At 65.6% G+C, this 57671-nt stretch carries 45 protein-coding genes (1 of these 45 running past the window's edge); 11 read left to right on the top strand and 34 right to left on the bottom strand.

Going from position 1 to position 57671, the window contains the following annotated elements; genetic code table 11:
* On the bottom strand, positions 1-198 hold the 5' portion of the coding sequence (cmk, locus tag VGN46_RS03905) for a (d)CMP kinase (protein ID WP_331640842.1). Its footprint begins 480 nt before the window's first position; only the first 198 of its 678 coding nucleotides appear in the window; the start codon lies at positions 196-198; its stop codon lies off the left edge, out of view.
* 122 nt (positions 199-320) lie between these two features.
* Here cmk and VGN46_RS03900 point away from each other — a divergent pair, with 122 nt between their 5' ends.
* Positions 321-581 (top strand): acyl-CoA-binding protein, encoded by a 261-nt coding sequence (locus tag VGN46_RS03900; protein WP_331640840.1) that lies wholly within the window; start codon positions 321-323, stop codon positions 579-581.
* A 73-nt stretch (positions 582-654) separates the two neighbouring features.
* On the opposite strand, the gene treY is transcribed toward VGN46_RS03900, so the two are convergent.
* The 15 genes from treY to VGN46_RS03825 all read right to left on the bottom strand — a co-directional run bounded on the left by treY (position 655) and on the right by VGN46_RS03825 (position 29920).
* The gene (gene treY, locus VGN46_RS03895; RefSeq protein WP_331640837.1) at positions 655-3258 is read right to left on the bottom strand and encodes a malto-oligosyltrehalose synthase; all 2604 of its coding nucleotides are present in this window, start codon (positions 3256-3258) and stop codon (positions 655-657) included.
* Complete coding sequence (malQ, locus tag VGN46_RS03890; protein WP_331640834.1) at positions 3255-5333, bottom strand: 4-alpha-glucanotransferase; 2079 nt, start codon at positions 5331-5333, stop codon at positions 3255-3257. The genes treY and malQ overlap by 4 nt, the downstream gene beginning before the upstream one ends.
* Before the next feature lie 2 nt (positions 5334-5335).
* A complete protein-coding gene (gene treZ, locus VGN46_RS03885; RefSeq protein ID WP_331640831.1) occupies positions 5336-7087 on the bottom strand; it encodes a malto-oligosyltrehalose trehalohydrolase in 1752 nt (583 codons plus the stop codon).
* Positions 7084-9192, bottom strand: coding sequence for a glycogen debranching protein GlgX (gene glgX, locus VGN46_RS03880; protein ID WP_331640829.1), 2109 nt, complete (start codon positions 9190-9192; stop codon positions 7084-7086). The genes treZ and glgX overlap by 4 nt, the downstream gene beginning before the upstream one ends.
* Before the next feature lie 11 nt (positions 9193-9203).
* Complete coding sequence (glgB, locus tag VGN46_RS03875) at positions 9204-11390, bottom strand: 1,4-alpha-glucan branching protein GlgB (protein ID WP_414675215.1); 2187 nt, start codon at positions 11388-11390, stop codon at positions 9204-9206.
* Complete coding sequence (treS, locus tag VGN46_RS03870) at positions 11387-14704, bottom strand: maltose alpha-D-glucosyltransferase (protein WP_331640827.1); 3318 nt, start codon at positions 14702-14704, stop codon at positions 11387-11389. The genes glgB and treS overlap by 4 nt, the downstream gene beginning before the upstream one ends.
* A gap of 3 nt (positions 14705-14707) precedes the next feature.
* Positions 14708-17980: a maltotransferase domain-containing protein gene (locus VGN46_RS03865; protein ID WP_331640825.1), complete on the bottom strand. Its 3273-nt coding sequence runs from the start codon at positions 17978-17980 to the stop codon at positions 14708-14710.
* A 293-nt stretch (positions 17981-18273) separates the two neighbouring features.
* Positions 18274-19314 (bottom strand): cell division protein ZipA, encoded by a 1041-nt coding sequence (gene zipA / locus VGN46_RS03860; protein WP_331640889.1) that lies wholly within the window; start codon positions 19312-19314, stop codon positions 18274-18276.
* Between the two features lie 73 nt (positions 19315-19387).
* Positions 19388-22888, bottom strand: coding sequence for a chromosome segregation protein SMC (gene smc / locus VGN46_RS03855; RefSeq protein WP_331640822.1), 3501 nt, complete (start codon positions 22886-22888; stop codon positions 19388-19390).
* A gap of 200 nt (positions 22889-23088) precedes the next feature.
* A complete protein-coding gene (locus VGN46_RS03850) occupies positions 23089-23352 on the bottom strand; it encodes a BolA family protein (protein ID WP_331640820.1) in 264 nt (87 codons plus the stop codon).
* Positions 23349-23648, bottom strand: coding sequence for a YciI family protein (locus VGN46_RS03845; protein WP_331640818.1), 300 nt, complete (start codon positions 23646-23648; stop codon positions 23349-23351). Before VGN46_RS03845 ends, VGN46_RS03850 begins: the two co-directional genes overlap by 4 nt.
* 4 nt (positions 23649-23652) lie before the next feature.
* The gene (gene lysS, locus VGN46_RS03840) at positions 23653-25182 is read right to left on the bottom strand and encodes a lysine--tRNA ligase (protein WP_331640816.1); all 1530 of its coding nucleotides are present in this window, start codon (positions 25180-25182) and stop codon (positions 23653-23655) included.
* Between the two features lie 60 nt (positions 25183-25242).
* Positions 25243-26368, bottom strand: a protein-coding gene (gene prfB, locus VGN46_RS03835; RefSeq protein ID WP_331640814.1) for a peptide chain release factor 2 whose coding sequence is annotated in 2 segments (ribosomal slippage) — positions 25243-26292 and positions 26294-26368 — 1125 coding nt in all. Because the reading frame shifts where the segments join, the coding sequence is not laid out codon by codon here.
* A gap of 176 nt (positions 26369-26544) precedes the next feature.
* Positions 26545-28215 (bottom strand): asparagine synthase B, encoded by a 1671-nt coding sequence (gene asnB / locus VGN46_RS03830; RefSeq protein ID WP_331640812.1) that lies wholly within the window; start codon positions 28213-28215, stop codon positions 26545-26547.
* Positions 28216-28567: 352 nt separating this feature from the next.
* Entirely contained in the window at positions 28568-29920 is a 1353-nt protein-coding gene (locus VGN46_RS03825) for a formimidoylglutamate deiminase (protein ID WP_331640810.1), read from the bottom strand.
* Between the two features lie 155 nt (positions 29921-30075).
* On the opposite strand from VGN46_RS03825, the gene VGN46_RS03820 reads away from it, so the two are divergent.
* From VGN46_RS03820 to VGN46_RS03795, 6 genes are all read left to right on the top strand, one after another.
* A complete protein-coding gene (locus VGN46_RS03820; protein WP_331640808.1) occupies positions 30076-31647 on the top strand; it encodes a bifunctional GNAT family N-acetyltransferase/carbon-nitrogen hydrolase family protein in 1572 nt (523 codons plus the stop codon).
* The gene (locus VGN46_RS03815; protein ID WP_331640806.1) at positions 31644-33023 is read left to right on the top strand and encodes a chloride channel protein; all 1380 of its coding nucleotides are present in this window, start codon (positions 31644-31646) and stop codon (positions 33021-33023) included. Before VGN46_RS03820 ends, VGN46_RS03815 begins: the two co-directional genes overlap by 4 nt.
* Positions 33020-34255, top strand: coding sequence for an imidazolonepropionase (gene hutI, locus VGN46_RS03810; protein WP_331640804.1), 1236 nt, complete (start codon positions 33020-33022; stop codon positions 34253-34255). The genes VGN46_RS03815 and hutI overlap by 4 nt, the downstream gene beginning before the upstream one ends.
* Positions 34256-34395: 140 nt before the next feature.
* The gene (locus VGN46_RS03805) at positions 34396-34992 is read left to right on the top strand and encodes a hypothetical protein (protein ID WP_331640802.1); all 597 of its coding nucleotides are present in this window, start codon (positions 34396-34398) and stop codon (positions 34990-34992) included.
* 32 nt (positions 34993-35024) lie between these two features.
* Positions 35025-35924 carry a hypothetical protein gene (locus VGN46_RS03800; RefSeq protein ID WP_331640800.1) on the top strand — a complete coding sequence of 300 codons (900 nt, stop codon included), beginning with the start codon at positions 35025-35027 and terminating at the stop codon, positions 35922-35924.
* Positions 35921-36631, top strand: a complete 711-nt coding sequence (locus VGN46_RS03795) for an FkbM family methyltransferase (RefSeq protein WP_331640798.1) — start codon at positions 35921-35923, stop codon at positions 36629-36631. The genes VGN46_RS03800 and VGN46_RS03795 overlap by 4 nt, the downstream gene beginning before the upstream one ends.
* A 51-nt stretch (positions 36632-36682) precedes the next feature.
* Here the strand turns inward: VGN46_RS03795 and VGN46_RS03790 are convergent, their stop codons facing one another.
* The 3 genes from VGN46_RS03790 to VGN46_RS03780 all read right to left on the bottom strand — a co-directional run bounded on the left by VGN46_RS03790 (position 36683) and on the right by VGN46_RS03780 (position 38403).
* A complete protein-coding gene (locus VGN46_RS03790) occupies positions 36683-36844 on the bottom strand; it encodes a 30S ribosomal protein THX (protein ID WP_331640796.1) in 162 nt (53 codons plus the stop codon).
* Positions 36845-36938: 94 nt separating this feature from the next.
* The gene (locus VGN46_RS03785; protein ID WP_331640794.1) at positions 36939-37907 is read right to left on the bottom strand and encodes a cation diffusion facilitator family transporter; all 969 of its coding nucleotides are present in this window, start codon (positions 37905-37907) and stop codon (positions 36939-36941) included.
* A gap of 37 nt (positions 37908-37944) precedes the next feature.
* A complete protein-coding gene (locus VGN46_RS03780; RefSeq protein ID WP_331640792.1) occupies positions 37945-38403 on the bottom strand; it encodes a MerC domain-containing protein in 459 nt (152 codons plus the stop codon).
* Positions 38404-38493: 90 nt separating this feature from the next.
* On the opposite strand from VGN46_RS03780, the gene VGN46_RS03775 reads away from it, so the two are divergent.
* The gene (locus tag VGN46_RS03775) at positions 38494-40512 is read left to right on the top strand and encodes a TonB-dependent receptor (RefSeq protein ID WP_331640790.1); all 2019 of its coding nucleotides are present in this window, start codon (positions 38494-38496) and stop codon (positions 40510-40512) included.
* 182 nt (positions 40513-40694) lie between these two features.
* Here the strand turns inward: VGN46_RS03775 and VGN46_RS03770 are convergent, their stop codons facing one another.
* The 3 genes from VGN46_RS03770 to gltX form a co-directional block, all read right to left on the bottom strand.
* Entirely contained in the window at positions 40695-41174 is a 480-nt protein-coding gene (locus VGN46_RS03770; protein ID WP_331640788.1) for a transcriptional repressor, read from the bottom strand.
* Between the two features lie 56 nt (positions 41175-41230).
* Positions 41231-41536: a hypothetical protein gene (locus tag VGN46_RS03765; RefSeq protein ID WP_331640786.1), complete on the bottom strand. Its 306-nt coding sequence runs from the start codon at positions 41534-41536 to the stop codon at positions 41231-41233.
* 84 nt (positions 41537-41620) lie between these two features.
* Positions 41621-43024 (bottom strand): glutamate--tRNA ligase, encoded by a 1404-nt coding sequence (gltX, locus tag VGN46_RS03760; protein ID WP_331640784.1) that lies wholly within the window; start codon positions 43022-43024, stop codon positions 41621-41623.
* A gap of 203 nt (positions 43025-43227) precedes the next feature.
* On the opposite strand from gltX, the gene VGN46_RS03755 reads away from it, so the two are divergent.
* The 3 genes from VGN46_RS03755 (at position 43228) to VGN46_RS03745 (ending at position 45254) form a co-directional block, all read left to right on the top strand.
* Positions 43228-44388 (top strand): glycosyltransferase family 1 protein, encoded by a 1161-nt coding sequence (locus VGN46_RS03755; protein ID WP_331640782.1) that lies wholly within the window; start codon positions 43228-43230, stop codon positions 44386-44388.
* Positions 44360-44902, top strand: coding sequence for a phosphatase PAP2 family protein (locus VGN46_RS03750; protein WP_331640780.1), 543 nt, complete (start codon positions 44360-44362; stop codon positions 44900-44902). The genes VGN46_RS03755 and VGN46_RS03750 overlap by 29 nt, the downstream gene beginning before the upstream one ends.
* 220 nt (positions 44903-45122) lie before the next feature.
* On the top strand, positions 45123-45254 hold the full coding sequence (locus tag VGN46_RS03745) for a hypothetical protein (protein ID WP_331640778.1): 132 nt from the start codon (positions 45123-45125) through the stop codon (positions 45252-45254).
* Here VGN46_RS03745 and VGN46_RS03740 read toward each other — a convergent pair.
* From VGN46_RS03740 to prmB, 12 genes are all read right to left on the bottom strand, one after another.
* Positions 45229-45633 (bottom strand): hypothetical protein, encoded by a 405-nt coding sequence (locus VGN46_RS03740; protein WP_331640776.1) that lies wholly within the window; start codon positions 45631-45633, stop codon positions 45229-45231. The two genes, VGN46_RS03745 and VGN46_RS03740, sit on opposite strands and share 26 nt — an antisense overlap.
* A gap of 265 nt (positions 45634-45898) precedes the next feature.
* On the bottom strand, positions 45899-46774 hold the full coding sequence (gene accD, locus VGN46_RS03735; RefSeq protein ID WP_331640774.1) for an acetyl-CoA carboxylase, carboxyltransferase subunit beta: 876 nt from the start codon (positions 46772-46774) through the stop codon (positions 45899-45901).
* A 73-nt stretch (positions 46775-46847) separates the two neighbouring features.
* Positions 46848-47648, bottom strand: coding sequence for a tryptophan synthase subunit alpha (trpA, locus tag VGN46_RS03730; protein ID WP_331640772.1), 801 nt, complete (start codon positions 47646-47648; stop codon positions 46848-46850).
* Positions 47648-48859, bottom strand: coding sequence for a tryptophan synthase subunit beta (gene trpB, locus VGN46_RS03725; protein WP_331640770.1), 1212 nt, complete (start codon positions 48857-48859; stop codon positions 47648-47650). The genes trpA and trpB overlap by 1 nt, the downstream gene beginning before the upstream one ends.
* 28 nt (positions 48860-48887) lie before the next feature.
* Positions 48888-49511: a phosphoribosylanthranilate isomerase gene (locus tag VGN46_RS03720; RefSeq protein ID WP_331640768.1), complete on the bottom strand. Its 624-nt coding sequence runs from the start codon at positions 49509-49511 to the stop codon at positions 48888-48890.
* The gene (gene truA, locus VGN46_RS03715) at positions 49508-50275 is read right to left on the bottom strand and encodes a tRNA pseudouridine(38-40) synthase TruA (RefSeq protein WP_331640766.1); all 768 of its coding nucleotides are present in this window, start codon (positions 50273-50275) and stop codon (positions 49508-49510) included. Before truA ends, VGN46_RS03720 begins: the two co-directional genes overlap by 4 nt.
* A 57-nt stretch (positions 50276-50332) precedes the next feature.
* Entirely contained in the window at positions 50333-52816 is a 2484-nt protein-coding gene (locus VGN46_RS03710) for a FimV/HubP family polar landmark protein (protein ID WP_331640764.1), read from the bottom strand.
* Positions 52817-53071: 255 nt separating this feature from the next.
* A complete protein-coding gene (locus tag VGN46_RS03705) occupies positions 53072-53359 on the bottom strand; it encodes a hypothetical protein (RefSeq protein WP_331640762.1) in 288 nt (95 codons plus the stop codon).
* Positions 53359-54387 carry an aspartate-semialdehyde dehydrogenase gene (locus VGN46_RS03700; RefSeq protein WP_331640760.1) on the bottom strand — a complete coding sequence of 343 codons (1029 nt, stop codon included), beginning with the start codon at positions 54385-54387 and terminating at the stop codon, positions 53359-53361. Before VGN46_RS03700 ends, VGN46_RS03705 begins: the two co-directional genes overlap by 1 nt.
* Positions 54388-54415: 28 nt before the next feature.
* Complete coding sequence (locus tag VGN46_RS03695) at positions 54416-55414, bottom strand: D-glycerate dehydrogenase (RefSeq protein WP_331640758.1); 999 nt, start codon at positions 55412-55414, stop codon at positions 54416-54418.
* Between the two features lie 3 nt (positions 55415-55417).
* Positions 55418-56521 carry a chorismate synthase gene (aroC, locus tag VGN46_RS03690; RefSeq protein ID WP_331640756.1) on the bottom strand — a complete coding sequence of 368 codons (1104 nt, stop codon included), beginning with the start codon at positions 56519-56521 and terminating at the stop codon, positions 55418-55420.
* A gap of 18 nt (positions 56522-56539) precedes the next feature.
* The gene (gene prmB, locus VGN46_RS03685; RefSeq protein ID WP_331640754.1) at positions 56540-57460 is read right to left on the bottom strand and encodes a 50S ribosomal protein L3 N(5)-glutamine methyltransferase; all 921 of its coding nucleotides are present in this window, start codon (positions 57458-57460) and stop codon (positions 56540-56542) included.
* Positions 57461-57671: the final 211 nt, after the last annotated feature.

The following is a 57671-nucleotide window of genomic DNA, read 5'->3' as shown; positions in this document are numbered from 1 at the left end:
CTGGGCACAGCGGGTGACCGCCTCCTCGTCGGAGAGGTCGACCCCCTCGGCGCCGGCGGCGTAGCCGACGGCGCGGTACAGGGCACCCGAATCGAGCATGCGCCAGCCCAGCTTCTCGGCGACGAGGCGGCTGATGGTGCCCTTGCCGGAGCCCGAGGGGCCGTCGATGGTGAGGACGGGAACGGGCGTGGGGGCCATGGGATACCTCGGTCGCGAAACCGGCATGATACAGCGAGCGGCCGGCCGGCGATCCCGATGGACACTACCCGGCACGCATGCTACAAGCCCCGAACCTTCCAGCACCACACAAGCGCGCCCGCATGCCAGACGATCTCCAGAGCCAGTTCGAGCAGGCGTCGCTGGATATCACCCGGCTCGCGCGCCGACCGGACAACGATACCCTTCTGCGCATCTACGCCCTCTACAAACAGGGTGCGGAAGGCGACGTGCATGGGGAACGCCCCGGCTTCTTCGATTTCGTCGGCACGGCCAAGTACGAAGCCTGGGCCAAGCTCAGCGGCACCCCGCGCGAGCACGCCATGCGCGATTACATCCAACTGGTCCGCGACCTGGGCGGCTAACCCAGGCGCCTGTAGGAGCGCGCTTGCGCGCGATGGGCCTTGCCTCGAGCACCCATCGCGCGCAAGCGCGCCCCTACAGGGAAAGCCAAGCGGCTATGGGGAGGGTGTCGAAGAGCTCGGCGAGCGGAATGTTGCCGCCTTCGCGCTTGCCGGTGGCCAGCAGGCTGGTCCATTGGCCCGGGGGCAGTTCCAGCGACGTGCCTTCCCAGCGTTCGGCAGGGATCGCCGGGGCCGAGAGCCCCGCGAGCCAGGGGGCCAGATGCCGGCCCACGGCCACGACCAGGCGCTGACCGCGGTGTTCGCGAAGGAAAGCCAGCACCTTGCCGGCCGCCGGCCCAGCGACGTCGAGCGGCCGATAGCCCCCACGGGCGAACAGCTCCGGGTGGGCTTTGCGAGCGCACAGCAGGCGGACGATCACCGCCTGCTTCAATGACCCATCCCGCCAGGCGCACAACGCCTCCCGCGGAGAGGGTTCACGCTCCAGCGAGGCCGAACGCGCCAGGAAGTCCACCGGCCGACGGTTATCCGGATCCACCAGGCTGAAATCCCAGTACTCGGTCCCTTGATAAAGATCCGGCACACCGGGCGTCGTCAGGCGCAGTACGGTCTGGGCCAGGCCATTAGCCGCCCCGGGTGTGGCGAGGTATTCAGCGAAAGCGTGCAACTCCCCGGCCGCTTCGCCCGACAGCAGCGCTCTCAAAAAGTCCTCGCAAGCATCTTCGTAGGGCTCGTTCGGCGAGGTCCAGCGCGTCCAGCGCTTGGCCTCACGCAGCGCCTTACGCTGCCACGCGGCGATCCGGGTGGCGAAGCGTTCGAGTCCTTCTTCGTCATCCGGCGCCAGGCCGAGCGGCCACGCCCCGACCAGCATCTGGTAAAGCATTACCTCGTCGGAGGCCGAGGGCGCGATGCGTCCCTCGGCGCGCTGGCGGAGTTCGGTATGGCGGGTACGCCAGCGCTCCACGGTGATCACCCAGCGCTCGGCGACTTCTGAAAGGACAGCCAGGCGCGCACGCAGATCCTCACCACGCTTGTGGTCGTGCGTCGCCGTCGCCAGCAAGGTGTGCGGCAGGTTGGCATGCCGTTCCGCGCAGCGTGCGTGGAAATCCTCGGGTGTGATCGCCATACGCGCCGCATCCACGCCCACTTCGTTGCGCGAAAGCAGACGGCCATAGCGGTAGCCCGCCGTGTCTTCCACCGCCTTGGCCGCGACTGGCGACGTCGCTTGCTGGAACACGGCTATGGCCCGCTCACGTGCGCGGCGCACCGGTCCGGGTGGCAGCGCGCGGGGTGCTTCGCCGCCGAGCCAGCGCGCGATGAGATGCAGCAATGCTGCATCCTGGAGCCGTAGCGTACGCAGCGCACCTTCAACCGCCCGTGCGAACACTGCTTCATCGAACGCATCACGCCCTGCCCCGCCCGCGTAAGTGCGGTACACGGGGAAGTGCACGAGCAACTCGACCAGCACGCGGCGGATGGCTGCCTGCGAGACATCACGCGTGGCCACGTCGGCGCGCGCGGCGGCGAACAGGGCACGCGCCGTGCGCTCCAGTTCGGCCTCGAAACTATCCACGAGAATCTGCCGGCGGGCACGCACGGCTTGCGTGGCGAAGTCCGCGGCGTCGCCTGTGAGCCCTCGCCACAAGTCGGTCAGCGCGGCCTCGCCACGCTCGTCATGCAGCACCGCCGAAACCTGGTCCATGAACTCGTAACCCGTGGTGCCGTCGGTACGCCAGTCGAGCCGTAGCGACTCGTCTTCGGCAAGAATCTTTTCCACGACAAGATACGCGGCATCGCGCGGCGCACCCGCCAGGCGCTGGGTACGCAGGCGCTCCAGGCGGTGGCGCAACTGCCGGCAGTAGCGACGTGGATCCGCCAGGCCATCCACGTGGTCACAGCGCACGCCGTCGATGAGGCCTTCCGCGTACAGGCGGAAGATCGTGCGGTGGGTATCTTCGAACACGGCCGTGCGCTCGATGCGCAGGCCGGCCAGTTCGTTGATATCGAAGAAGCGGCGGTAGTTAACCATGTCGCTGGCAAGCTTCCAGAACGCCAGGCGGTAGTGCTGTTTCTCGATCACCGCGTGCAGGCGCGCCCTGCCCTCGGCACTGTCCGGGGCGTGCGTGCGTGCGGCGTCATCGGGAAGCGACGCGACGCTCTCAGGGGAAAGCGGTAGTACGTCGTCGTAGAGCCGTAACACCCATTCGTCATTGCGCTTGCCCAGACGCAGGTGGCCCTCACGCAGCACGACATCGTAGCCTTCGCCCAGGATCGGCAATAGCACGCGCCCCCGCACGAGTGGATCAGGGGCTAGCCAGTCGATATCGAAGTAACCCGCATAACGGCTTCCCCGGCCGCGACGCAGCACATCCATCCACCAGGCGTTCTCACTGCCCACACCCATGTGGTTGGGCACGATATCAACGATGAGCCCCATGCCGTGTCCGCGCAGCACGGCGACCAATCGGCGCAGGGCGGCCTCACCCCCCAGTTCAGGATTGACCTCGTGGCAGTCCACCACGTCATAGCCGTGGGTAGAGCCGTGTCGCGCGCGCAGGATCGGTGATGCGTAAAGGTGACTCACACCCAGCCGGGCGTAATAGCCGACCACATTGACCGCGTCGTCAAGGGTGAAGCCCGCATGGAACTGCAGGCGGCCCAGGGCACGCGGTGGGCTCACGTCCGGTTCCGGGTCTGGTCGATCGCCGCGCTTACCGCATGGGCGATGGGCCCGTCGAACAAGCGCGATGACGAATCCGGCATGCGCCGCCGCCAGTTCGGGTGCACCGCATCCGTCGGCCCGGGCAGGTTCGGTTGCTCGTGCAGGCCGAGGATGTCTTCCACCGGGAAGATCGCGATCGGCGATGGTGCCTGCGCGATGTGCTTCGCGGCGGCGACCACGACCGGGGAAATGTCATCCGGCGCGGGCGGTGATTCCGCGTTATACGCCGAGTTCGACGCGTACATCGCACGCCAGAGGCGGTGGCGGTCGACGTCGCGCTGCGCGACTTCGTCGATCGCTGGATCATTGAGGCCGGTACGTGCGCGCCAGTCGATATCGCGGCCGCTCCACCAGCCCGCGACGGTCGGGATATCGTGGGTGCTGGTGGTCGCCATGGCTTTGTCCGACCACTCCCTGGGCGCGATGAAGCCACCATCCGTGGCACGCTCGAACCAGAGCACACGGATCCCGAGCACGCCTTTCTCCCCGATCGCCTGGCGGAAATCGGCGGGTACGGTGCCCAGGTCTTCGCCGATGATCACGGCGCGGTGCAGGTGACTTTCCAGCGCGATCAGGCGCAACAGGTCCTGCATCGGATAGCGTACGTAGGCGCCTTCGGTCGCGCCTGCGCCATGCGGCACCATCCACAAGCGTTTCAACCCCAGGATGTGGTCGATGCGCACGCCACCGGCATAAGCCAGCGCGGCGCGCAGCATGCCGATAAAGCCGCGGAAGCCGGTCTCACGCAGACCGCGTGGCGAGAACGTCGTAAGACCCCAGTCCTGGCCGAGCCGGTTCAATGCATCGGGTGGCGCACCGACGGAGAGACCCTTCAACATTTCGGCCTGGTGGGCCCAGGCGTGGCTTCCGCCTGAGTCCGCGCCCACGGCCAGATCAGCGATCAGGCCGATCTTCATGCCGGCCGTGCGTGCGGCCTTCTGCGCATCGGCCAGACCCTGGGCGGCAAGCCATTGCAGCCACGCATGGAAACCCACCTCGCGCGAATGCTCGCGGGCGAACAAGGCCACCTCGGGGCTTGCCGGGTCGTGAAATGCCACGGGCCAGCCCTGCCAGCCACCGGGGCGACCGTGCGCGGTGAAATCGGCATGCAAGGCTTCAAAGCGTGCGTGACGCTCCAGCGCTTCGCCCTGCTCGCGACGAAACGCGGTGAAGCGCTCCCCGTGCGCGAAATCCACCGACGCCCATTCGTAAACCGAACGCAGGATGGTCATACGCGCGCGCGCGGCACGCGGCCAGTCGATCAGCTCAAGCCATTCCAGCTCAGCCAGTTCCTGGCGCAGGTTGTGCGTATCGATCACCGCGCGCACGGTCTGCTCGCCGCTGGTCTGCGCGGGATCGACGTAGAGGCCATTGAGGAACAGGCGGCTCGAGGGTGCGTAGGGGCTGTAGCGTTCCGGCGCGGCGGCGAACAGCGCGTGCACCGGACTGATCGCCAGGGCATCCGCGCCCTTCTCCGCCGCCGCGCGGGCGCAGATCGAAAGCGCGGTGAAATCACCGATGCCGCCATCGTTCGGGCGACGCAGGCCGGAGACCTGCACGGCCATGCCCCACGGGCGCCGTACGTCCTTGATATCGCCCACGCCGAAGGCCCGCGGCGGCGCCACTGCGATGATCACTTCCGCGTCGTCGAGGTACAACGTGTAATAGCCCGGCTCGGCCGGCGCCGGAATCCGTATCTCGCTCGACGGTAGCTCGCCCTCGCTGAGCAGCACATTGCCTTCGCCCAGTAACTTCCACACGCGGCCACGCGGCGCTGCTGGCACCTCGATCGGTGTACCGGCATCGGCGGTGATCATCCGCGGCAAGCTCGCACCGGAGCGCTCCTGTTCCACGCGTTGCAAGCTCGCTTCCACGTCGTCGGTGGTGTCGGCGGGCAGGCCCAGTGCGCGCAAGACGGCCCGCAGGGTATCGGCGGGCACCGACTGGGGACGATCCAGCGCATCGCGCCAGTGCACATCGATGCCCGCTTGTTCGGCCAGCTGTGCGAGACGATCGTCGAGGGGGGCGTTCACGGTCAGGACTCCAGGCAAGCGAGGGCGCGGCGCGCCGAAAGCAATCCACGCGAGAGGGAAGCGATGTCGGCGGCATCACCATGCAGCCACGCCGCCGCGGGGGAAGGCGGTCTCTCTATCGACGCATCGACATCGGCAAAGTTCACAAACAGCGAGAGCGTGCCGCCGCCGAGCGACCAGCTCGCCACGAAGGCCTTGTCACCGACGGCCTGGACGTTCTTGCTGGAAGCCGTTTCGATGTGCGGCGCCACATGCTTCGCACGCAGGCTGATCAAGCGCTGCACAAGCGACTTACGGGCCTGGCCCCGTACACTGTCCGCGGCCGGAACGGAGCGCACGAAGGTCTCAGCGTCATTGGGATCCGGTATGTCGGCACCGCCAAAATGGGTGAACGCCGCGAACTCCTTGCGGCGCCCTTCACGCACCGCCGTGCGCAGGGTTTCGTCAGGGAAGTCGGTGAAAAAGAGGAAGGGCGTCTGGCTGCCCCACTCCTCCCCCATGAACAGCATGGGCACGAACGGGGTGAGGAGCAGCACGACGAGCGCGGCCTCGACGATCTCAGGCGCCACCAGCGACGTGAGCCGCTCGCCGAAGGCCCGGTTACCGACCTGGTCGTGATTCTGCAGGAAGTTGACGAAACGCGATGGCGGAAGGTGCGCACTCGCCTCGCCACGGCGGCGACCGGCGAACTTCTCGCCCTGGAAGGCGAAGCCTTCCCGAAGACTACGCAGGAGCTTCTCCATGGGAGCGTCGTAGTGCGCGTAATAACCTTCGCTTTCGCCGGTCAGCAGCACGTGAAGCGCGTTGTGGAAATCGTCGTTCCACTGCGCAGCGAAGCGGCCATGACCCAGCAGGTTGGCCTGGTTGGCTTCGTTCTCCAGGACAAGGTGGACATGCCGACGGTTACCGATGGCCGCGTGCACCCGCGCTGCCAGGGCCAAAAGCCAGCCCGGGTTATCGATGGCGTGCACGGCATCGAAGCGCAGGCCATCGACCTGGTATTCCTCGATCCAGTAGAGCGCGTTGTGCACGAAGAAGTCGCCGACCTGCGGCGTGGCCACGCCGATGGCCGAACCCCAGGGCGTGTCCGCGCCTTCATCGAAGAATCCCGAGGCGTAGGCATGCAAGTAGTTACCTTCCGGGCCGAAGTGGTTGTAGACCACGTCGAGGAACACCATCAAGCCCAGGCCGTGCGCCGTATCGACCAGCGATTTCAACGCATCGGGCGTGCCGTAGGCGGCAGCCGGAGCGTACGGCAATACGCCGTCATAGCCCCAGTTGCGTGAGCCGGCGAACTCCGCGACCGGCATCAGCTCCACGGCGGTGACGCCTAGTGCCGCAAGCTGTGGCAACATGTTCTCCACGCCCGCGAAGCCGCCCAACGCACCCACGTGCAGTTCGTACAGCACGGTCTCGTGCCAGGGTCGGCCCGGCCAATCCGCATGTTTCCACGCATACGCGGTGGGATCCACGACCAGGCTATAGCCATGGACATCGCCCTCCACCTGCTGGCGCGAGGCCGGATCAGGGACGGCGAGGCCATCACCCAGCCGGAACCGATAGGCGCAATCGGCACCGCGCGGGCAGATACATTCGAACCAGCCGTCATCCAGCGCACGCATCGTGGCGACGTGGCCGTCCTGGCACTCCAGGGACACCGACTCCAGGTCCGGCGCCCACAGCCGGAAGCGCGTACTCCCGTCGCCCAGCGGCCGCGCGCCGTAGGGCATCGCGTGGGCGAACCGTCCGCTCATGCCGGCTCCACCCTCACCGTAGCGGCGAGCAGGACAACGCTACGTCCTTCCACCTCGATCATCGGTTCGGTCCAGGCGACCTCGGGTGCCGTGGGCGCGGCGCTATCACAGCACCGGCGCCACGCGACATTCGGCTGGGGGATGTGGAATACGTGCATCTCCGGCGTGGCATTGATCAATACCAGGGTCACGTCCGCACGCTTTTCCCCGTAAGCCTGGGCACGACGCAACGCGAGCAGGCGACCTTCGGTGTAGCCCCAGGTTTCCTGGGTCATCTCCGAGCCACTCTCGTCGAACCAGGCCACCTCGCGGATGCCCGGCAGCACATCGGTATCACCGCGCAGGAAATGCGCCGCGCGCAGCGTCGGGTGCTGTTCGCGCAGGCGGGTCAGCCGGCCGACGAAATCGGTGAGTTCCCGGCCCCGGTCCGATGTCGCCAGCTTCCAGTCATACCAGGAAATCTCGTTATCCTGGCAGTACGCGTTGTTGTTGCCATCCTGGGTGCGGCCGAATTCATCGCCGCCCAGCAGCATGGGCGTGCCGTGCGAAAAAAACAGCGTGGAAAGCATGGCGCGCTTGACCCGATCGCGCGCCTGGCGAATCGCCGGGTCTTCAGTAGGGCCCTCGACCCCGTAGTTGTAGCTCTCGTTATCGTTGCCGCCATCGTGGTTGTCTTCACCGTTGGCCAGGTTGTGCTTGTCGTTGTAGCTGACCAGGTCATCCAGCGTGAAACCATCGTGCGCGGTAAGGAAGTTGACCGATGCCCAGGGCTTGCGGCGCTGGTGATCGAACAGCTCGCCGGAGGCCTGCAGGCGCCCAGCCAGCGTGCCGCGCATGTTCGCATCACCTTTCCAGAACTTGCGCAGGTCGTCGCGGAACTTCCCGTTCCACTCGGCGAATCCTGGCGGGTGGTTGCCGAGCTGGTAGCCACCGGGCCCGATGTCCCAGGGCTCGGAGATGAGCTTCACATTCGCGAGTACCGGATCCTGGCGCATCGCATCGAACAGACCACAGTTGGGATCGAATCCGTTTTCCTCGCGCCCCAGGCTCACCCCCAGGTCGAAGCGGAACCCATCCACGTGGAACGTGTTCACCCAGTAACGCAGCGAATCCATCACCATCTGCAATACCCGTGGATGCGCGGTATTCACGGTGTTACCCGTACCGGTGTCGTTAATGCAATAGCGCGGGTTATCCGGCATGAGCCGGTAGTAGCTCTTGTTGTCAAGGCCGCGGAACGACATGGTCGTGCCCAGCTCGCTGCCCTCGCACGTGTGGTTGTAGACCACGTCGAGGATCACCTCGATACCCGCCGCATGCAGGGCCTGCACCGCCGCGCGGATCTCGTTGAGCGCGCCTTCGGCCAGATACGCGGGCTCGGGTGCGAAGAACGCGAGGGTGTTGTAGCCCCAGTAGTTCCTCAGCTTCATCTCGGTCAGGCGACGATCCTGCAGGAACGCGTGTACCGGCAGCAGCTCCACCGCGGTGACGCCGAGCTTGACCAGATAATCGATGACATACGGGTCGGCCAACGCGATGAAGGTGCCGCGCTCGTGCTGCCGGATACGCTTGAGGTTGCGGGTGAAACCTTTCAGGTGTGTCTCGTACACCACGGTCTCGTTCCACGGGGTGTGCGGCCGGTTGCCCTGGGTCCAGTGCATCGGCTCATCGACGACGACGGCCTTGGGCATCGCGACCGCGCTATCGCGGCGGTCGAAGGAAAGATCGGCACGCGGCGAGGACACGCGGTAACCGTGCAAGGCATCCGACCAGCGCACCTGGCCATGTAGAAGCCGGGCATACGGATCCAGCAACAGCTTGTTTGGGTTGAAGCGGTGGCCCTCCTCCGGAACATAGGGGCCGTGTGCCCTGAGCCCGTAAAGCGTGCCGCCTCGCACGCGTGGCAGGTACCCATGCCACACCTCGTCGGTACACTCGGGTAGATCGTAGCGGGCGATCTCGCGTTTGCCGGAGGGATCGAACAGACATAGCTCCATACGCTCCGCGTGCGCGGAGAACACGGCAAAGTTCGTTCCCATGCCATCGCAGTTCGCGCCTAGCGGATACGGCGATCCGGATTGCATACGTTCGGGTAGTGCGGGCATCGCATTCCTCGTTAGTCGGCAATGAACATCAGCGTGGCTAAGGGTGGCAGGCTCACGACCAGCGACTGGTCGAACCCGTGCGACGGCACGGCCTGGGTGTGGCTTTCACCTTCGTTGCCGACGCCGGAACCGCCGTACTCGGTCGCATCTGTATTGATGGCCTCGCGCCAACGGCCGCCCTCGGGTACGCCAATCCGAAAACCATGGCGTACCGTTGGCACCATGTTGCTAATCACCAGCACCGGCCGCCCATGCTCGGCGAAGCGCAGCCAGGCGAAGACGCTCTGCCCGGCGTCATCGCCGATGACCCAGCGGAAACCGCGCTCATCGGTATCCCATGCGTGCATCGCGGCGGTCGTGCCAAAGAAACGGTTGAGGTCACGCACGAGCTTCTGCATGCCCAGGTGCAAGGGGGCATCCAGCAGTTCCCACGCGATCTGTGCATCGTGGTTCCACTCGTGGGGCTGGGCGATCTCGCCGCCGGTGAACAGCAGCTTCTTGCCAGGGTGACCCCACATGAAACCGTAGTACGCACGCAGGTTGGCAAAGCGTTGCCATTCATCGCCAGGCATGCGCCCGAGCAGCGAGCGCTTGCCGTGGACGACCTCGTCATGCGATAGCGGCAGGACGTACTTCTCGGAGTACGCGTAAATCATGCTGAAGGTCATCTCGCCGTGGTGCCAGCGCCGGTGGATCGGGTCGCGTGACATGTACTCCAGCGAGTCATGCATCCAGCCCATGTTCCACTTGAAGGTGAAACCCAGGCCACCTTCGCCGACCGGCCGGGTGACACCTGGCCACGCCGTGGACTCCTCGGCGATGGTCATGCAATCCGGGTGGCGCTCGGCGACGAGTTGGTTGACCCTGCGCAGGAAAGCGATCGCTTCCAGGTTCTCACGCCCCCCATGGATGTTGGGCACCCATTCGCCGTGTTTGCGCGAGTAGTCGCGATAAAGCATCGAGGCGACGGCATCCACGCGCAGCCCATCGATGTGGAAGCGTTCAAGCCAGGCCAGCGCGCTGGCGATAAGGAACGCGGACACCTCGTTACGGCCGAGGTTGTAGATCAGCGTGTTCCAGTCCTGGTGGAAGCCCTCGCGCGGATCAGCGTGCTCATAGAGCGGCGTACCATCGAAGTGGGCCAGGCCATGGATATCGGTCGGGAAATGCGCGGGCACCCAGTCCACGATGACGCCCACGCCGGCCTCATGGCAACGATCGACGAAGCGCGCAAAGGCCTCGGGTGTGCCGAATCGTGAGGTCGGCGCAAACTGGCCCAGTGGCTGATAGCCCCACGAACCGCCGAAGGGGTGCTCGGAGACCGGCAGCAGTTCGATGTGCGAGAAGCCCATCCCTGCCACGTAGGGGATCAGGCGCTCGCCAATCTCATCCCAGTGCAGCTCCGCGCCATCCTTGCCGCGTAGCCACGAGCCTGGATGTAGTTCATAGATGGAGACTGGCGATCCCGCATGGTGCAGGCTGCCACGCTTGCGCAGCCACGCCTCGTCGGTCCAGCGGAAGGCTTCCGGGTCGGCAACGATCGACGCCGTGGCCGGCGGCAGTTCTGCGGCGAGCGCCACAGGGTCGGCTCGCTGGGTGAGCGAGCCATCAGCACCCCACACCTCGTACTTGTAACGCGCGCCGGGCAACAGGCCCGGGATGAAGAGCTCCCAGACACCTGCTGGTACGCGCTTACGCATCGGGTTACGGCGTCCATCCCAGCTATTGAAGTCGCCGGCCACGCTCACGCGCTGCGCATTGGGGGCCCACACCGCAAAGCGCACGCCGTGCACCCCATCCAGCGTGACCGGATGCGCGCCCAGGCAACGGAACAGCTCGATATGGGTACCATCGGACAAACGGCCGAGGTCCTCGTCGCCGAGCAAGGTGCCGAAGGCGTAAGGATCATGCGTTTCATGGCTGGCACCCGGCCAGCGCACGCGCAGGCGGTAGGCCACGCCGCCATCGACAAAGCCCGCGAACAGACCGCCATCGTGCACTTTGTGCAATACCGCCAGCACCTGCCCCGCCGCATCGATCGCCTCGACGCTTACGGCGCCCGGCTGCAGCGTACGCACGTTGCGCCGGCCATCGACATCGTGCGGCCCGAGCAGCGCGAAGGGATCGCCATGCCGGCCTTCGACAAGCGCGTCGGTGGCGGCACGATCGACCAACCCATGGGTGCGTGGATCAATCACGTATCCTCCTCCAGTTCCTGCACGGTATCGCCCTGGGCGGCATGCAGCAGGCCGCGCAACGGCACGTCGAGCCACGCCGGGCGGTTCGCGGCCTCGTAGCTCACCTCGTAGGCGGCCTTCTCGATCACGAACAGTTCGATCAGCGGCGCGAGTGCATCCGCGCTCACCCAGCGGACGGGTGCGGCATCGAGCACGGCGCGGTAGGCCTGCAGGAAGACCAGCGATGCGCGCTGGCGAAAGCGCGACAGGTAGTCACCGAAGCCGGGATCCTCGACCGGCGCGAAGCCGTCCTCGCCACGGCGCGCCATGGCCGCGGCATAGTCGAGCGAGCGCAGGAAGCCAGCTACGTCGCGCAGCGGCGTGCCCTTGCCGCGGCGCTCGGCGAGCGTTCGCGCGGGCTCGCCTTCGAAGTCGATGATGTACGCATCATCCTGCACGACAAGCACCTGACCCAGGTGGAAATCACCGTGCATGCGGGTGAGCAAGGCACCCGGACCGACCTTCGCCAGCCGGCCGACCCGATCCTCCAGCGCACCCGCCAGGCCACGCAGGGCCTCTACGTCCGAACGCAGCTCTTCCGTCATTTCCGAAACGTTATCGACCGCCAGCAAGGCGCGGCCGACCTCGGCGCGCACGCTGGCACGCCAGCCGTCGATCGTCTCTGCCATCGCCCGCTCGGGTTCAAACGCGGGAAGACCCGAGGGCTTCGCAAGCAAGGCATGCAATTCACCGAGGCGAGTGCCCACGGCGGCCGCGAATGCGTCGTAGCTGCTCTCGATCTCCGCCTGCCGATCTTCACCGGTCGCGTGGCTGTATTCGTCGTAACTACGCCGCAGGAAATCGAGCGTCCAGCGCCAGGCATCGCCCTGATTACGCAGAAAGCCCTGCAGCACGGCGATAGTCGTACGTTCACCCTGCGCACCGAGGCGTACCACTTCGCCTAACAGCGGCGACGTATTGGCGTAACCGTGTTCGGTAAGGAAGCGCCCCATTTCAACTTCGGGATTAATCCCCGCCGAGGTCCGCCGGAACAGCTTCAGCACGCCGGCGTCATGCAGGATCATCGAGCTGTTCGACTGTTCGCCCGCCAGCCAGCGGCTTTCAATCGCCACATCGAACGTCGTGGTATCGAACAAAGGCGTCTTCTCGAAGCGTACCGTGCCGTCATGCACCTTGATTTCGGCGCCATGGCGCAGGCCGATCAGCAGGCCCGACGCGAACTCGGGCAACGCGAAGCCATCGGTAAGTAAACCGATGCGACGACCGCGGCGTACGCGAGCCAGCGCCAGTTGCTGCGCACGCGCGTGCGGGCCGTCATCTTCCCAGGCGATGCCGACAGGCAGGCTGTAACGCTCCTTGCCGCCATCGGCCAGCGTGGCCTCGACCTCGGTCAGGATCAGGTCGTCGCCGCGATCCGGCCACGGTGCCGCATACAACACATGCACTGACTCGATACCGCGATCCTTCGCCGCGAACCAGCGGCGCACCGCGAGGTAACCCGGCAGCACCTGCTTTTCGATGACACCACGGTGGTGTTCCATGACCGGGCCTTCCACCAGCGCACCACGGACGACCAGGGTCTCGTAATCGGGCAGCGGTTCGGCCGGCACTTCGTGCCATTCCGGCATCTGCGCATTCGGGCACAACTGGAACGCGTAGAACCCGTACGGTGGCACGGTCAAAAGATAAGGCAACTGGCCGACCGGCGGGAACGACGTGCCGCCCACGATATCGACCGGCACCTGGCCGTCGAACGAGGCGAGGTCAAGCTCCACCGCTTGCAGCGTGCGCGACATATTGGCCACGCACAGCACGTGCTCGCCACCGAACTCGCGCAGGTAGGCCAACACCTTGCGGTTGCCCGGGTACAGGAACTTCAGCGCACCGCGGCCGAAGGCCTTGTAGCGGTTGCGCACGGCGAGCATGCGACGCGTCCAGTTCAGCAGCGAATGCGGATCGCGCTGCTGCGCTTCCACGTTGATGGCCTGGAACCCGTAAAGGGGATCCATGATCGGCGGCAATACCAGACTGGCCGGATCGGCGCGGGAAAAACCACCGTTACGATCGACCGACCACTGCATAGGCGTCCGCACGCCATCGCGATCACCCAGGTGAATGTTGTCACCCATACCGATCTCATCGCCGTAATACAGCACCGGCGTACCCGGCATCGTCAACAGCAACGAATTCATCAGCTCGATACGGCGACGGTCGCGTTCCAGCAAGGGAGCGAGACGCCGGCGGATACCGAGGTTGATGCGGGCACGACGATCCGCGGCATAGGTCTGCCACAGGTAATCGCGCTCATTGTCGGTGACCATCTCGAGGGTGAGCTCGTCATGGTTGCGCAGGAAGATCGCCCACTGGCAGTTCTCCGGGATCGCCGGGGTCTGCCGCATGATGTCGGTGATCGGGAAACGATCCTCGCGCGCGATGGCCATGTACATGCGTGGCATCAGCGGGAAATGGAACGCCATGTGGCATTCATCGCCGTTGCCGAAGTAGTCCTGGGTGTCTTCCGGCCATTGGTTGGCCTCGGCCAGGAGCATGCGGTCCGGGTAATGCTGATCGATCTCCGCACGCATCAGCTTCAGGATGTTGTGCGTCTCGGGCAGGTTCTCGTTATTGGTGCCCTCGCGCTCGATCAGGTAAGGCACCGCATCGAGGCGCAGGCCATCCACGCCCATGTCCAGCCAGAAATGCATCACATCCATGACCGCCTTGAGCACGGCGGGGTTATCGAAATTCAGGTCGGGCTGGTGCGAGAAAAAGCGATGCCAGAAGTACTGGCCAGCCACCGCGTCCCAGGTCCAGTTCGATTTCTCGGTATCCAGGAAGATGATGCGAGTGCCGTCGTAAGCCTGGTCGGTGTCGGACCAGACGTAGAAGTTGCGGGCCGCGGAGCCCTTCTTCGCATGCCGCGCACGCTGGAACCATGCGTGCTGGTCGCTGGTGTGGTTGATGACCAGTTCGGTGATGACACGCAGGTTGCGCTTGTGCGCTTCGGTGATGAAACGCTTGACATCGCCGAGCTTGCCGTAATCCTCGTGCACCGCCTTGTACTCGGCGATGTCGTAACCATCGTCGCGCCGCGGGCTGGGATAGAACGGCAGCAGCCACAGCGTGTTCACGCCGAGGTCGGCGATGTAGTCGAGCTTATCGATCAGGCCTTGGAAGTCACCGACGCCGTCGTCGTTGGCATCGAAGTAGGACTTCAGGTGCACCTGGTAGATGATCGCGTCCTTGTACCAGAGCGGATCTTTCGAGAACTCCGGTGCCTTCGCGTGTTTCGTGGCTTTGCCGCGTGTTGCCATGGATCAGACTCCGGGTAGCCGCACATGCCAGATCGCATACGGCTGGCCAAGGCCAAGCCAGACATGCTGTTCCGGACCGCGCCAGGCGATGGGTTGGGTATGCAGGAGGTCGTGGATATCGAGCGCGTCACTGGGGCCATAGCCCCAGTCGCCGAGCGGAAGGGTCAGGTCCGCGGCCTGCGCGTTATGCGGGTCCATGCTGATCGCGACCAGCACGACGTCATCGCCCGTGCGCTTTTCAAAGAACAGCACCTGGTCGTTGTTCGCAGGCAGGAAGCGCACGCCGAGGTGCGATTGCAAGGCGGGGTGCGCGCGACGGATCAGGTTGAGCTGGGTAATCTCGGCAACGATGTTACCCGGTGCATTGAAGTCGCGGATGCGGATCTCGTACTTCTCGGAATCGAGGTACTCCTCTTTGCCCGGCATCGGCGCCGACTCGCAGATCTCGAAGCCGGAGTACATACCCCACAGCCCGGACAGGGTGGTGGCCAGCGCGGCACGGATCAGGAAGCCAGGCCGCCCCGAGGTTTGCAGGAAGTACGGATCGATATCCGGCGTGTTGACGAAGAAGTTGGGTCGGAAGAAGTCCTTCGGCGCGGTCGTCGTCAGTTCGGTCAGATAATCGATGAACTCCTGCCTGGAGTTACGCCAGGTGAAGTAGGTGTATGACTGGCTGAAGCCCACCTTGGCCAGCCGGTACATCGGTTTGGGCCGGGTGAACGCTTCGGAGAGGAACAGCGCGTCCGGATACTTCGCGCGCACCCGGGCGATCATCCATTCCCAGAAGGGAAAGGGCTTGGTATGCGGGTTATCCACGCGGAACGTGCGCACGCCCTCGCCCGCCCAGAACAGCACCGCATCACACAGCGCCTGCCACAACGAAGGGATCGCCCCCTCCGCGTAGAAATCGACATTGACGATGTCCTGGTATTTCTTGGGTGGGTTCTCGGCGTACTTGATGCTGCCATCCGGACGCCAGTCGAACCACTCCGGGTGTTCTTTCAGCCATGGATGGTCCTGCGAGCACTGGATCGCGAAATCCAGGGCCAGTTCCAGGCCGTGCTCGCGCGCCGCGTCGCGCAGGGCGCGGAAATCGTCGAACGTGCCGAGCTGCGGGTGGATCGCGGTATGCCCGCCCTCCTCCGAGCCGATCGCATACGGACTACCCGGGTCGTCGGGTCCGGGGGTCAGCGTGTTGTTCGGCCCTTTGCGAAACGCGTTGCCGATCGGATGGATCGGCGGGAAGTACAGCACATCGAAACCCATGTCGCGGATAGCCGGCAGGCGCGCGATCGTGTTGCGGAAGGTGCCGTGCTTCGCCTTGTCGGCGGTCATGCTGCGCGGAAACAGTTCATACCAGCTCGCGAACATCGCTTCGCGGCGGTCGACTTCAAGGAGGTACGCCTGGCTGACCGTGGCGCGGATGCGCGGATCGGTCACCGCCATCAGCTCCACCGAGGTGTCGGCGAGCAAGAGTTCGACGCGTTCGTCGCCTTCGGCTTTTGCTACCGCCGCAGCGAGGTTGCGCAGCGCCTTGGCCTTCGGGCCCGCCGCGTCCTTCGCGCGAGCCTCCACCATCAGGCGACCTTCCTCCAGCTCGAGCTTCACGTCGACGCCCGCGGCGTGCTTCACTTCGAGCTCGTGATGATAGCTGCCGTAGGGATCGTGCCAGGCTTCGATCTGGAATTCGTGGCGGCCAATGCGCACAGGGGTGAAGGTGGCCGTGTAGATGTCGTTGTTGACCGGTTCAAGCGTGATTTCGCGCCAGGCCTTCTCATCGACGGCGCGGTAGCGCAAGCGCGCCGCCAGCACCTCGTGTCCATCGACAAAGATGTCGGCCGTCACCGTGATCGGCTGGCCGACCACGCGTTTCACCGGAAACTGACCGCCGTCGACGCTGGGCTGTACGTTTTCAATCGCGACCCGTGGCCCCTTCGTGGCCGTGCCGAGCGCTTCTTTCTGCGCCGAGGCACCGAGCTTGCGTTTGGCCGGCGTGCCGGGTGTGCCCGTGAGGGTGAGTACCGCGCCTGGATCGAGAGTCACGCTATCTCCCTGGTCAAATAACTTGCGCCCGTCCGGAGTGGTCCAGGGCATGAAGTGGCTGGCGGCACCCGCGAGTGCCTCACCCGCGGTCACCCGTACGTCGCGATCCAGCGAAGCATTGATGAGGGTCAGCGTGGCGCGCGCCGCGGTGCGCGAGTCAGCGCCGTCAATGCTGAGGAAGGTAGCGACGCCGCCGTGCGCGTGGATGAGCGGTACGCCAGGGACATCTTCGCCAACCGCGCGGTTGGCAGTCTTAACCGCCTCGGTGAGGTTCGCCGCGGCGTGCATGGCAAGATCTTTCGGCGCGATGGGCGTCCCGCGACGCGGGTCGAGCGCGTCGTGCACCGCGTACTCGAAGCCCATGGGCATCAACCAGCCCGCCGGTGCCGTCGCCGCGAACGCGATAGCACGCCGATACGCGTGATCGAGCTGGTTCTCTTCGCCCAGTTCATCGCCAAGGCGCGTGGCGAACGGTTCCTCGGTACAACCGAGTGCCGGCGCCACGGCGTGCAAACGGCTGGCTTCTTCGGCAAACCACGGGGCGCGGAAGTCCCACCATGCCGACGAGTTCACGACGGCATCGAAACCGGCCCCCGCCAGCGCGGCAAGCTCATCCGCCGTGCAGCCCGGCGTCCACGCCACGAAACCGACACCGGGCGATTCCGCGTGCACGGCATCGATCAGGCCGCGCCACAACGAAGCGCGAAGGCGCTGTGGATGCATGAGGCGAAAGCCAAGCACGCCCGCTTTCGCCCAACGGCGCAGCCGCTCGATCCACCATTGTGTCGCCGCCTGGGCCACGTCGGGGTCGTTGAGCCGCCAGCGCACGCTATCGCTTTCGCTCGGTGTCCAGCGTGGATCGGGGGTGCCGTGCTCGGTCGCAACGGGGCGAAACCAGCTGGGATTCGCCTGGCGCACGGGCGCATCGGAAGCCAGCTCGTCCAGTGGCAAGTCGAGCCACAGTTCGAGATTCCTTGCGCGGGACGCTTTGGCGAGTTGCTCCAGCCGCGTCGTCGCATCGCCGTCCGCGCGAAGCGCGGGGTTCATCCGGTCGAAATCCCGCGTGACAAACACATCGCCGGCAGGCGAGGTTTCGAACGGAGGGGCAATGAGCAGTTGCCGGAAGCCGAGCTCCGCGGCGTGATCTATCCACGCATTCCACCCGGTCATCGGGCCGGCTAGCAGCGGATGCAGGTAATAAATGCAGAAAGGCGCACGCATGCTGGCCGACATTGCCTCGTGTTCCGCTGGGGATTAGACACAAGCATGCCGGGCCAGATGTGTGCATCGTGCCAATGAACCCGGACACGCGAAGCAGTGACATTGGCGCAGATGGGTGTTGCTATTTCGTGAATGCCGCTCGCAAATAACCTTTCAAGCAGCAACGACACCTGTAGGAGCGCGCTTGCGCGCGATGGGTGCTCGAGGCAAGGCCCATCGCGCGCAAGCGCGCTCCTACAGTGAGCGGGGTCGTGGGGGGTGAGGCAGGAGCTATCGCGCGCAAGCGCGCTCCTACACAGTTCGGCTTATTGGCCGAACTTGATTTCTTCGCCTTCGTGGCCGCGATCCCAGCCACGTAGCTCATCGCGGATATGGGCGATGCGCTGGCGGCCGAGGGCGTTGCGCTCCTCGTCCAGGACCAGGCCATCGAGCAGCTCGGCCAGGCGCTGGGCGGTGGGCAGCATCGCGTCCCATGCATCCAGTGCGGCCACCGGGCCGGGTAGCGCCATGAAGAACGACAGACCCGGGGTCTGCATGGTGGCGACGCGGGTCATGTCGAAATTGCCCGGTTTCACCAGGTTGGCCACGCTGAAGATCGGGCCCTTTTCCGGGTGGCCATCCACCAGGCGGTGGTAAATACCCATGTCACCGAATTCCAGGCCAGCCTTCTCGGCGGCCACGACCAGGTCCGAGCCCTGGAAGCGCTGGCCTTCGCGCGAGACCACGTAGAGGCTGACGATACGTTCCACCGGCGCGTTGCCGGGGCGGCGGCCCAGGTCGGAGCGCGGCGGAGCCTTGGGCGGCGCCACCGGCGCGGGAGGCGCCGCTGGGGTCACGGGTGCCGGCGGCGGAGGCGCGGCGGCGGCAGGACGCGGGGGCGCAGGCTCGTCCAGCTCGAACGGCAGGTCCAGATCGATACGGGGCTCGGTGCGCTGGCCAGGCCGCGGTGCGAGTTCATCGGGTTCGATGGCGGGAGCGGCTTGCTTGCGATCGCCGGACATCGACGCACCCAGCCGTTCCAGCTCCGCGCGGAGGTCGACATCCAGCTCGCCCTGCTTCGGCGAAGGCCGGAACAGCGGATCGTTGGCATCTTCGTCGCGGCTATCAGCCCGCTCGTCACGCGCATCGAAACGGTCGTTGAAACCATCGTTCTCGAAGCGCTCGTTGTCGCGGGCACTGAACGAGAGGCTGTCGTCCGATACCGGTTCCTCGCCACCGAACACCGGCTCGCGGCGCTCCCGGCGCGGCTCAGGCTGCTCGGGCACCGGCTTGCGGCGGCCCTGCTCCTTGCGCGGCTGGCCGAACAGCCAGATCAGAACGAGCACGACAACACCGACGAAGAGCATCGGGATGCCGACAGCAGGGTTCCAGGCGAGGCCGATGGCGGGATTCATGGCGCGGTAGTTCCTTTGCTAATGCTTAAGCGACGCCGACGAGCTTCGATGCCTCGGCCAGGTCGACCTGGACGAGGCGCGATACGCCGGGCTCGCGCATGGTAACGCCGCACAACTGGTGTGCGGCCTCCATCGTGGCCTTGTTATGGCTGACGAAGATAAATTGCACCTTTTCGCTCATTTCACGGACCATCGCCGAGAAGCGCCCCACGTTGGCCTCATCCAGCGGCGCATCCACCTCGTCCAGCAGGCAGAAGGGCGCGGGGTTGAGTCCAAAGATAGCGAAGACGAGTGATACCGCGGTGAGCGCCTTCTCGCCGCCCGAAAGCAGCGTGATGTTGGAGACGCGCTTACCCGGGGGGCGCGCCATGATGGCCACGCCGGTATCGAGCAGGTCTTCACCGGTGAGTTCGAGGTACGCGTGGCCACCGCCGAACAGGCGCGGGAACAGCTCCTGCACGCCGGCATTGACGCGGTCGAAGGTTTCCTTGAAACGCTGGCGGGTTTCGCGGTCGATCTTTTTGATCGCGCCTTCCAGGGTTTCCATCGCGCTGGTGAGGTCGGTGAGCTGCGCGTCGAGGTATTCCTTGCGCTGCGACTGCTCGGCGTGTTCCTGGATCGCGGCAAGGTTTACCGGCTCCAGGCGGGCGATCTTCACGGCCAGGTCGGCCAGCTGGGTTTGCCAGGACGACGGCTCGGCGTCCTCGGCCAGTTCGGCCAGCAACGGTTCGAGCTCCAGGCCCGACGCGGTGATCGCCTGTGCGAGCTGTTCGGCACGCAGTTGCAGGGCCTGCGCGGCGAGACGCTTTTCTGCCACGTTTTCGCGCACCTGGCTGAGCACGTGCTCGACCCGCTGGCGTTCCTGCTCGAGGCGGCGGAACTCCGCATCGCAGTCTTCCAACGCGCGGCGCGCTTCCACCAGTTGCTTGTCGACCAGCAGGCGCTGGTCGAGGTAGGTCTGCCGCTCTTCTTCGAGTTCGGCGATCGGGTCGCTGCCGGCCGCCAGTTGCTCGTCGATTTCATCACGGCGCATCGTCACCTGGCGCAGCTGGTTATCCAGGCGGGCGAGCGCCTGCTCCAGCGAGGTGAGCGCGGCGCGCTTCGATTCCATGCTGAGCGCCAGCTGGTGCGACTGGTCGGCCGCTTCACGCGCATTCATGCGCGCTTCTTCGCGCGATTCGAGCAGTTCGCGGCGCTCGTTTTCGAGACCACGGCGCTCGTCTTCGCGATCGCCCATGTGGCCGACGGCCTCATCAAGGCGGCCGCGCGCTTCACGGGTCTGGCCTTCGAGCTCATCGAGCTGCTCGACAAGCGTGCTGATTTCGCCGCCGACCTTCTCGGCACGCGCGCGTGCGGTTTCCATCTTGCCGCGGTGGCTCTGCAACTGGCCGGCGAGTTCGGAGAGGCGGCGGTGCGCGGCGTACAGGTCGCGCTGCGCGTCATCGCGCTGGCGTTCGGTTTCAAACTTGCTCGTGCGCAGCTCTTCAAGCTGTTCGGTGCGCTCTTCGATGGTCGCTTCGAGGCTTTCGATCTGTTCGGCGAGCTGGCGGATATCGCGCTCGCGGGCGAGCACGCCGACCTGGTTGCCCTGCGCGCGGAGTACGCGGGTCCAGCCTGGGCCCATCCATGCGCCGTCGCGGGTGATCACCGACTGGCCGGCGGCGAGCGAGCCCGCGCGGGCCGCTGCCGCTTCCACCGAATCGGCGACAAAGACGTTCGACAGCAAGGCGACGGCGGCCGCGGGACCGCGCACGTAGGCGGCCAGCGTACCGGCCGTACCTGGGCCACCCTTCTCGCTGGCGAACAGCGCGACGTCGGCCTCGCCCAGCGCATCGAATTCAGGTGCGAGCGCCGCCGGTGAGTCAACCAGCACGCCATCGAGGACCCCGGCCAGCACGGTTTCCACGGCGGATTCGTAGCCGGCATCCACCTGCAGCGATTCGCCAAGGCGGCGCGCATCGGCGAGGCCGAGGCGCTTCAGCCAACCGGTGGCAGCGGATTCTTCCTGGCCCAGGGCCGCGGTCTGCAGGGCCTCGAGCGAGGCCTGGCGACCGCGTGCTGTCTGCAACTGCTGGCGGGCATCGTTGAGCGCCGATTGCACCTGGCGCTCATCGTCGAGCACGCGCTCGTAGGCGACCTTGTGCTGGTCAAGCACGCCACCGAGCTGTTCGACGCGCTCGCGCTGGGTATCGTGTTCGGTATCGAGCTGCTCCGAAGCGGCATCGAGCGCGGCAACGTCGGTGGCCTTCTGCTCGGTCTCCAGCGCTTCACGACGCCGGGCGAGGTCGACCGCCTGGCGATCAAGGTAGGCCAGCTTGGTCCGCTCGACGTCCGCCGCGCGGGTGGATTCGGAGGCGCCACGGGTGTGCGTATCCCAACGCTGCTGCCAGTCGGCCAGGCGCGATTCGGTGGCGCGCTGCGCCTCGCCCGTCTCGTCCTGGATCTGCTGCAGGGATTCCAGCTTCGGCTCACCCTCGGCCAGGGCCATGCGCAGGGTTTCCACCTGCTCGCGGTCGGCCTCGATGTGCCCGTTCAGTTCGCCCAGCTCGCGATCCGTCTCGGCCTTTGACCGGGTCAGGCGCTCGGAGAGGTCACGGTTGTGCCGTACCTGCTGTTCGACACGGGCGATCTCAGCGCCGACCTTGTACACCTCGGCCTGCACCTGGTTCAGGTGTTCGGTGGCGCCCTGGTGGCGCTCGCGCACCGTTTCCATCTGCGCCTCGACCTGGCGCTGGGTCGCGGTGTGCTTCTCAATCTCGATTTCGTATTCGCGCAGGCCCGAACCTTCGCCCTGGCGCTGGCGATCGAGCGTGCGGTACTCGAGAGCGCGCAGTTCGGCTTCGCGGCGGGTCTGCTCGTCCTTGAAGCCCTTCCAGCGCTCGGCGGCGCGCGCCTGGCGGTTCAGGTGGTCGAGCTGCTTTTCGACTTCGTCGCGCACGTCACGTACGCGGTCGAGGTTCTCGCGGGTCGCCTTGATGCGGCTCTCGGTTTCCTTGCGGCGCTCCTTGTACTTGGAGATGCCGGCGGCCTCTTCCAGGTGGGTGCGCAGCTCTTCAGGAGCGGCTTCGATGATCTGGCTGATCATGCCCTGCTCGATGATCGAGTAGGAACGCGGGCCCAGGCCGGTGCCGAGGAACAGGTCGGTGATGTCGCGGCGGCGGCAGCGCGCGCCATTCAGGTGGTACGACGACTGGCCATCGCGGCTGACGATGCGCTTCACCGAGATCTCGGCGAAGCTGGCGTACTCGCCCTGGATGGTGCCGTCGGCGTTATCGAAGATGAGTTCAACCGCGGCCTGGCCTACCGGCTTGCGTGAACTCGATCCGGAGAAGATGACGTCGGTCAGCGAATCGCCGCGCAGGCGGCTGGCCGCGGATTCGCCCATCACCCAGCGGATGGCGTCGATGATGTTCGACTTGCCACAGCCGTTCGGACCGACGACGCCGGTCATATTGGTGGGCAGGTGCAGCGTGGTGGGGTCCACGAAGGACTTGAATCCCGCCAGCTTGATCGTGGTCAGACGCATGTTTGGTTCCGTTGGACGCGGCCGTGGGCTCCGGTCGGGAGCCACCCCCTGGCTAATCAGTCACTTTGCCAAAGGGGTCACCCGGGCGCAATACGCGAAATGACACGAAGATCATAGCGTAACCTGCTGATTGTAGGAGCGCGCTTGCGCGCGATGGGGCTTGAGGCGGCCTTCATCGCGCGCAAGCGCGCTCCTACAGGTCATTCGCCGGGGGCTTTGGCGTCGATCGAGAGGGCGTGGATGCCGTCGGGCATCATGTCGCCGAGGGCCTCGTAGACCATCCGGTGGCGCTGGATTGGGTTCTTCCCGGCAAAGGCCGGGCTGACGATCCGGGCGAAGAAGTGCCCTTTGCCCTCGCCCGAGTGGCCGGCATGCTTGTGCCCCTCATCGATCACATCCAGCGCGACCGGCGCCAGCGCCTCGGTCAGGCGTTGGCGGATGCGTTCGACCTTCTCGACAGTCACGGCAGCACGATGCGGAGGGGACGCACGGTCACCTCCTTGTAGACGCCGGCCGTGATGTACGGGTCCGCATCGGCCCAGGCCTGGGCGGCTTCAAGGCTTTCGAACTCGGCCACGATCAGGCTACCGGTAAAACCAGCCTCGCCCGGATCCTCGGCGTCGATGGCCGGGAACGGGCCGGCCAGCTTCAGCCGGCCCTCTTCCTTGAGCGCCACGAGGCGGGCGACATGAGCCGGACGCACCGACATGCGGTTCTCCAGCGAATTCGGGTGATCGATACCGGTGATGGCGTAGAACATGAGATCAGGCCTCGGGGCGCATGGTCGGGAACAGCAGGACGTCGCGGATGGACGACGAGCCAGTGAGCAGCATTACCAGGCGATCGATGCCGACGCCCAGGCCGCCGGTGGGCGGCAGGCCGACTTCGAGTGCGCGGATGTAATCGGCGTCGAAGTGCATGGCTTCGTCATCGCCGGCGTCCTTGGCATCCACCTGGGCCTGGAAGCGCGCGGCCTGGTCTTCCGAGTCGTTGAGCTCGGAGAAGCCGTTCGCGATTTCCTTGCCGTTGATGAACAGCTCGAAGCGATCGGTGATGCCCTTGTCGGTATCGCTTTCGCGGGCGAGCGGCGAGACTTCGACCGGGTGGTCGGTAATGAAGGTGGGCTGGACCAGGGTGTGTTCTACCGTGGCCTCGAAGATCTCGAGCAGCAGCTTGCCCCAGCCGTACGACGGCTTGGCGTTGATGCCGAGGCGCTTCGCGTGGGCAGCCATCGCCTCGCGGTTGCGCAGGTCGGCCGGCTTGATCTCCGGGTTGAGTTCGAGCACGGCATCTTCCATGCGCCAGCGGCGGAACGCCGGGCCCACGTCGATCGTCGCGCCATCCCATTCGATCGCGGTGTTGCCAATGACCTCGGCGGCGGCCGAACGGATAAGGCCCTCGGTGAGGTCCATGATCTCGTGGTACGTGGCGTAGGCCTGGTACAGCTCGAGCATGGTGAACTCGGGATTGTGCCGGGTGGACACGCCCTCGTTGCGGAAGTTGCGATTGATCTCGTAGACGCGGTCGAAGCCGCCCACGGTCAGGCGCTTCAGGTAGAGCTCCGGCGCCACGCGCAGGAACAACGGGATATCGAGCGCGTTGTGGTGCGTGGTGAACGGACGCGCGGTGGCGCCACCCGGGATCACGTGCATCATGGGGGTCTCGACCTCCATGAAGCGGCGCGGCTTGTCTTCGAGCCAGCGACGAATGTGGCTGACGATCTTCGAGCGCAGCTGGAAGGTGCGGCGCGCTTCCTCGGTCACGATGAGATCGACGTAGCGCTGGCGGTAGCGCTGTTCCACGTCGGCCATGCCGTGATGCTTGTCCGGCAGGCCGCGCAGCGACTTGGTCAGCAGGCGCAGGCCTTCGACCTTGACAGACAGCTCGCCGGTCTTGGTCCGCATCAGGAGGCCAGTGGCGCCGACGATATCGCCGAGGTCCCAGCGCTTGAACGCGTTGTAGACCTCTTCGCCCACCGTGCCCTGGTGGATGAACAGCTGGATACGGCCGGTGCCATCCTGCAGCGTGACGAAGCTGACCTTGCCCTGGCCGCGGCTGAGCAGGATGCGCCCGCCGATGGCCACCTGGCGCGGCGCGCCCTCGATAGCTTCGGCCGTCCAGGTGTCCTTGTCCTCGAACTCCGCCTGCAGGTCGCCCGCGAAGCTATCGACCTTGAAGTCGTTCGGGTAGGCGATGCCCTGCTCGCGCAGCGCTTTGAGTTTCTCGCGGCGTTCGGCAATCAGTCGGTTTTCGTCAGAGGTGCCGGTGGTGTCGTCGCGGATTTCGTCAGTCATGGCTTCGCTTGGGTTTCGTTCGGGGAACGGGGGCGCCCATGCGCCCCCGGTGTCACGGCATTACGCGTCGAGGCGTTTCGAACCGGCTTCCAGGCCCGCCTTCAGGCTGCCTTCGACGAATTCATCGAGGTCGCCATCCAGCACCTTCTGCGTATCCGAACGCTCGATGCCGGTGCGCAGATCCTTGATGCGCGACTGGTCGAGCACGTAGTTGCGGATCTGGCTGCCCCAGCCGATGTCGGACTTGGTGGCTTCCAGCGCATCCCTTTCGACGTTGCGCTTCTGCACTTCCAGCTCGTACAGCTTCGCTTTCAGCATTTTCATCGCGCGATCGCGGTTGGCATGCTGGCTACGCTCGGTCTGGCAGGCCACGACCGTGTTGGTCGGGATGTGCGTGATACGCACGGCCGATTCGGTCTTGTTCACGTGCTGGCCGCCCGCGCCCGACGAACGGTAGACATCCGTGCGCAGGTCAGCCGGGTTGATGTCGATCTCGATGTTGTCATCGACTTCCGGCGACACGAACACCGAGGTGAAGCTGGTGTGGCGGCGGTTGTCGGAGTCGAACGGGCTCTTGCGCACCAGGCGATGCACGCCGATCTCGGTTTTCAGCCAGCCGTAGGCGTAATCGCCTTCCACGCGGAACGTGGCGGACTTGATGCCCGCGACATCGCCGCCGGAGACTTCCATCAGCTCGGCCTTCCAGCCCCGCGATTCAGCCCAGCGCAGGTACATGCGCAGGAGGATTTCCGCCCAGTCCTGGGCCTCGGTACCGCCGGCACCGGCCTGGATATCGACGAAGGCAGCGGAGTTGTCGAGTTCGCCGGAGAACATGCGCTGGAATTCCAGCTTGCTGATCCGGGTGTCGACCTTGTTCACATCATCGACCACCGACAGCACCGTGGCCTCATCGCCATCGGCGGCGGCCATCTCGAGCAGTTCCTTCGCGTCTTCCAGCGAGGCGGACATCTCTTCGATGCCGGTGACGATGGTATCGAGCTGGGCGCGTTCGCGGCCCAGGTCCTGTGCGCGCTTCGGGTCATCCCAGACGTTAGGGCTCTCGAGCTCGCGGTTGACTTCCTCTAGCCGTTCTTTCTTGACGGCGTAGTCAAAGATACCCCCTAAGCGACTCGACGCGGCCCTTGAGGTCCGCGATCTGCGCGAGGATCGGATTGGTCTCGATCATGGTTGGTGCCTGCTATGCGGCGCGGGACGCGCCGGCTAAAGAGGCTGATCTTACCAAAATCCGCCATGGCCTTGGGCACAAACCGTCCACCCCTGTAGGAGCGCGCTTGCGCGCGATGGGTGCTCGCGACACCCCCAATCGCGCGCAAGCGCGCTCCTACACGAGCCGGGGCGCCTTCAGGCTGGCAGGGATTCGCGGTGAATGCCGCGGACGGCCCGGCCGGAGGGGTCGGCCGCGGCGGCGAAGGCCGGATCCCAGGCCAGGGCCGCCGGGGAGGAGCAGGCGATGGACTTGCCGCCCGGCACGGTGGCCGCGGCGGCCTCGCCCGGGAAGTGCTTCTCGAAGATCGTCCGATAGAAGAAGGCCTCCTTGGTCGAGGGGGTGTTCATCGGGAAACGGGCCGCCGCCGCGGCGAACTCGCGGTCACTGACCATCGCTTCGGCATGGGCCTTCAGCCCATCGATCCAACCGTACCCTACCCCGTCGCTGAACTGCTCCTTCTGCCGCCACAGGATCGCTTCGGGCAGAGCACCCTCGAACGCCTCGCGCAGGATGCCCTTCTCGATGCCTTTGCGGGCCACCATTTTCGCTTCAGCGTCGAAAGCCATGGCCAGCTCAAGAAACTCGGTATCGAGGAACGGCACGCGGGCCTCGATACCCCAGGCGGCCATGGATTTGTTGGCGCGCAGGCAATCGTAATAGTGCAGCGCATCGAGCTTGCGCACGGTTTCCGCGTGGAATTCGCGCGCGTTCGGGGCCTTGTGGAAGTACAGGTAGCCACCGAACACTTCGTCGGAGCCTTCGCCGGAGAGCACCATCTTCACGCCCATGGCCTTGATCCGGCGAGCGAGCAAGAACATGGGCGTGGAGGCGCGGATCGTCGTGACGTCGTAGGTTTCGATGTGCCTGATCACTTCCGGCAACGCGTCCAGGCCCTCCTCGAAGGTGTAAACGAAGCCGTGGTGGACCGTACCCAGCGCCTCCGCCGCCACCTGGGCAGCCTTCAGGTCGGGCGAACCGTCCAGGCCGATCGCGAAGGAATGCAGGCGCGGCCACCAGGCCTCGTCGCGGTCGTCATCTTCGATGCGGCGGCGGGCGAACCCGGCGGCCACCGCGGCCACGAGCGAGGAATCCAGTCCTCCTGAAAGGAGCACACCATAGGGCACGTCCGTCATCATCTGGCGATGCACGGCGGCTTCAAAAGCAGCGCGCAGGTCACGGGGCTCGATCGTCTTGCCTGCGGTCACGTCATAGTCACGCCAGGTCGGGGTCCAGTAGCGCGTGGTTTCACCGGTGGCGCTATCGTAAACGTGGCCGGGCGGGAACGGCGCGACGTCGGCACAGGTGCCCACCAGCGACTTCATTTCCGAGGCCACGCACAAACGGCCCTGGCGATCATGGCCCCAATACAGCGGGCAGACGCCCACCGGATCGCGCGCGATCAGGACGCGCCGCTTCGCGGCATCCCATAGCGCGAAGGCGAAAATGCCGTTGAGCTTGCCGAGGAAATCGCTGCCGTGCTCGCGATACAAGGCGTTGATGACCTCGCAGTCCGAGCCGGTGGTGAATGCGTAGGCGCTGGCGGCGCGCAGCTCACGGTGGTTGTAGATCTCACCGTTCACGGCCAGGGCGAGCTCGCCATCGGTCGAGCGCAGCGGTTGGGCGCCGCTGGCCGGATCAACGATGGCGAGGCGCTCGTGGACGAGGATGGCACCGTCGTCCAGGTACACGCCACTCCAGTCGGGTCCGCGATGACGCTGCCGTTGCGAGAGCTCCATGGCCTGCGTGCGCAGAGCCTGGAGGTCATCGCCGGCCGTGAGGCCGAACATTCCGAAGATCGAACACATGGGCCTTACTCCTGTGGTACCGATGGCTGGAAGGGGAACGATGAAATCAGGACAAAGAAAAAGGCCCGCCTTTGTGGGGCGGGCCTTTCGTGATTCCGGTGGTTTCAGTTGCAACCGCCTACACGCCGACCCTCCCGAATGAACGGGCATTATTGGTATTGGCGTTATTGGCGGCGATGCGAATCATGGCCCGACTAAATCACGTTTCCTGATGCGGTGCAATAGGCGATTTTCGGTCCCTGACCTCGTCCTTGTAGGAGCGCGCTTGCGCGCGATGGGGGTTTGCGGCAAGACCCATCGCGCGCAAGCGCGCTCCTACAAGGTGGCCGTCGCGCGTTTCGCAAGGCGGCGGTTACATCGCGGCGAGTTTTTCCACGGTGCGGCGGTAGTCGGTGGCGGCGCGGGCCTCGGCGAGGTGGGCGTGATCGCGAACGCGCCAGCTGCCGCCGACCATGACGTCGCGCACGAGCGGTGTGTTTCCCGCGAAGAGGAAGGTATCGATCACGTCTGCTTCGTCGCGCGCGGCGAGTAGCGGCGATCGATCGTCGAGCACGAGCAGGTCCGCGCGGGCGCCCTGCCCCAGCCGCGCGATATCTGCGCCCGCAGCGCGCCTTCCCCCCTCGAGCGTGCGCTGCCACAAGGCGACGCCGGTACTCTCTTCCGGCTTGCGCGAGGCGACGTTGCGATGGCGCGTCACCAGGCGCTGGCCATATTCAAGCCAGCGCAGTTCTTCGACCGGCGACACGGAAATATGCGAATCCGAACCAATGCCGAACGTACCGCCGGCGTCAATGAAATCCGCCAACGGGAACAAACCATCGCCCAGGTTGGCCTCCGTCGTCGGACACAAGCCGGCAACCGCGCCGCTCTGCGCAATGCGCTTTGTTTCATGCCCGGTGAGGTGGGTGGCATGGACCAGGGTCCAGCGTTCATTGACGTCGGCGTGATCGAGCAACCATTCGACCGGACGCGCACCGCGGACGGCGAGGCAATCCTGCACTTCGCCGATCTGCTCGGCGATATGAATGTGGATCGGCATGCCCTGGGCGATGCCCGTGGCCAGCACCGAGCGCATGGCGTCTTCCGGGACCGCACGCAACGAGTGCAGCGCGATGCCTATTTTCAGCATGTCATCCTGCATCGGAACGAGCCGCTCAAGCAACGCTACGTACTGGCCGACATCGTGGCGGAAGCGCTGCTGGCGTTCATTGAGCGGGCGACCATCGAAGCCGCCGGTCATGTAAAGGACGGGCAACAAGGTCAGGCCGATGCCCGCCTCCTTCGCCGCCTCGATCAACGCCAGCGACATCGCGGCCGGATCGGCGTACGGCACGCCCCGGGGGCCGTGGTGCAGGTAGTGGAATTCGCAGACCTGGGTGTAACCCGCCTTCACCATTTCGACATAAAGCTGGGTAGCGATGGCCTTCAGGTCATCGGGATTGATCGCCTCGGCGAAGGTGTACATCGTTTCGCGCCAGGTCCAGAAGCTGTCCTCGCCCGGGCCGCGGCGCTCGGCCAGGCCAGCCATGGCGCGCTGGAAGGCATGCGAATGCAGGTTGGGCATGCCTGGCAGCACAAACCGGCCAATACGCTCGCCGGCCTCGCCATTGCGCGCGGCGAACCGGCCCTCCTTGATGGCCAGGCCAGCCTCGGCCCAGGCGCCCTCGGTCCAGATGAAGTCGGCGGTAAAGTGGGACTGGGACATGGAGACAAGCCTTTGTAGGAGCGCGCTTGCGCGCGATGGGTGCTTGCGGCTGCCCCCGTCGCGCGCAAGCGCGCTCCTACAGGGGTAGTCGCACAATGGGCACAGGATAGCGTGCCCGTGTGAATGGCTTCACGCTGCGGGGGCATAATGGTCGGATGAACGAGATCATCCCTGCCCAGACCCCGAAACTGACGTTGCGCCAGGCACGTCCCGCGGATATCGCCGAGCTGGTCGCGCTGACCGCGCGCGTCTATACCGCCGAATGGGGACACTCGGCGGAAATGCTGCAGGGCCAGCAGAACAACTTCCCCGAAGGCCAGTTCGTGGTGGAATACGAAGGCCATATCGTCGGGTTCTGCGCCACGTTCCGGATCAACGAGGCAGTCGCCCTTTCGCCGCATACCTGGATGCAGGTGACCGGCGGCGGTTTCGCCTCGCGCCATGACCCAAAGGGTGACTGGCTGTACGGCATGGAAGTCGTCGTGCACCCGGATTACCGCGGCATGCGCATCGGCCAACGCCTCTACCACGCCCGCAAGCGGCTGTGCACCGACCTGAAGCTGCGCGGCATCGTGTTTGGCGGGCGCATGCCCGGGCTCTCGCGCGCCATCGGCCGCTACGGCAGCGCCGAGGCCTACGTGCAGGCCGTGGTCGACGGGAGCCGGCGCGACCCGACCCTGAGTTTCCAGTTACGCAATGGTTTCGAAGTGATCGGCCTGCTACGCGAGTACGTGCCCTCCGACCATGAATCGCTGGGCTACGCCGCGCACCTGGTCTGGCGCAACCCGCACCTGCTGAATCACCCCGATACGCCGCGCGTCTCGCACAGCCACCGCCTGCCGGATTCGGTGCGTGTCGCCTCGGTGCAGTACCAGCAGCGCCGGATCAGTTCATTCGCCGAGTTCGCGACCCACGTAGAGTACTTCGTCGATATCGCGGCGGACTACGACGCCGACTTCGTGGTCTTCCCCGAACTGATCACGTTGCAGTTGCTCTCGATCGAGAACGCCGAGCTCTCGCCGGTGGATTCGATCCGCCGCCTTTCGGAGTATTCCGATGAAGTGAAGGCGATGTTCCATCGCCTGGCAGTTCACTACAACATCAACATCATCGGTGGCTCACACCCCACCCGCCAACCGAACGGCGATATTCATAACGTCTGTTACGTGGCCCTGCGCGATGGCTCGCTGCACGAGCGCGAGAAGCTGCACCCCACACCCAGCGAAAAGAACGTTTGGAACATCACCGGCGGCGACGCCGCCGCGACCATCCAGACCGACTGCGGCCCGATCGGCGTGATGATCTGCTATGACTCGGAGTTCCCCGAGGTCGCCCGCCACCTCACCGACCAGGGCGCGCTCATCCTGTTCGTGCCGTTCTGCACCGACGTGCGCGAAGGTTACCTGCGCGTCCGTTACTGTTCGCAGGCCCGCGCCATCGAGAACCAGTGCTACGTCGTACTTTCGGGCAACGTCGGTAACCTGCCCGGTGTGAATAACTTCGATATCCAGTACGGCCAGAGCTGCATCCTCACGCCTAGCGACTTTCCGTTCGCCCGTGACGGCATCGCCGCCGAGGCCACGCCGAACATCGAAACGGTGCTGTTCGCCGATCTTCGCCTCGAGAATCTGGCGCGGGCGCGGAACTCAGGCGCCGTGCAGAACCTGAAGGACCGCCGTTACGATCTCTACCAGGTGCGTTGGGCGCGCACTCCGGACGCCCGATGAGTACGCCGCCCGGTGACGAGGCTGCCGCTTCACGCCTGGATCTCCTGCGTCGCCACGAATGGCTCTCGGCCGAGGAATGGCGTCGACGCATCCTGTTCTGGACCGGCGCCATCATCGTTGGCCTGGCCGCGGTGTTCTTCGCCAAAGCCGCGGACTTTGCATTCGACGTGTTCCGTGGCGCCGCCAGCCACGGTTGGTGGGTGCCGCTACTGATCACCCCTGCCACCTTCGCGCTGCTCTGCTGGCTCACCCAAGGGGCCCTGAAAGCGACGCGCGGATCGGGCATCCCGCAGGCCATCGCAGCACTCAAAATCGAAGACGAAAGTTTTCGCATGCGCCTGCTCTCGCTGAAAGTGGCCGTTGGCAAGATGGCGTTGACGCTTGCCGCGCTTCTCGGTGGAGCATCGGTTGGCCGCGAAGGCCCCACCGTCCACGTGGGTGCGGGCTTGCTGTATTCCATGGGCCGCCGGTTCGGCTTTGCCGACCCTACAGCGGCCGGTCGCTTCATCCTCGCTGGATCCGCGGCGGGTCTGGCCGCCGCGTTCAATACACCGCTGGCGGGCGTGGTCTTCGCTATCGAGGAAATGTCCGGCACCTTCGAGCATCGCATGAGCGGCACCTTACTGACCGCCGTGATCGTAGCTGGCGTCGTCTCGCTCGGCATCGTTGGCAACTATGCGTACTTTGGCGATATCACCGCGGCACTCCCGCTCGGCAAGGCCTGGCTCGCCGTGCTGCTCACCGGCATCGTCGGCGGCCTGGCCGGGGGCCTGTTCGCGCGGCTGATCGTGCCATCGGCCACTGGCTTTCGCGGTGCGCTGGCCAGGCTACGCGGCCGCCAGCCCATCGTGTTCGCCGCATTTTGCGGCCTCGCACTGGTGCTGCTGAGCATGCTCAGCGCGAACGGGTTGTACGGCACGGGTTACGGGCAGGCGCGCGCGATCCTCGAAGGCCATTCCGATAACGGTCCGCTTTTCGGCGTCCTTAAGTTTCTCGGCAACATCGCTTCGTCGTGGGCGGGCATCCCCGGCGGGATCTTCTCGCCTGCGCTCGCCGTCGGCGCGGGGCTGGGTAGTAACATCGCCCACCTGCTTCCGGGTGCCGATGTCTCGGCGGTCGTGCTGCTCGGCATGGCAGCGTACCTTGCCGGGGTCACCCAGGCGCCACTGACCGCCGCGGTCATCTCGCTGGAACTCACGGCGAACCGTCAGATGGCACTGCCAATCATGGCTGCGTGCCTGCTCGCCCGTGCGGTATCGGCACTGGTCTGCCGCGTACCGGTATACAAGGCGTTGGCCGAGACGCTGATGGCCAACTACGAAGAAGAACGCGCGCGCCGCGAGGCCGCGCCCGCCCAGGACGCCGTGACACCATGACCACCGACACCCGCTGGGACTACCTGCTGCTCGACACCGGCCTCGCTACCCTCGTAGACAACGGTGCGCCCTATGGCGCGATCGCCGATGGCGCATTGGGCATCAAGGACGGACGCATCGTCTTTGCTGGCGCACGCGCGGATCTACCTGGTGAGCCGCAGGCGCTGTCGCACCGCGTCGAATCCCTGCACGGCACATGGATCACGCCTGGGTTGGTCGATTGCCACACGCACCTGGTGTTCGGTGGCGATCGCGCGCAGGAATTCGAGATGCGCCTGGAAGGGGCGACCTACGAGGACATCGCACGCGCCGGCGGTGGCATCGTTTCCAGCGTGCGCGCTACGCGTAGCGCCAGCGACGACGAGCTGTTCCGGCAATCGCTGCCACGTGCCAGGGCCTTGCTCGCCGACGGCGTGACCACGCTTGAGATCAAATCCGGCTACGGGCTGGAACCCGATGCCGAGCGGCGCATGCTGCGCGTCGCCCGGCGAATCGGTCGTGAGCTGGGAATCGATGTGCGCACCAGTTTCCTCGGCTTGCACGCCTTGCCACCGGAATACGCTGGACGACGCGACGACTACGTATCGCTGGTCTGCGACACCATGCTGCCCTCGCTGGCTGAGGAAGAGCTGGTCGACGCCGTGGACGCCTTCTGCGAAGGCATCGGCTTCACCCACGCCGAAACCGAGCGCCTGTTCGAAAAGGCCACGGCGCTAGGCCTGCCGGTGAAGCTGCACGCGGAGCAGCTCTCCGACCTGGGTGGCGCCGCGCTGGTCGCCCGTTATAAAGGCCTTTCCGCCGACCATCTGGAATGGACCAGCGAAGAAGGCATCCAGGCGATGGCTGCGGCCGGAACCGTTGCCGTGCTGCTCCCTGGTGCGTACTACGCCCTGCGCGACACCCGCCCGCCGCCGATCGCGGGCTTCCGCGAACACGGGGTCGCGATGGCCGTCGCGACCGACCTCAACCCGGGAACCTCGCCGCTGCTCTCGCTACGCCTGGCCATGGGCATGGCCTGCACCTTGTTCCGCCTGACGCCGGAAGAAGCGCTGCGCGGTGCGACCCAGTACGGCGCCCGCGCGCTCGGCCTCGACGACCGCGGCACGCTCGCCGTAGGCCAGCGCGCCGATCTGGCGGTGTGGAACATCCAGCACCTGCCGGAACTGTGCTACTGGATCGGCGGCGGGCTGCTCAAGGAAAGTTGGGTCGCCGGCGAGCGCGTCGGCAGCTGATCAAGGCTGGGCGGCGCGAAATCCGCCGCATTTTTCAGAATAGTTCCATCGATTCCACGGCGACCGTTGCCTAACATCGACAAGCTCAGGCCGCGTCCCCAGGAAGCTTGTTGAACACCCGATCGTCCCTCCGCAGGGCTTTGCCCCGCGCATCCTTCTTTGTGTTCGCGCTATGCGCGGCCGCTGTCGTGGCAGCGTGCGCGGAAAAGCGCGATGGCAAGGCCGAAGCGGCCGAACGGACGCGGCAGATGCGTGACGTGTCGCGCATGCTCGATGCCATGGAGGCTCCGCCGAAGCCCGGCGCCGTCGTGCCGAAGGCAAGCATCGGACGCACGGTGCCCCCTAACGAAGAGCCATCTTTGCCGTATCACACCAAAGCGCACATCTCGCTCGCGCCGTGGGCCGGAGCCCTCGCCGCCTTCGCGCTCGTTGCGTGGGCTCTTATCGCGTGGCGGCGCCGACGCCGATCCAGACCGGCATCGACCGCCGAGCCTGAGATATCCATCGCCACGCATTTCGAGGTCAGCGCCACGCACGCTGCCCCGCCCGCCGCCATTGAGGACGACCCCATCGCCAGGACATCTTCCACGCCCGAGTGGACTTACCAACGCACGGCATTCGAGGCGCCCACGGTGCAGCTGACCCTGGAACCGGTAGACCTGCTCGCCTGCAGCCCACGGATGCCTCTGCCCCACCGGCCGAACGTGCCACCCCGGCCGCAAGGGCATCGCTCGTAGAACGCCTGCACGCACCTGGCCGCGCGGCTGCCTTGTACCTGAGCGGCGACCGCGAACACCCATCGCTACGCCATGTCGGCAGCCATGCTGACGACTTCGTGCCCTGGCTAGAAGCCACGCGCGACTATCTAGACGCGGGTGGCGAAGACGGTGAACTCGCCCGCTGGTTGTTACCTTCGCTGCTGTACCAACGCGCCGCCTTCCTCGACCGTGATGACGCCACCGATCATAGAGACGAAGCAGTAGCCTTGTGCCAGGCCGCGCTTGAGCGCTGTCCGGTGACAGAGCGTCCGTGGTGGCGAGCCCACCTCCTGCGTGCCGAACTCGCCCGCCTCAGCCGGCAATCGGGTGCATCGCGCCTGTTCGCGCTACGCGAGCTGGGCCGCGATTCAGACGATGATCACGCGCCCGCACTCGACGCCTGGATCGACATCCACCTCGCGTGGTCAGGCTGGCTGGTCGGCGTTGCCGCACGCGCGCGCCTGCAACTGGCCGAAGAAGCCTGCACCCGGCTTGCCCTCGCCGACCCACCGCGCGCCGCACATCGCCGTGCGGAAATCACGCTGCGCCATGCCGCCTTAGAGAAAGGTGATGCCCGCCTTGCCCGCCTCGACCACGCACTGGCACTGCTTCATACGACCGACCGTGATGTGGAAGACCCCTCCACACTCCTCCTGTTCGCCGAATGCGCGCACCAACGTGCCGGCCTGCTTGCACCGGATGAGGCCGCCGAAGCCTGCTCGTTCGCGTTAGCCCACGCGTTCGCCGCCGGACAACACCCTGCCTGGCACATCGCGTCGCTCGAGATGCGCCTCGCCATCCAGAGCACACACGACGATTTATCAGGCCGCGCACACGATGGCGCGATCGCCGCCACCCTGCGCCGCGAACTCGCCGACGCCCGCTCCCTCCTCCGTACTGGATCCGCATGACCCGCACCAAGACCTCGCCGTTGCTCACCACCCGCTACGGCGTCGCCGCGCCTATTGCCGGCGATACACCGGCAGAACGCTCCCTGCAGCTCTACGGCGAATGGGCCGAACACGAGACCGACCTGCTCAGCGGCGTCGTCACCGATGGTCACTATGTCGTCGAGATCGGTGGCGATCATGGTGCGCATACGCTTTGGCTGGCCCGCGCCGTGGGCGACACGGGGGCGGTGCACGTCGTTGAACCGCGGCGGTTGCCCTTCCAGCAGCTATGCGCGAACACCGCCCTTAACCAACTGGTCAACGTGCACACGCATCACGCGTGGCTGGGTGCCAGCGACGGCATCGAGTCGCTCGATGGCGAGGTCGCGCGCCGCACCACCCTCGACCAGTTGCAACTGCCAGCCCTGCACCTGCTGAAAGTGAATATCCCGGACGTCTTGCCAGGCCTGCTAGGCGGCGCAACGGCGACGCTGCGTGACCACCGCCCGCTCATCTACGCGCGCCTTGGTGGCCTGGCCTCCGCCGAGCGCGAGGTCGATGCAGTGAAGGCCTGCGGCTACCGCGTGTGGTCGCACACGCCATCGGTGTTCAATCCGGAAAACCACGCCGGCACGGCCCGGAACATCTTCCCCGGCCTGCTCAGCTGCAACATCATCGCCGCCCATGCCGAAAGCGGCATGGAGTTCGAAGGCATGGCCGAACTCTAGGCAACAAAAAACCCCGCCAGGGCGGGGTTTTTCGTGTCACGCGAAGGAGGCTTACGCCTTCTTGCGCGGAGCGGCCTTCTTGGTCGCTGCTGCCTTGGCAACAGCCGGCTTGGCCACGGCGGCGCCGGTCACGATATCGACGTGCGGACGGGCATTGCCATAGCTGGAACGGTTGATCTTGCCGCGACGGGTGCGGCGGTCGCCCTTGCCCATGGGAAACTCCTTGATGCTAGAAATGAAGAGGAACGGCCGATCATCGTATCAGCGGCCGCGTAAATGGCAAGGGTCGCCGTGAACAGGGCCCCGCTCAGTGGCTATGGCGGCCTTCCTGTCCACAGCCTTCCAGCTCATCCGGGCACGGGCCCGGGTCGAACTGGACCGTGGCATGGTCCACCTGCCAGCGCTCGCTCAAGGTGGTCTTGATCGCCGTGAGAACGCGAGCCTGGTCCGCGCCCTCGGCCAGCCCCGCGTGCAGCGTGGCCATGCGCGATTTTGCCGTGACCTGCCAGATATGGACATGGTGGATGTCCAGGATGGCAGGGTCGCAGTCGCGCAAGGCCGTCGTGACCTCGTCCAGGTGCACCCCATCCGGGGCCCCTTCCAGCAGGATGTGCCCCGTCCGGCGCACCAACGCCCAGGCGCTGCGCAGGATCAGCAGCGAGACCAGGATCGAGAGCACCGGGTCGGCCCACAGCCAGCCCATCGAATACACGGCGATCGCGGCCAGGACCGCGGCCACGGACCCCAACAAATCGCCCAGCACGTGCAGGCTCGCACCCGCGATATTCACGTCGTCCGGGTCATGCCCGTGCAGCGTGCGCAGCACCACCACATTGGCGATCAGGCCGACCAGGGCGACGACAAACATGATCCCCGACAGAATCGGTTCCGGACGGAACAGGCGTTGCACGGCTTCGAAGACGATGAACGCCACCAGCGCGAACTGGGTCAGCGCATTGACGAAACCGGCCAGGACCTCAATGCGGCCGTAGCCATAAGTGCGCTGGGCATCCGCCGGGCGCGCCGCGAAGCGCGCGCCGAGGAAGGCGAGCAGCAGGGCCAGGGCATCGACCAGCATGTGCCCGGCATCGGCGAGCAAGGCCAGCGAGCCGGAAACCAGGCCACCGGCCGCCTCCACCAGCAGCATGATCAGGGTGAGGACGAAGGCGAACAGCAGCTTCTTCTCGCTGCTGCCTTCGAAATGCGAATGGTCGTGCGCGTGATCGTGCGCGTGGCCATGCGAATGGCCGGACGCGTGGGAATGGTCGTGTGACATGGGGCGAAGGCTAGGTGCTGCGGGCGCGGTTACACAATCACGGATGGGCGCAGGTCGGCCCGTGGATGTGCCCGGCGTGGCCGCTGCGATCCACCTTCAAATTAATGAAATGCGCCGTGGCCACGAGCAAACCGCCGGCCGTGACCAGCACGCTATGCACCAGCAGCGAGCCGCTGTGGAGGAACGTCACGCCGAGGATCAGCAGCAACAGCCCTGGTATCGCGAACGCGAACGGCAGGCGGCGCTGATGCCGGCGATAGCCCGAGACCAGGGCAGCGGCGGCCAGCACGCAGGCAAAGGAGACAAACACTTCTTCGAAGCGATGGTTAGCCAGGAACGAAAGGCCCAGCAACGGCAGCACCGCGATGACGAACGGCAGCAGCGCGCAGTGGATCGCGCATAGGAACGAGGCGGTCGCGCCCAGGCGATCGGCGGCGTGCCACCAGCGGCGACGGGTCTCGGGGGCGACGGTCGGGGAGAGCGTGGGGTCGGTCATGGAGTGCATAGCGTGACTTTTTGCACAGGTCGAGGCAAGTGATGATACTTTATAACATTGCAAAGTCCAAGACCGATGGAGCTCCACCTGATGCGCAAAACCCTTTTCGCCCTGACCCTTGCCGCGACCTTCGGTGGATCCATGCCCGCCATGGCCGATGACGTCCCGCAGGACGCCACGAGCCCGGAGGGGGCCACGAAAGAGCCCCAGGGCAAGGCGCGCAAGCACGTGGACAAGCTGGAGGGCATCGTGGTGAATGCGGTCCCCGGCGGCCGCAACGCCGACCAGATCGTCGCCCCTGTGGCCGTGCTGGCCGGTTCGGCCCTGGACGACGCCAAGGGCGTCTCCCTTGGCGAAACCGTCTCCTCGATCCCCGGTGTGCAGACCTCCGCGCTCGGCACGGCCGTCGGCCGCCCGGTGATCCGCGGCCTCGATGGCCCGCGTGTGGCGGTGCTCGAGAACGGCCTGTCCTCGCAGGACGTGTCCAATGTCAGCCAGGATCACGCCGTCACCCTCGAGCCCTTCCTCGCGGACCAGATCGAAGTGCTCAAGGGCCCGGCCACCCTGCTCTATGGCTCTGGCGCCATTGGTGGCGTGGTCAACGTGGTCGACGGCCGCGTGCCTGAGAAAGCGCCGGAGAACGGCTTCGCCGGCCGCGCCGAGGTCCGTACGGATTCCGTGTCCGATGGCAAGACCGGGCTGGCCCGGTTCGACGCCGGCAATGATCAGTTCGCCATCCACGTGGATGGCATGCACCGCGACAACAAGGACTACGACATCCCCGGCGGCACCCTTGCCAACAGCGCCGTGAAGACGACCTCGGGCTCGGTGGGTGCCTCGGTGCTCGGTTCGTGGGGCTACGTCGGCCTGTCCATCTCGCGCTTCATGGATCTCTATGGCAGCCCTGCCGAACCGGGCGATCCCGCCGAAGGCGAAGATCCCGTGCACATCAAGATGGCGCAGACGAACTACACCTTGAAGGGCGGCCTGGTGCAGCCAATCGATGGCATCAGCAAAATCGAATTCAGCCTCGGCCACGGCGCTTACCAGCACGTGGAATTCGAAGGCGATACGCCGGGAACGACCTTCACCACCCAGAGCAACCAGGGCCGCCTGGTCGCCACCCACGACGAGCTGCTGGGTGGCTGGACCGGCGCTTTCGGGGTGCAGACCCAACACCGCCAGTTCGCCGCGGTAGGCGAAGAAACCTTCGTACCCGCGACGACCACCAAGGGCGTGGGCGTGTTCCTCACCGAGACTCGCGACTTCGGTCCGCTGAAGGTGGAACTTGGCGCGCGCCATGACAAGCAAACAGTGCAGCCGATCGATGGTGCCAAACGTGATTACTCACCCAACAGCTTCTCAGCAGGCTTCGCCTATCGCTTTGCCGAGCAGTGGCATCTGTCGTTGAACCTCGACCATGCCGAGCGCGCGCCCTCTGAAGAAGAGTTGTTCGCCAACGGTCCGCACGAGGCCTCGAACACGTTTGAAATCGGCAGCGAACTGGGCAAGGAGAAATCCAACCAGGCCGAGCTGGGCTTGCACTTCCACGGCGATGTCGTCGAGGGCAAGGTCGCGGTGTACTACAACAAGTACAAGAACTTCATTTACCTCGCCGACACCGGCGAGATCGAAGACGATTTGCCAGTGCGTGTGTGGTCGCAGAACGATGCGACGTTCCGCGGTGCCGAAGCCGAAGCCACCTTCCATCTTTCCGACAGCCCGTCAGGCCACTGGGACCTGCGCGTGTTCGGCGATACCGTGCGCGCCACGCTCAGCGACGGTGGCGGCAACGTGCCGCGTATCCCGGCAGGCCGCGTCGGTTCGACGCTTAGCTGGAACGCGGATGGCCTGCGCGCGAATGTCGGCGCCGTGCGTTACATGAAGCAGGATAAGGTCGCGGCCTTCGAAACCGATACGGCCGGTTACACACTGGTGAATGCGCACTTTGGCTGGACCTTCATCAACGACGAGCGCAGCCAGTGGGAGGCCTTCGTCGATGGCAACAACCTCACCAACCAGACGGCCCGCCCGGCCACGTCATTGTTCAAGGACGTGGCACCAAGCCCAGGCCGCAATGTTTCCGTAGGTGTTCGCGCCTACTTCTGAGTTCCCGGCTCCTGACGTCCCACTCCTCCCTCCCCGGCAGGAGCCGGAAACAAACGGGGCGCCGCACTGATGCGGCGCCCCGTTTTTTATGAGGCCCTTGTAGGAGCGCGCTTGCGCGCGATGGGTGGTGCCGCAAGATCCATCGCGCGCAAGATCCATCGCGCGCAAGCGCGCTCCTACAACTAGCTCTCGCGGCAGTTCTTGCAGATGCCGTGGACTTCGAGGGTTTGTGCCTGCGGGCGGAAACCGAAGGCTTTCGCCTGCGCTTCAATCAGCTCGGCGACGCGCTCATCGCACACTTCCTGCGCGCACTGGCAGGTGTCGCAGATGAGGAACGGCACCTGGTGCGACTCTGCCGGGTGGTGGCAGGACACGTAGGCGTTGATCGATTCCAGCTTGTGGATGAAGCCGTTCTCGAGCAGGAAATCGAGCGCGCGGTACACCGTGGGCGGCGCCGCGTTGCCGTGCTTTTCGCGCAGGCGATCGAGCAGGTCATAGGCCTTGACCGGCTTGCCGGCCGCGGCCACGAGTTCCAGCACTTCGCGACGCAACGGAGTCAGGCGCAAGCCACGCTCGTTGGACGCGACCTCCACCGCCTCGACAAAGCTGCGCGCATCGTCGTGGTGTTCGTGGGCGTGGTGGTGGCTGGCGTGGGTGCTCATGGTCGTCATTCTAACATGAGGCCTGTTCAGGGTTTTTCGAGGTCCAGGGCCAGCGCCTAGGGCTGCCGGCGCAGGGGCGGCGGCTCGGTTGGCTTGCGCGGTAGCGGTGGCGGCTCAGCCGGCTTGCGCGGCAGGAAGGGTACGGCCCAGCCGATAGGGCCCAGCACCAGCGAGGCCACCACGGTCGCCGTGAAACGGCCGCGCCACCAACCCAGCAGCGCCCCGACCACAATGAAGACGACCTGCCAGAGGATGAGCTGGCCCCAGGGGACCAGCCGCATGAGGTTCGCGAAGATGGTGAAGAACGCCCCAGGGTCGCCCGGGTCGACGCCTTGCGTGGCTTTAGCGATGAGCTCTTCCATCGGGGAGGCTTCTTTGTAGGGGCGCGCTTGCGCGCGATAGGGGCTACGGCGAGCACCCATCGGGCGCAAGCGCGCTCCTACATGTTATGCGGTTGCCTTGGCGATGGCCGCGTCGATGCGGGCCAGGGCGCCTTCGCGGCCACAGAGATAAATGGTGTGTTCGATCGAGGGAGATACCTGGGAGCCGGTCATCGCCACGCGCAGCGGGGCGGCGACCTTACCCATGCCGAGTTCCAGCGCGGCGGCAGTCTTCTCGACCGCACCGTGCACGGCTTCCGGGGTCCACGCCGGCAGTGCGGCCAGCTCTTCTTTCGCCCGGGCCAGTACGGTCGGCGCGGTTTCCGTGCGGAGGTGCTTCTCGATCGCCTTGTCGTCCCACTCGGTAAGCGGGCCGTACCAGATCTTCGCGCGCTCGGCCATTTCCACGAAGGTCTGCACGCGGTCGCGCAGCGCGACGACGACATCGGCCGGGTTCGGGCCAGCCGACGGATCGATGCCGATGCGCTGAAGGTGATAGGCCAGCTCGGGGCCAAGCGCCGCCGGGTCATCGGTCTTCAGGTAATGCTGGTTCAGCCAGGAGAGCTTGGTGACATCGAAGCGCGACGCCGCCTTGTTCACATCGGAGGCATCGAACAACTCGATCATCTCGCCCACCGAGAAGATTTCCTGATCGCCATGCGACCAGCCCAGGCGAACCAGGTAGTTCAACAGGGCGTGCGGCAGGAAACCGTCTTCGCGGTACTGCATGACACTGACCGCGCCGTGGCGCTTGGAGAGTTTCTGGCCATCCGGGCCAAGGATCATCGGCAGGTGCGCGAATTCCGGCACCGGCGCACCGAGCGCCTTGTAGATGTTGATCTGCCGCGGGGTGTTGTTCACGTGGTCATCGCCACGGATCACCTCGGTGATACCCATGTCGATGTCGTCGACCACCACCGCGAAGTTGTAGGTCGGGAAGCCATCCGAACGGAAGATCACCAGATCGTCGAGTTCGGTATTCGCCCACTCGATGCGGCCCTTCACCTTGTCATCGAACACGACCGAGCCGGAGATGGGGTTCTTGAAGCGGATGACCCGGTTCGGATCCTCGCGGAGCGGCTCATTGCGATCGCGGTAGTAGCCGTTGTAACGCGGCTTTTCGCCCGCGGCCATCGCGGCGTTGCGCATGGCCTCGATCTCTTCCTTCGTCTCGTAGGCGTAGTACGCCTTGCCCTCGCGCAGCAGCTGGTCGGCCACTTCGCGATACCGATCCATGCGCAGGGTCTGGTAGTAAGGACCTTCGTCGTGGGAGAGACCGAGCCAGTTCATGCCATCGAGGATCGCCTGCACGGCTTCCTGGGTGGAACGCTCGCGATCCGTGTCCTCGATACGCAGGATGAACTCACCGCCGCGACGGCGCGATTCCAGCCAGCAGTAAAGCGCGGTGCGCGCGCCGCCGATGTGCAGGTAGCCAGTGGGACTGGGGGCGAAACGGGTGCGGACGGTCATCGTGGGGTCGTGGTCTAGCGGGCAGAACGGCGATTTTATCCGGAACCGGCCAAAACTGCTGCGCCCTGCTCCCCACGCCATGCCGAAAGCACCCGCGGCAGCCGTTTTTTGCAGGCGCCTGTCATCTGGCAGTCATGCCGCGATAACCGCCGCGACACGGCCGCGCGGGAGGATGCATCAACAAGGCCAGAAGGGGCACCGCCATGCGAGTCGGCATCGTCACCGAGACCTACGCTCCGGACGTGAATGGCGTCGCCCTTACCGTCCAGGCGCTTGCCCGCGGCCTCGTCCGTCGCGGCCACTCCATCGACCTCGTCCGCCCGGTCCACCCCGCGACGCCGCCACTGGCCGATGCTGGCATGGATGTTTTCGAAGTCGATGGCGCCTCCCTGCCCCGCTACGCCGGCTTGCGCTTTGGCCTGCCGGCCCGTTTTCGCATTGAGCGCCGTTGGCGCACCGACCGGCCGGATGCCGTCTATGTGGCCACGGAAGGCCCCCTGGGCTGGAGTGCGGTCAGCGCCGCCCGCCGCCTCGGCATCCCGGTCGCGACCGGCTTCCACACCCGTTTCGATTTCTACGTTGGCCACTACGGTTTTGGCGCACTGACCCCGGTGGTTCGCCGCTACCTGGCACGCTTCCACCGCCGTGCGCAGGCCACCCTGGTTCCGACCGGCCAGTTGGCCGGCGAACTTAACGATCTCGGTGTTCATGATGTACGCGTACTGCGCCGCGCCGTGGATACGGTGCGCTTTCACCCGGAACGCCGCAGCGACGAGCTGCGTGCGTCGTGGGGCGCCGGTCCGGATACGCCGGTGGTGCTCTGCGTCGGTCGTGTCGCACCGGAAAAGAACCTGCATGTGGCGATCGAGGCCTGGCGCGCGCTGTGCCGCCGGGTGCCCGGAGCGCGCTGCGTGATCGTAGGCGATGGCCCGGGCCGTGCCGCGCTGGAGGCCGCGCACCCGGATGTGATCTTCGCCGGCACCCGCCGCGGGGATGATCTGGCGGCGTTCTACGCCAGTGCCGATCTCTTCGTGTTTCCAAGCCTTACCGAAACCTTTGGCAACGTGGTGCTCGAAGCCATGGCGTCGGGCATTCCGGTCGTGGCTTACGCCGAAGCCGCGGCAAGGGAATATATCCGCAACGGTCAGAACGGCATCCGCGTCGCGCCTGGTAACGAAGGCGGCCTCATCGAACGCGCCGCCACGCTCGGCGCGGATCCCACCGTCCGCATGACGATGGGCCGCGCGGCACGCGCTTCGGTGGCCAGCCTGTCGCCGGAATCAGTCGTGTCTGAATTTGAATCCATCATGCGCTCGCTCGCCGAGGAGAACCTCCATGAACGCAGCACCGCCGTCGCCGCGTAGAGCGAACCTCGACCGACGCGTCTGCGTCGCCGCCAATCGCTGGGGCGCACGCCGGGCGATCGGCGTGTTCTTCGGCATCGTCAGCCGGCTGGGCGACGGCGTGTTCTGGTACGCACTGATGAGCGTGATCGCCCTGGTAGGCGGCATGCATGGGCTTGCCGTCGCCGTGCAGATGGCGTTGACCGGCCTTACCGCCCTGATGATGTATCGGGTACTGAAGCGCTGGACGAAGCGCCCTCGCCCCTTCCGCTCATGCCCTGGCGTGATCGCCCATGTGCCGCCGCTGGATGAGTTCAGCTTCCCGTCGGGGCATACCTTGCAGGCCGTGGCTTTCACCGTGGTGGCCGTGGCGCATTATCCCGTGTTGGCTCCGTTCCTGATCGGTTTCGCTGCCCTGATTGGCGCCTCGCGGGTCATCCTTGGCCTGCATTATCCGAGCGATGTACTGGCGGCCACGGTGATTGGTGGTGGGCTTGGCACGTTGTCGCTCTGGCTGGAGCGCGTGATCTTCTGAAAGGGGCTGCGCGGGTCTTGCGCGCGATCATGCCCGGTGTCCGTGTACGGACGTCCATACGCGGACACGCATTCGTCCGCGGACACTGTGCACGCGCGGTTGAGACTGGAAATAGCGGCGTTATAGCGGGGGTTTGCGCAAAAAACGTTGTTGGCACGGCGAATGCTATCTCTCAGGCGAAGGGGCAAATCGCCCCTGTGCCAAACCACGGAGAACAGCCATGAAAGCCGAATTCATCCTGCTGAAGACCTTGTTTGCCGTTATCGTCCTGGCTTGCATCCTGACAATGGGTGCCATGGTGACTACCAGCGTGTCGCAGATGCCGATCACCGCGGTGGCTGCATCACGCTGACCACCGCGACCGGCGGCGATTCGCCGAAGGTCACATGAACGGATGCAGCCGTCGCCTTATAAAGCCCGAGCAGGATCCCAAGAACGGCGGCACCGCCGAGAACCAGGGTTTTCCAGGTCTTGAGAGCATCGACGTCCTGCCTGGTCGCTTCGGCCAGTTTCCTCAGATGCTTCAGTTCCGTTTCGATCCGTGGAGTCGCATCCTTGAGCTTGCTCAGCTCCGTTTCGATACGTGGGATCGCGTCCTTAAGCCTGCTTAGTTCCGTCTCGATACGCGGAAGAGCATCCTTGAGCTGAAACAGGATGGCGGATGACAGATCGCTGCTCAAGACGGGCGCACGCGCATCGATCGATGGCTTAAAGGTTCGCGTCTGGCTCATGGTGCGCCTCCCCTTAGAGGACCTGGGTTACGGGATTCGCACTGTGGAGGGACCCTGCGCGCGTGTCCAACCCGCATCGCGGAAGTACGTACCGCAATGATCGCCATCATTGGCAAATGCTAGCTGAAACAGACACGTACGTGCTCACTCGTCCGTGATCGATCGAGTTCTTGCCATGCGCTGGGCAGACGGCTCGCGTAGCACGACCTTGAGATGGCGCTCACTGGCAGGCAAAAAAAACCCCGCCGGAGCGGGGTTCTGCGGATCAGGCGGCGGCGACGCGTGGCATCTTCTCGAGAATGCCGAGCATGGCGCCCAGCTTTTCGCGCATCTCGCGGCGGTCGACAATCATGTCGACCGCTCCGTGCTCGACCAGGAACTCCGGACGCTGGAAACCTTCGGGCAGCGTCTCGCGCACGGTCTGTTCGATGACGCGCGGGCCGGCAAAACCGATGAGTGCCTTCGGCTCAGCGACGTTCAGGTCGCCCAGCATGCCCAGCGATGCCGACACGCCACCCGTGGTCGGGTGGGTCAGCACCGAGATGTACGGCACGCCCGCCTCATGCATGCGCGCGATCGCCGCCGAGGTCTTCGCCATCTGCATCAGCGAGAACAAGCCTTCCTGCATGCGTGCGCCGCCCGTCGCCGAGAAGCACACCAGCGCGCTCTTCTCTGCCAGGGCCTTCTCCGCCGCCCGGGCGAACTTCTCGCCTACGACCGCGCCCATCGAGCCGCCCATGAAGGAAAACTCGAACGCCACCGAGACCAGCGGACGCCCCAGCAGCATGCCGGACATCGCGATCAGTGCGTCCTTCTCGCCCGTGCTTTTCTGAGCGGAAACGATGCGGTCCTTGTACTTCTTCTGGTCCTTGAACTTCAGCGCGTCGACCGGCTCCATCTTCGCCCAGAGCTCGGTCGTGGTGCCTTCATCAAAGAAAGAGAGCAGCCGCGTACGCGCCGAAATGGCATGGTGGTGACCGCACTTCGGGCAGACCATCAGCGACTTCTCGAGCTCCGGCTTGTACAGCACGGTGCCGCAACCGGCGCACTTCTCCCACACGCCCTCGGGGACCTTGCCCTTGCCGCCGGCAGCTGCCGGGGCGCGGGTTTTCGGGGTCATGATTTTCTGAAGCCAGTTCATGGTGGATCTCCGATAACGTGTGGATCGCGCGCCAGCGCGCTCCTACAAAAACCTGTTCCCGCCCCGTGGACGATCAGCGCGCGTCGAGCGCCGTGCGGATCGGTGCCAGAAAGGCATGTGCCCTGCTGGCGGCATCTTCAGCGGTGTCGGCGCCAGCCAGGCGATCGACCAGCGCGCTACCGATGACCACCGCGTCGGCGAATTCGCCAATCGCCCTGGCCGAGGCCGCATCGCGAACACCGAAGCCGACCGCGACCGGCGCCTTGGACCGGGCACGGATCCCGGCGACGCGCTCGGCGATCTGGCCGGTGCTCAGCTGCGCGGCGCCGGTGATGCCAGCGAACGACACATAATACAGGAAGCCCGATGCGGCCTCGCAAAGCTGCGCCAGACGACCTTCGGCGGTCGTCGGGGAGGCCAGCAGGATCTGATCGAGGCCCTGCTTGCGGAGCGGCGCGAGGACCGCCGACTCCTCAAGCGGACAATCGACCATCAGGACGCCATCGACGCCAGATTCGAGCGCATCTTCGGCGAACGAGCCGTAACCGTACATTTCGACCGGGTTGAGGTAACCCATCAGCACGATGGGCGTCTCGTTATCCGTCTCACGGAAGGCTGCGATCCATGCAAGGATGTTATGCAGGCCCACGCCCTTCTTAATCGCCCGTTCGGAGGCGTGCTGGATCACCGGGCCATCGGCCATCGGGTCCGAGAACGGTACGCCCAGTTCGATGACGTCGGCGCCGGCGGCCACCAGGCCATGGAGTAGCGATACGACATGCTCGGGCGAAGGGTCACCCGCAGTGATGAACGTGACCAGGCAAGTGCGACCGGCCGTCTTGAGGTCCGCAAAACGCTTCTCGAGGCGACTCATCAGATCTCGATCCCTTCGCGCGCGGCGATCGTATGCACGTCTTTATCACCACGGCCCGAAAGGTTAGCCAGGACCAGGCCATCCTTCGGAAGTTCGCGGGCCAGCTTGATCGCCTGGGCGATCGCGTGGCTGGATTCCAGCGCGGCGAGGATGCCCTCGGTGCGCGCCAGAAGATGGAAGGCTTCAAGCGCTTCGTCATCGGTCACGCCGACGTACTCGGCGCGGCCGGCATCCTTCAGGAAGGCATGCTCGGGGCCGACGCCCGGGTAATCGAGGCCGGCGGAGACCGAGTGCGTCTCGACGATCTGGCCGTTGGCATCCGAAAGCACATAGGTGCGGTTGCCATGCAGTACGCCCGGCTTGCCGGCAGCGAGCGAGGCCGCGTGGCGCCCGGTCTCGATCCCATCACCCGCGGCTTCGGCGCCCACGATGCGCACGTCGCGATCGTTGAGGAACGCGTGGAACAGGCCAATAGCGTTAGAGCCTCCACCAACGCAGGCGGTGATCACATCCGGCAGGCGGCCGAACTGCTCCAGCGTCTGCTCGCGCGCTTCGCGACCTGCGATGGCATTGAAGTCACGGACCATCTGCGGATACGGATGTGGGCCGGCGACCGTGCCAATGATGTAGAAGGTATCGGCAACGTTGGTGACCCAATCGCGCATCGCTTCGTTCAATGCATCCTTCAGCGTCTGCGAACCCGATGTCACCGGCACCACTTCAGCGCCTAGCAGGCGCATGCGGTAGACGTTGATCTTCTGCCGTTCGATATCCACGGCACCCATGTACACCACACACTTCTGGCCCATGCGCGCCGCGACGGTGGCGCTGGCCACGCCGTGCTGGCCCGCGCCGGTCTCGGCGATGATGCGGCTCTTGCCCATGTACCGCGCGACGAGCGCCTGGCCCACGGTGTTGTTGATCTTGTGCGCGCCGGTATGGTTCAGGTCTTCGCGCTTGAGGATGATGCGCGCGCCGCCCACGTGCTTCGTGAGGCGCTCGGCGAAGTACACCGGGCTCGGGCGGCCCACGTAGTACTTGAGGTCGCGATCGAGCTCGGCGATGAAGGCCGGATCCGTACGCAGGCGCTCGTAAGCGGCCGTAAGTTCGGCGAGTGGCTCCATCAGGGTTTCAGCCACATAGATGCCGCCGTAATCGCCGAAGCGTCCGTGGGCATCGGGATAGGCGTGGAAATCCGGGATCTGGGTCATTGCATTACCGTGAAGTGCTAAAGGGGGCTCACGCGCTGGGGACGGCGCGCACGGCGGCGAGGAAGCGTTCCATCTTAGCCCGATCCTTCAGGCCGGGCGATGTTTCGATGCCGCTGGAAAGGTCGACGCCCCAGGGCCGCGCGACGCGAATGGCTTCCGCGACATTATCGGCCGTGAGTCCGCCAGCGAGCACCAGCGGTTGCGTGAGATCGCGCGGCATGCGTGACCAGTCGAAGCGCTGGCCACTGCCACCGGTTTCACCGAGACCATGGCCGTCGAGAAGGAGACCCGTGGCTCGCGGGTAGGCACGCAGGCGCGGCAAGGCGGCCTCGCCTTCGCCCATCGCGATCGCCTTGAGGTAACGCACACCATGGGTGGCGCACGCCTCATCGGTTTCCACGCCGTGGAACTGGAGCATATCGGGGCGTACACGGCGCACGATCTCATCGACATAAGCAGGCTCGTCATCCATCACCAGCACGACACTGGTCACGAAAGGCGGCACGGCATCGCGCAGCGCCATGGCCTGCTCGATATCGACGAAGCGCTTGCTCTTGCGGGTCATGACGAAGCCGATCGCATCGACGCCGAACTGCGCGGCGGCCCGCACATCATCGATACGGGTAAAACCGCAGTACTTCACGCGTGTCACAACGTCACCTCCGCCGGCAGGCCCCAGTGGGCTTCATAGCGCGGACCGAGAAAGGTAAGGCCTTCGGCTGGCGCGGTCGCACCGGCGACTTCGCGATTGCGGCCTTCCAGCAGTTCGGCCATCCATTCGACCGGCTGCTCGCCACGGCCGATCGCGATAAGCGAGCCGACGATGTTGCGCACCATGTGGTGGAGGAAGGCGTTGGCTTCGATCTCCACAACGATGTGAATGTCGTCCCGGAACACGCGGATGTTGCGCACGTTACGCCGCGCGTGCGCGGCCTGGCAGGAAATCGCACGGAATGCGGAGAAATCATGTTCACCGACGATGGCCTGCGCCGCCTCGTGCATGCGCGCGGCATCGAGGGCCTTCTTCTCCCAGGCAACAAACCGGGCATCCAACGCCGGGCGTACGAAGCGTGGCAGCAGGCGGTAGCGATAGCGGCGGGCGCGGGCGGAGAAGCGCGCGTGGAAGTCGTCAGCCACGGGCTGGGCCCAGGTCACGGCAACGCTGCGCGGCAGGTTCGAGCAGGCACCGAGCACCCAGCCGCGCATGTCGCGCTCGACGTCGGTATCGAAGTGAACCACCTGGCAGCGGCCATGCACGCCCGCGTCAGTGCGGCCGGCAGCGGTGGTTTCGATGGGCTGGTGGGCGACGAAGGAAAGGGCTTCCTCGAGCGCGCCCTGCACGGTCTTCGCATGGCTGAGCCTCTGCCAGCCAAAGAAGTCGGTGCCGTCGTATTCGACGCCTAGGGCGATGCGCATGGGGTCAGGGGGCGGTGGAAACCGTCAAGGTTACCACCGCCCCGCCCCGCAGGCATGTCAGGCGATGCCATCCAGGATGCGGCGGGCCGTATCCTTCTGCATCTGGGTGCCTTCGCTGATCACTTCGTCGAGCATCAGGCGGGCGCCTTCGGCGTCGCCCATGTCGAGATAGGCGCGGGCCAGGTCGAGCTTGGTATCGACCGGGTCGTCGCTGAAGCTTTCCGGGCCGGTGGTGTCGATCGGCTCTTCGTCCGGGAACGTCGGCTCGTCGAAACGCGGCGGCTCCGCCGGCGTGACCGGGGCAGCATGCGGCTCTTCATCGAACGACCAGCTCGAACGCTCGTCAGCCGGAGCCTTTTCGTCTGCGAGGATGTCGCCAAAGGCAGGCGTGCCGCTGGTCTCCGTATACGGCGATTCCGGCGCATCCACGTCGAACACGTCGGGTGCGTGCGGGCGACGGTCAGCCTCGGCGCGCTGCACCGGGGTCAGGTCGAAGTTGAAATGATATTCGCTGTGCTTCTGCGGCGTCGGCGTGGCCGGGTGACCCTCGTCGTCCGGGCTGGTGACATAGCTGCCCAGGTCGAAGGCTTCCAGCGCGGCCGAATCCGTCGCGTGGTCCGCATGCGCAGGCGCATAGGTATCGCCTTCGTACGGGTCATCGATCGCGTCGACCGGCTGGCCGCCAAACAGCGGATGGGTCGGGGCAAGCTCTTCACCCATCATCACCACTTCGCGCCATTCCGGCTGGTCCGTATCGGCAACGTGGGCGTACATCGCTTCAGCGGCGGCTTCGAAATGGTCGGCGTCACGGCGGCCGTAATACAGGCTCACCAGCTCAAGGTGCAGGCCAATGTCATCCGGGTGTTCGGCCAGGGCATCGATGATCTCGCGCTGGTCCGCATCCATCGGCTCGTCGCCGTCGCGATCGAGGTCGAAGTTGGTGAACGTCGGTTCCTTGCTGAAGCGATCAGCCAGCGAACTCGGTACCGCCGTGGCAGCCGGCGTCTTGCGGCGGCCGAACACGGCGGCGACCAGCAGCAGGAGGATGACGACGGCACCGCCACCCCAGGCCCACGGCTGCATGAACCATTCATCTTCTTCCGCCGGGGCCGGCGCGGGGGCCAGCTTCTTCGGCTCGGGCTTGGCGGCAGGCGGCGGCGTCGCCGGCTGCGCGACCGCCGCCGGGGACGCCAGCGGCGGCGTGGCAACCGTGGCCGACGACGCCGGCGCACTGGCTACAGCGTCGGCCGGGGCGGGTGCGGAGCTCGCCGTCGCCGGCGCGCTGGCCGGGCTCTGCGCGGCGACCGGCGTGGCAGCGGGGGCCACCGGCGTCGCAGGCGCGGCGGTGCTGGCCGCGGCCGCCGGCTTGCCAGCGTTCTTCTGCGCTTCGGCGAGCTTGTGCTGCAGCTCGGCGATTTCCGAATCCTTCAGGCTGAGCAGGCGCTCGTTCTTGGTATTGATCGCTTCCAGGTCACCCACGCGCGACTTCAACTCGGCGCCCTGCTGCTTGAGCGAGGCGACGGCTTCCTGCGAGGTGGAAAGGTCCTGTTTGAGGCCGGCGATCTGGGTATCGCCCGTGCCACCCTTTACGCCGGCGCGGGTGGAAGCGGCATCACCGCCTTCCTTCGCCGGGACGATAGCGAGGCGATCGCTCTTCGGCGTGCTGGCCTTGGCCGGCTCTGAGTTGCCCGTCGCGGCGCCATCAGCGACGGTGGCCGGCGCGCGCGCGGTACCCGAACGCCAGGATTCATTCTGGCGACGGACTTCGGCGAGCGCGGCAGCGACGGACTGGGCCTGGATATCGTCCTGCGACGGCATACGCAGCACGGCACCGGTCTTCAGCGCGTTCATGTTGTCGCGGTAGAACGCATCCGGATTGGCCTTATGCAAGGCCACCAGCACCTGGTTCAGGTCGGCACCGTTGGCGTTTTCGCGCGCGATGGTGGAAAGCGTCTGGCCGCGCTGCACCGGACCGAGGCTGCCGTTGGCGGCCTGGGCTGACGGAGCCGAGTGGGCAGCCGGCGCGGCGGCCGATGCCTGGCCACTGGTATGCGGCGCGGCCGCCTTGGCCGGCACGCGGGCAGGCACCTCTTCCGTACGCGATGGGCGCGGAGCGTGGGCCGAAGCGACGGCGGTGGGCGCGGGCGTGCCCGGCGGATCGAGCAGCATGGTGACTTCGCGGATCGCGGAGCCGCCCTTGCCGCTGGTCACTTCGACCAGGAAATCGAGGTAGGTGTCGCGAACGGGCGCGCCGCTGGTGACGTGGATCACCGGCTGGCCGGCGGCGTTCTTGCCGACAGTGAAACTGAGCTGCACCGGCATGCCCGATTTGTTCAGGCCCGCACGGGAAAAGGCTTCATCCGACGCCAGGGCGACATGGATATCACCGGGGTTGCCGGTGACACCGGTCAGCGGGATCTCCGCCGACAAGGGCTGGTCCATCGTGGAGTGGACCTGGACGGCGCCAAGGTTCTGGGCCAGGACCTGGCTCCCCCCCATGGCAAGCGCCAGCATGATCGACAGCTTCAAAGTACGGTTCATCAGGTGCATCCCCCGAACAATTCCATGCTGGCGGCGCGCCTCTACGGGCGGTCAGCCGCGAAGGCGCCACTGTAGTGCACCCCAGCAACAACTAACAATAGCGACTACGGGCATTTACGCGACAAGTTTGACTCGTCCGCGAGGCCCGTACACGCCCCCCTTACATGTTTGCCCTACCCCCTTGTGGGGGCGCGCTTGCGTGCGATGGGGGGTTGTCACGGCCCCTTCGCGCGCAAGCGCGCTCCTACATGAGCTTTAGGGGTGCCGCTCGGCGTCCAGTTGCCGTTCGAGTTCCGCGATCTTGCGGTCGCGCTCCTCCACGGCTTGCCTGGAAGTTTTGGAATGCGATTCCAGCGCGTCCACGCGCTTCTTCAGGTCCTGCACTTTCTTGTCTTCGGCCGCGGCCTGTCCGCGTGAGGTATCCAGCTTCGCCCGGGTCGCCTCGACCTGGCTGGCCTGCGCCGACGTCGACGCCTGGCCCGTGGCGGCCGCGGCGAGCGGCAGCGACAGGAGCAGGCAGGCGATGGCGGCGCGGCCTTTCATTACAGGTAGTCCCTGATCAGGATTTCCGCGATCTGCACGGCGTTGAGCGCCGCCCCCTTACGGATGTTGTCGGCGACGACCCAAAGATCCAGGCCGCGCTCGTGCGAGATGTCCTCGCGAATGCGGCCGACGAACACCGGATCCTTGCCGGCCGCATCGCTGACCGGGGTCGGGTAGCCGCCCGCCTTGCGGTCGTCGATGACCACGACGCCCTCGGCCTGCTCCAGCAACTCGCGGGCGCGATCGGCGGTGATCTTGTCGCGGGTCTCGATGTGCACGGCTTCAGAATGACCGTAGAACACCGGCACGCGCACGGCGGTCGGGTTCACCTGGATCGAAGGATCCTCGAGGATCTTGCGGGTCTCCCAGACCATCTTCATCTCTTCCTTGGTGTAGCCATTGGCCTGGAAGTCGTCGATGTGCGGGATGACGTTGAACGCAATCTGCTTGGGGAACTTGGCCGTCTCCACGTCCTGGAAGTTCAGCATCTGGGCGGTCTGCTTGCCCAGTTCCTCGAGACCACTACGGCCCGCACCGGAAACCGACTGGTAGGTGGCGACGTTGATCCGCTCGATGCCCACCTCGCGATAGATCGGCGCCAGCGCGACCAGCATGCCCATGGTCGAGCAATTCGGGTTGGCGATGATGCCGCGCACCGTGTAATCGGCGATGGCGTGCGGGTTGACCTCGGACACCACTAGCGGGATATCGTCCTGGTAGCGGAATTCGGAGGTGTTATCGATCACCACGGCGCCGGCCGCGGCGGCACGCGGCGCGTGCTCGCGGCTGACCGAACCGCCCGCCGAGAAGAAGGCGATATCCACGCCCTCGAAATCGAATTTGGCCAGGTCTTTGACGACACAAGGTTTTCCTGCGAAATCGACCGTACCGCCCGCCGAGCGCTCGCTCGCCAGGGGAATCAGTTCGCTCACGGGGAAATCCCGCTCGGCCAGGATCGCGAGGAGGGTTTCGCCGACCGCGCCGGTCGCACCCACCATGGCCACCTTGTAACTCGTCTTCTTGCTCATCTTCGCTCTTGTTGGCGTGGGTAGAGGGTCAGCTGGCGTCAGCCAGCACGCCCGGGTTGAGGATCGTGGGCGGCCGACCAGCGCAGGGACCATGCCCAAACGCAGCCAGTACATTGTCCACAGCCAGCGACGCCATGCCGCGACGTGTGTCGCGACTTGCGCTAGCGATGTGCGGACTTAGCACCACATTGTCCTGTTGAAGCAGGTCCGGGTGGACCTGGGGTTCGCCCTCGAACACATCGAGGGCGGCCGCGGCGATTTCGCCATCGGCCAGCGCCCGGGCCAGCGCTTCGTCATCGACGATACCGCCGCGGGCGATGTTGATCAGCGTGGCCGTTGGCTTCATCGCCTTCAGCTCTGCCGCGCCGATAATGTGCCGGTTCGCCGGGGTGAACGGCAGCACCAGGATCAGGTGGTCGGCCTGGGCCAGCAGCGTGGCCTTGTCGACATAGGTAGCACCGCACGCCTTCTCGATAACGACATCGAGGCGGGACCGGTTGTGGTAGATCACCCGCGAGCGGAAGCCGAGCGCGCGCCGCGCGATGGCCTGGCCGATCCGGCCCATGCCCAGGATGCCGATGGTCTTGCCGTGTACGTCAGCGCCCAGCCAGCCCTCGAAGCGCGAACCCTTCCACTGCCCTGCCCGCAACCAGCGCTCGGCTTCGCCGACCCTGCGGGCCGCCGCCAGCATGAGCGCCCAGGCATAGTCGGCGACGGTCTCGTCAAGCACACCCGGGGTGTTCGATGCGCCCACACCTGCTTCGGTCAGCGCATCCAGGTCGAGGTTGTTGTAGCCCACACCGGTATTGGCGACGAAACGCAGTTTCGGCGTGTGCTTGAGGATATTGGCATCGATGCGGTCGGCCAGGCCGAGGATCGCAGCATCCGCATCCTTTAGATGGGCGACGAGTTGCTCAGGCGTGTACGCCCGCTCATCGGTCTCCTGCAGCACCTCGAAGTGCTCGCGCAGACGATCGACGATATCCGGAAAGAACGGCCTGGAGATCCAGACCTTCGGCTTGTTCATGTCTTACTCCTGGAACGTGCCAGGGATGCGCGGCGGCACCGGCTCCACATCGCCGCACTGGGCACGATGGCGCAGGGCCTGGTCCATCAACACCAGGGCCAGCATGGCCTCGGCGATGGGGACCGCGCGGATCCCGACACAGGGATCATGCCGGCCCTTCGTGACCACTTCAGTCGCCTGGCCCGCGCGATCGACGCTGCGGCCGGGCACCAGGATGCTCGAGGTTGGCTTGAAGGCCATGGAAACGACCACGGGCTGACCGGTGGCGATGCCGCCGAGGATCCCGCCTGCGTGATTGGAAAGGAAACCCTGCGCCGTCATCTCATCGCGGTGCTGGGTGCCTCGCTGCTGCACGGAGTCGAAGCCATCGCCGATTTCCACGCCCTTGACCGCGTTGATCGACATCATGGCGGCCGCGAGTTCGCCATCGAGCTTGCCGTAGATCGGCTCACCCCAGCCTGCCGGGACGCCATCGGCGACCACGGTGACCCGGGCGCCCACGGAATCGCCCGACTTGCGCAGGGCATCCATGTAGGCCTCGAGTTCGGGGATCTGTTCGGCGAACGGCCAGAAGAATGGGCTGCTTTCGATGGCGCCCGCTTCGAAACCGCGCGGCGTCACTTCGCCGATCTGGCTGACATGACCCTGCACCGTCACGCCGTAGCGGTGGGCGAGCCACTTCTTGGCGATGACGCCGGCGGCCACGCGCATGGTGGTTTCGCGAGCCGACGAGCGGCCGCCGCCACGCGGGTCGCGGATGCCGTACTTCTGCCAATAGGTGTAGTCGGCGTGCCCGGGGCGGAACGTGTCGAGGATGTTGCCGTAATCCTTTGAACGCGCATCCGTGTTGCGGATAAGCAGGGCGATCGGGGTGCCGGTGGTGACACCCTCGTAGACGCCCGAAAGGATCTCGATATCGTCCGTCTCACGGCGTTGCGAGGTATGCCGCGAGCGGCCGGTGGCGCGCCGCTCGAGGTCGGACCGGAATTCGTCGGCCTCCAGCGGGAGCCCCGGGGGGCACCCATCGACCACGCACCCGATCGCTGGGCCGTGGCTTTCGCCGAAGGTGGTAACGGAGAGGAGCTTGCCGAACGTATTGGAGGACACGGTACTTCCGTCAGGTGTTTAGTTCCGCGCAGCGCGTACTGCGGCGATTTCGGCGGCGTGGGCAACGAGGTCGCGGCGTTCGAGGGCGAAGATACCCATCTGGCCGACCTTGAATTCCAGCCAGACAAACGGCACGCGCGGCAGCAGGTTGACCAGGGCGTGTTCGCTGTCGCCTACCTCGACGATCAGCAGGCCATCTTCGCTGAGGTGGTCGGCGGCTTCGTCGAGCATGCGCAGGGTGATGTCCAGTCCATCATCGCCGGATGTCAAACCGAGGACCGGTTCATGGCTGTATTCGGCCGGCATGGCGGCGTATTCGTCGTTGGTGACGTACGGCGGGTTGGAGACGATGAGATCGTAGACCTCATCCTTGATGCCGCCGAACAGGTCGGACTTGACCGCGCGGACGCGTTCTTCGACGTGCTGGTAGATGATGTTTTCGTTGGCGAGGCTGAGGGCATCGTCGCTGATGTCAACGATGTCGACCTGCCAGTGCGGGTTGTATTCGGCCATGGCGATGCCGATACAGCCGGAGCCGGTGCAGAGATCGAGGGCGCGTTCGACGTGGCGTTCTTCGAGCCAGGGATGGAATCCGCCTTCAATGAGTTCGGCAATGGGCGAGCGCGGAACGAGCGCGCGGCGGTCGCTTTTGAACTTGAGGCCGGCGAACCAGGTTTCGCCTACCAGGTAGGCGACGGGGACGCGTTCGGTGATGCGTTTTTCGATGAGGGCGAGGACTTTTTCGCGCTCGTCGGTGGTTAGCTTGCCTGCGCCATAGGCAGGGGGGAGGTCGGGCGGCAGGTGCAGGGCGGCCAGGACCAGGTGGGTGGCCTCGTCGATCGGATTGTCATGGCTATGGCCGAAGGTGAGGCCGGCGGCGGAGAAGCGGCTGGCGCCGTAGCGGATGAAATCGATGATGGAGCTGAGTTCGCTGGTCACTGGCGGGGGCTTTCTTGGGGCTGATTGGGGAGTATAGCCGTCTGGGGGCGGCTCTGGCCCTGCTGCGGTCGGGCTCGCCTGCGGCTTCGTGGGGGCTCGGCTTCGCCATCGCGCTAGCGCTCGGACGTGGTCGCAGGAGAGCCCTCGGTGCCCACCCTCGCTGCTCAGACAGGTCCTCAACGTTCGACAAGGATGCCCCTCCGGGGCCATG

This window comes from Luteibacter sp., from assembly GCF_036500425.1.
Classification (GTDB): Bacteria; Pseudomonadota; Gammaproteobacteria; order Xanthomonadales; family Rhodanobacteraceae; genus Luteibacter.
The sequence above is the reverse complement of the archived record's forward strand: the minus strand, read 5'-3'. Positions and strand labels throughout refer to the sequence as shown.

What these genes read in the sequence shown, in the direction of transcription:
- VGN46_RS03750 (WP_331640780.1), top strand. Translation starts at nt 44,360, where the DNA reads ATGAACGCAGCACCGCCGTCGCCGCGTAGAGCGAACCTCGACCGACGC.
- VGN46_RS03865 (WP_331640825.1), bottom strand. Translation starts at nt 17,980, where the DNA reads ATGTCGGCCAGCATGCGTGCGCCTTTCTGCATTTATTACCTGCATCCG.
- VGN46_RS03790 (WP_331640796.1), bottom strand. Translation starts at nt 36,844, where the DNA reads ATGGGCAAGGGCGACCGCCGCACCCGTCGCGGCAAGATCAACCGTTCC.
- treZ (WP_331640831.1), bottom strand. Translation starts at nt 7,087, where the DNA reads ATGAGCGGACGGTTCGCCCACGCGATGCCCTACGGCGCGCGGCCGCTG.
- VGN46_RS03700 (WP_331640760.1), bottom strand. Translation starts at nt 54,387, where the DNA reads ATGAGCAAGAAGACGAGTTACAAGGTGGCCATGGTGGGTGCGACCGGC.
- VGN46_RS03745 (WP_331640778.1), top strand. Translation starts at nt 45,123, where the DNA reads ATGAAAGCCGAATTCATCCTGCTGAAGACCTTGTTTGCCGTTATCGTC.
- VGN46_RS03740 (WP_331640776.1), bottom strand. Translation starts at nt 45,633, where the DNA reads ATGAGCCAGACGCGAACCTTTAAGCCATCGATCGATGCGCGTGCGCCC.
- VGN46_RS03770 (WP_331640788.1), bottom strand. Translation starts at nt 41,174, where the DNA reads ATGAGCACCCACGCCAGCCACCACCACGCCCACGAACACCACGACGAT.
- VGN46_RS03705 (WP_331640762.1), bottom strand. Translation starts at nt 53,359, where the DNA reads ATGAAAGGCCGCGCCGCCATCGCCTGCCTGCTCCTGTCGCTGCCGCTC.
- trpB (WP_331640770.1), bottom strand. Translation starts at nt 48,859, where the DNA reads ATGACCCAGATCCCGGATTTCCACGCCTATCCCGATGCCCACGGACGC.
- VGN46_RS03900 (WP_331640840.1), top strand. Translation starts at nt 321, where the DNA reads ATGCCAGACGATCTCCAGAGCCAGTTCGAGCAGGCGTCGCTGGATATC.
- trpA (WP_331640772.1), bottom strand. Translation starts at nt 47,648, where the DNA reads ATGAGTCGCCTCGAGAAGCGTTTTGCGGACCTCAAGACGGCCGGTCGC.
- gltX (WP_331640784.1), bottom strand. Translation starts at nt 43,024, where the DNA reads ATGACCGTCCGCACCCGTTTCGCCCCCAGTCCCACTGGCTACCTGCAC.
- VGN46_RS03795 (WP_331640798.1), top strand. Translation starts at nt 35,921, where the DNA reads ATGACCCGCACCAAGACCTCGCCGTTGCTCACCACCCGCTACGGCGTC.
- zipA (WP_331640889.1), bottom strand. Translation starts at nt 19,314, where the DNA reads ATGCTCTTCGTCGGTGTTGTCGTGCTCGTTCTGATCTGGCTGTTCGGC.
- VGN46_RS03820 (WP_331640808.1), top strand. Translation starts at nt 30,076, where the DNA reads ATGAACGAGATCATCCCTGCCCAGACCCCGAAACTGACGTTGCGCCAG.
- VGN46_RS03775 (WP_331640790.1), top strand. Translation starts at nt 38,494, where the DNA reads ATGCGCAAAACCCTTTTCGCCCTGACCCTTGCCGCGACCTTCGGTGGA.
- treS (WP_331640827.1), bottom strand. Translation starts at nt 14,704, where the DNA reads ATGGCAACACGCGGCAAAGCCACGAAACACGCGAAGGCACCGGAGTTC.
- VGN46_RS03785 (WP_331640794.1), bottom strand. Translation starts at nt 37,907, where the DNA reads ATGTCACACGACCATTCCCACGCGTCCGGCCATTCGCATGGCCACGCG.
- glgX (WP_331640829.1), bottom strand. Translation starts at nt 9,192, where the DNA reads ATGCCCGCACTACCCGAACGTATGCAATCCGGATCGCCGTATCCGCTA.
- VGN46_RS03815 (WP_331640806.1), top strand. Translation starts at nt 31,644, where the DNA reads ATGAGTACGCCGCCCGGTGACGAGGCTGCCGCTTCACGCCTGGATCTC.
- VGN46_RS03825 (WP_331640810.1), bottom strand. Translation starts at nt 29,920, where the DNA reads ATGTCCCAGTCCCACTTTACCGCCGACTTCATCTGGACCGAGGGCGCC.
- truA (WP_331640766.1), bottom strand. Translation starts at nt 50,275, where the DNA reads ATGCGCATCGCCCTAGGCGTCGAATACGACGGCACCGACTTCTTTGGC.
- VGN46_RS03780 (WP_331640792.1), bottom strand. Translation starts at nt 38,403, where the DNA reads ATGACCGACCCCACGCTCTCCCCGACCGTCGCCCCCGAGACCCGTCGC.
- hutI (WP_331640804.1), top strand. Translation starts at nt 33,020, where the DNA reads ATGACCACCGACACCCGCTGGGACTACCTGCTGCTCGACACCGGCCTC.
- VGN46_RS03695 (WP_331640758.1), bottom strand. Translation starts at nt 55,414, where the DNA reads ATGAACAAGCCGAAGGTCTGGATCTCCAGGCCGTTCTTTCCGGATATC.
- accD (WP_331640774.1), bottom strand. Translation starts at nt 46,774, where the DNA reads ATGAACTGGCTTCAGAAAATCATGACCCCGAAAACCCGCGCCCCGGCA.
- VGN46_RS03765 (WP_331640786.1), bottom strand. Translation starts at nt 41,536, where the DNA reads ATGGAAGAGCTCATCGCTAAAGCCACGCAAGGCGTCGACCCGGGCGAC.
- asnB (WP_331640812.1), bottom strand. Translation starts at nt 28,215, where the DNA reads ATGTGTTCGATCTTCGGAATGTTCGGCCTCACGGCCGGCGATGACCTC.
- VGN46_RS03755 (WP_331640782.1), top strand. Translation starts at nt 43,228, where the DNA reads ATGCGAGTCGGCATCGTCACCGAGACCTACGCTCCGGACGTGAATGGC.
- VGN46_RS03845 (WP_331640818.1), bottom strand. Translation starts at nt 23,648, where the DNA reads ATGTTCTACGCCATCACCGGTATCGATCACCCGAATTCGCTGGAGAAC.
- smc (WP_331640822.1), bottom strand. Translation starts at nt 22,888, where the DNA reads ATGCGTCTGACCACGATCAAGCTGGCGGGATTCAAGTCCTTCGTGGAC.
- lysS (WP_331640816.1), bottom strand. Translation starts at nt 25,182, where the DNA reads ATGACTGACGAAATCCGCGACGACACCACCGGCACCTCTGACGAAAAC.
- VGN46_RS03710 (WP_331640764.1), bottom strand. Translation starts at nt 52,816, where the DNA reads ATGAACCGTACTTTGAAGCTGTCGATCATGCTGGCGCTTGCCATGGGG.